Annotated in this window: 47 protein-coding genes; 36 read left to right on the top strand and 11 right to left on the bottom strand. The window is 57.9% G+C overall.

What is annotated here, in order from left to right; translation table 11 throughout:
* Positions 1-438 precede the first annotated feature (438 nt).
* A complete protein-coding gene (locus AC6I6H_RS16245) occupies positions 439-2,211 on the top strand; it encodes a methyl-accepting chemotaxis protein (protein ID WP_497955008.1) in 1,773 nt (590 codons plus the stop codon).
* A gap of 247 nt (positions 2,212-2,458) precedes the next feature.
* On the opposite strand, the gene yhbH is transcribed toward AC6I6H_RS16245, so the two are convergent.
* Positions 2,459-3,610, bottom strand: a complete 1,152-nt coding sequence (yhbH, locus tag AC6I6H_RS16240; RefSeq protein WP_497955007.1) for a sporulation protein YhbH — start codon at positions 3,608-3,610, stop codon at positions 2,459-2,461.
* 272 nt (positions 3,611-3,882) lie between these two features.
* The gene (locus tag AC6I6H_RS16235; RefSeq protein ID WP_497955006.1) at positions 3,883-6,267 is read right to left on the bottom strand and encodes a glycoside hydrolase family 94 protein; all 2,385 of its coding nucleotides are present in this window, start codon (positions 6,265-6,267) and stop codon (positions 3,883-3,885) included.
* Between the two features lie 220 nt (positions 6,268-6,487).
* Here AC6I6H_RS16235 and AC6I6H_RS16230 point away from each other — a divergent pair, with 220 nt between their 5' ends.
* A complete protein-coding gene (locus tag AC6I6H_RS16230; RefSeq protein ID WP_497955005.1) occupies positions 6,488-7,084 on the top strand; it encodes a P-loop nucleotide/nucleoside kinase family protein in 597 nt (198 codons plus the stop codon).
* Between the two features lie 74 nt (positions 7,085-7,158).
* On the opposite strand, the gene AC6I6H_RS16225 is transcribed toward AC6I6H_RS16230, so the two are convergent.
* Positions 7,159-7,641, bottom strand: a complete 483-nt coding sequence (locus tag AC6I6H_RS16225; protein ID WP_497955004.1) for a hypothetical protein — start codon at positions 7,639-7,641, stop codon at positions 7,159-7,161.
* A 153-nt stretch (positions 7,642-7,794) separates the two neighbouring features.
* On the opposite strand from AC6I6H_RS16225, the gene AC6I6H_RS16220 reads away from it, so the two are divergent.
* Both AC6I6H_RS16220 and AC6I6H_RS16215 read left to right on the top strand, forming a co-directional pair.
* A complete protein-coding gene (locus AC6I6H_RS16220) occupies positions 7,795-8,181 on the top strand; it encodes a DUF423 domain-containing protein (RefSeq protein WP_497955002.1) in 387 nt (128 codons plus the stop codon).
* Positions 8,178-12,632: a DEAD/DEAH box helicase gene (locus tag AC6I6H_RS16215; RefSeq protein ID WP_497955000.1), complete on the top strand. Its 4,455-nt coding sequence runs from the start codon at positions 8,178-8,180 to the stop codon at positions 12,630-12,632. The genes AC6I6H_RS16220 and AC6I6H_RS16215 overlap by 4 nt, the downstream gene beginning before the upstream one ends.
* Positions 12,633-12,775: 143 nt before the next feature.
* On the opposite strand, the gene AC6I6H_RS16210 is transcribed toward AC6I6H_RS16215, so the two are convergent.
* On the bottom strand, positions 12,776-13,333 hold the full coding sequence (locus tag AC6I6H_RS16210; protein WP_497954998.1) for a hypothetical protein: 558 nt from the start codon (positions 13,331-13,333) through the stop codon (positions 12,776-12,778).
* 161 nt (positions 13,334-13,494) lie between these two features.
* Here AC6I6H_RS16210 and AC6I6H_RS16205 point away from each other — a divergent pair, with 161 nt between their 5' ends.
* The 5 genes from AC6I6H_RS16205 (at position 13,495) to AC6I6H_RS16185 (ending at position 17,606) form a co-directional block, all read left to right on the top strand.
* Complete coding sequence (locus tag AC6I6H_RS16205) at positions 13,495-13,797, top strand: YunC family protein (protein WP_497955013.1); 303 nt, start codon at positions 13,495-13,497, stop codon at positions 13,795-13,797.
* 160 nt (positions 13,798-13,957) lie between these two features.
* Positions 13,958-14,752 carry an SDR family oxidoreductase gene (locus AC6I6H_RS16200; protein WP_497954997.1) on the top strand — a complete coding sequence of 265 codons (795 nt, stop codon included), beginning with the start codon at positions 13,958-13,960 and terminating at the stop codon, positions 14,750-14,752.
* Positions 14,753-14,930: 178 nt separating this feature from the next.
* On the top strand, positions 14,931-16,115 hold the full coding sequence (locus tag AC6I6H_RS16195; RefSeq protein ID WP_497954996.1) for an MFS transporter: 1,185 nt from the start codon (positions 14,931-14,933) through the stop codon (positions 16,113-16,115).
* A 103-nt stretch (positions 16,116-16,218) separates the two neighbouring features.
* The gene (locus tag AC6I6H_RS16190; RefSeq protein WP_497954995.1) at positions 16,219-16,455 is read left to right on the top strand and encodes a hypothetical protein; all 237 of its coding nucleotides are present in this window, start codon (positions 16,219-16,221) and stop codon (positions 16,453-16,455) included.
* Between the two features lie 191 nt (positions 16,456-16,646).
* Entirely contained in the window at positions 16,647-17,606 is a 960-nt protein-coding gene (locus tag AC6I6H_RS16185) for an alpha/beta fold hydrolase (RefSeq protein ID WP_497954994.1), read from the top strand.
* 170 nt (positions 17,607-17,776) lie between these two features.
* On the opposite strand, the gene AC6I6H_RS16180 is transcribed toward AC6I6H_RS16185, so the two are convergent.
* Both AC6I6H_RS16180 and AC6I6H_RS16175 read right to left on the bottom strand, forming a co-directional pair.
* Positions 17,777-18,826 (bottom strand): hypothetical protein, encoded by a 1,050-nt coding sequence (locus AC6I6H_RS16180; protein WP_497954993.1) that lies wholly within the window; start codon positions 18,824-18,826, stop codon positions 17,777-17,779.
* 206 nt (positions 18,827-19,032) lie between these two features.
* Positions 19,033-19,203 (bottom strand): asparagine synthase, encoded by a 171-nt coding sequence (locus AC6I6H_RS16175; protein WP_497954992.1) that lies wholly within the window; start codon positions 19,201-19,203, stop codon positions 19,033-19,035.
* Between the two features lie 179 nt (positions 19,204-19,382).
* Between AC6I6H_RS16175 and AC6I6H_RS16170 the strand changes: the two genes are divergently transcribed.
* From AC6I6H_RS16170 to AC6I6H_RS16115, 12 genes are all read left to right on the top strand, one after another.
* Entirely contained in the window at positions 19,383-19,952 is a 570-nt protein-coding gene (locus AC6I6H_RS16170) for a DUF1802 family protein (RefSeq protein ID WP_497954990.1), read from the top strand.
* Between the two features lie 151 nt (positions 19,953-20,103).
* A complete protein-coding gene (gene sufC, locus AC6I6H_RS16165) occupies positions 20,104-20,892 on the top strand; it encodes a Fe-S cluster assembly ATPase SufC (RefSeq protein WP_497954989.1) in 789 nt (262 codons plus the stop codon).
* Between the two features lie 24 nt (positions 20,893-20,916).
* On the top strand, positions 20,917-22,215 hold the full coding sequence (gene sufD / locus AC6I6H_RS16160) for a Fe-S cluster assembly protein SufD (protein ID WP_497954988.1): 1,299 nt from the start codon (positions 20,917-20,919) through the stop codon (positions 22,213-22,215).
* Positions 22,212-23,438, top strand: coding sequence for a cysteine desulfurase (locus AC6I6H_RS16155; protein ID WP_497954987.1), 1,227 nt, complete (start codon positions 22,212-22,214; stop codon positions 23,436-23,438). The genes sufD and AC6I6H_RS16155 overlap by 4 nt, the downstream gene beginning before the upstream one ends.
* Positions 23,425-23,850, top strand: coding sequence for a Fe-S cluster assembly sulfur transfer protein SufU (sufU, locus tag AC6I6H_RS16150; RefSeq protein WP_497954986.1), 426 nt, complete (start codon positions 23,425-23,427; stop codon positions 23,848-23,850). The genes AC6I6H_RS16155 and sufU overlap by 14 nt, the downstream gene beginning before the upstream one ends.
* A gap of 38 nt (positions 23,851-23,888) precedes the next feature.
* Positions 23,889-25,286, top strand: a complete 1,398-nt coding sequence (sufB, locus tag AC6I6H_RS16145) for a Fe-S cluster assembly protein SufB (RefSeq protein ID WP_497954984.1) — start codon at positions 23,889-23,891, stop codon at positions 25,284-25,286.
* A gap of 191 nt (positions 25,287-25,477) precedes the next feature.
* Positions 25,478-27,085, top strand: a complete 1,608-nt coding sequence (locus AC6I6H_RS16140) for a S41 family peptidase (protein ID WP_497954983.1) — start codon at positions 25,478-25,480, stop codon at positions 27,083-27,085.
* Positions 27,086-27,205: 120 nt separating this feature from the next.
* Positions 27,206-27,538, top strand: coding sequence for a YolD-like family protein (locus AC6I6H_RS16135; protein ID WP_497954982.1), 333 nt, complete (start codon positions 27,206-27,208; stop codon positions 27,536-27,538).
* A 100-nt stretch (positions 27,539-27,638) separates the two neighbouring features.
* On the top strand, positions 27,639-28,259 hold the full coding sequence (locus AC6I6H_RS16130; protein WP_497954980.1) for a hypothetical protein: 621 nt from the start codon (positions 27,639-27,641) through the stop codon (positions 28,257-28,259).
* Positions 28,260-28,430: 171 nt separating this feature from the next.
* Positions 28,431-28,862: a hypothetical protein gene (locus AC6I6H_RS16125; protein ID WP_497954979.1), complete on the top strand. Its 432-nt coding sequence runs from the start codon at positions 28,431-28,433 to the stop codon at positions 28,860-28,862.
* Positions 28,863-28,916: 54 nt separating this feature from the next.
* Positions 28,917-29,354 carry a hypothetical protein gene (locus tag AC6I6H_RS16120; RefSeq protein WP_497954978.1) on the top strand — a complete coding sequence of 146 codons (438 nt, stop codon included), beginning with the start codon at positions 28,917-28,919 and terminating at the stop codon, positions 29,352-29,354.
* 109 nt (positions 29,355-29,463) lie between these two features.
* Positions 29,464-30,669 carry an acyltransferase family protein gene (locus AC6I6H_RS16115; protein ID WP_497954977.1) on the top strand — a complete coding sequence of 402 codons (1,206 nt, stop codon included), beginning with the start codon at positions 29,464-29,466 and terminating at the stop codon, positions 30,667-30,669.
* A 175-nt stretch (positions 30,670-30,844) separates the two neighbouring features.
* Here the strand turns inward: AC6I6H_RS16115 and AC6I6H_RS16110 are convergent, their stop codons facing one another.
* Positions 30,845-31,897 (bottom strand): HD-GYP domain-containing protein, encoded by a 1,053-nt coding sequence (locus AC6I6H_RS16110; protein WP_497954976.1) that lies wholly within the window; start codon positions 31,895-31,897, stop codon positions 30,845-30,847.
* Positions 31,898-32,112: 215 nt separating this feature from the next.
* Here AC6I6H_RS16110 and AC6I6H_RS16105 point away from each other — a divergent pair, with 215 nt between their 5' ends.
* From AC6I6H_RS16105 to AC6I6H_RS16095, 3 genes are all read left to right on the top strand, one after another.
* Complete coding sequence (locus AC6I6H_RS16105; RefSeq protein ID WP_497954974.1) at positions 32,113-33,543, top strand: bifunctional metallophosphatase/5'-nucleotidase; 1,431 nt, start codon at positions 32,113-32,115, stop codon at positions 33,541-33,543.
* A 73-nt stretch (positions 33,544-33,616) separates the two neighbouring features.
* On the top strand, positions 33,617-34,444 hold the full coding sequence (locus AC6I6H_RS16100; protein WP_497955012.1) for an undecaprenyl-diphosphate phosphatase: 828 nt from the start codon (positions 33,617-33,619) through the stop codon (positions 34,442-34,444).
* A 69-nt stretch (positions 34,445-34,513) separates the two neighbouring features.
* A complete protein-coding gene (locus AC6I6H_RS16095) occupies positions 34,514-35,629 on the top strand; it encodes an HD-GYP domain-containing protein (protein WP_497954973.1) in 1,116 nt (371 codons plus the stop codon).
* A gap of 32 nt (positions 35,630-35,661) precedes the next feature.
* Here the strand turns inward: AC6I6H_RS16095 and AC6I6H_RS16090 are convergent, their stop codons facing one another.
* Positions 35,662-37,314 (bottom strand): sensor domain-containing diguanylate cyclase, encoded by a 1,653-nt coding sequence (locus AC6I6H_RS16090; protein ID WP_497954972.1) that lies wholly within the window; start codon positions 37,312-37,314, stop codon positions 35,662-35,664.
* A 169-nt stretch (positions 37,315-37,483) separates the two neighbouring features.
* Here AC6I6H_RS16090 and yfkAB point away from each other — a divergent pair, with 169 nt between their 5' ends.
* From yfkAB to ytvI, 3 genes are read left to right on the top strand one after another with little or no spacing between them, the layout of a single operon-like run.
* Positions 37,484-38,611, top strand: coding sequence for a radical SAM/CxCxxxxC motif protein YfkAB (gene yfkAB / locus AC6I6H_RS16085; protein WP_497955011.1), 1,128 nt, complete (start codon positions 37,484-37,486; stop codon positions 38,609-38,611).
* Between the two features lie 45 nt (positions 38,612-38,656).
* A complete protein-coding gene (locus AC6I6H_RS16080) occupies positions 38,657-39,997 on the top strand; it encodes a hemolysin family protein (protein ID WP_497954971.1) in 1,341 nt (446 codons plus the stop codon).
* A 60-nt stretch (positions 39,998-40,057) separates the two neighbouring features.
* Positions 40,058-41,077, top strand: coding sequence for a sporulation integral membrane protein YtvI (gene ytvI / locus AC6I6H_RS16075; protein ID WP_497954970.1), 1,020 nt, complete (start codon positions 40,058-40,060; stop codon positions 41,075-41,077).
* A 103-nt stretch (positions 41,078-41,180) separates the two neighbouring features.
* Here the strand turns inward: ytvI and AC6I6H_RS16070 are convergent, their stop codons facing one another.
* The 3 genes from AC6I6H_RS16070 to AC6I6H_RS16060 are packed head-to-tail and all read right to left on the bottom strand — an operon-like array spanning position 41,181 to position 42,271.
* Complete coding sequence (locus AC6I6H_RS16070) at positions 41,181-41,750, bottom strand: manganese catalase family protein (protein ID WP_497954969.1); 570 nt, start codon at positions 41,748-41,750, stop codon at positions 41,181-41,183.
* A gap of 34 nt (positions 41,751-41,784) precedes the next feature.
* On the bottom strand, positions 41,785-42,048 hold the full coding sequence (locus tag AC6I6H_RS16065) for a spore coat protein CotJB (protein WP_497954968.1): 264 nt from the start codon (positions 42,046-42,048) through the stop codon (positions 41,785-41,787).
* Positions 42,041-42,271: a spore coat associated protein CotJA gene (locus tag AC6I6H_RS16060; RefSeq protein WP_497954967.1), complete on the bottom strand. Its 231-nt coding sequence runs from the start codon at positions 42,269-42,271 to the stop codon at positions 42,041-42,043. The genes AC6I6H_RS16065 and AC6I6H_RS16060 overlap by 8 nt, the downstream gene beginning before the upstream one ends.
* Positions 42,272-42,447: 176 nt before the next feature.
* Here AC6I6H_RS16060 and AC6I6H_RS16055 point away from each other — a divergent pair, with 176 nt between their 5' ends.
* The 9 genes from AC6I6H_RS16055 to AC6I6H_RS16015 all read left to right on the top strand — a co-directional run bounded on the left by AC6I6H_RS16055 (position 42,448) and on the right by AC6I6H_RS16015 (position 55,676).
* The gene (locus AC6I6H_RS16055; RefSeq protein WP_497954966.1) at positions 42,448-44,037 is read left to right on the top strand and encodes a spore germination protein; all 1,590 of its coding nucleotides are present in this window, start codon (positions 42,448-42,450) and stop codon (positions 44,035-44,037) included.
* Positions 44,038-44,059: 22 nt separating this feature from the next.
* Entirely contained in the window at positions 44,060-45,283 is a 1,224-nt protein-coding gene (locus tag AC6I6H_RS16050; protein ID WP_497954965.1) for a Ger(x)C family spore germination protein, read from the top strand.
* 33 nt (positions 45,284-45,316) lie between these two features.
* Positions 45,317-46,438 (top strand): GerAB/ArcD/ProY family transporter, encoded by a 1,122-nt coding sequence (locus AC6I6H_RS16045; RefSeq protein WP_497954964.1) that lies wholly within the window; start codon positions 45,317-45,319, stop codon positions 46,436-46,438.
* Between the two features lie 142 nt (positions 46,439-46,580).
* Positions 46,581-48,176 (top strand): sensor domain-containing diguanylate cyclase, encoded by a 1,596-nt coding sequence (locus AC6I6H_RS16040; protein ID WP_497954963.1) that lies wholly within the window; start codon positions 46,581-46,583, stop codon positions 48,174-48,176.
* A 390-nt stretch (positions 48,177-48,566) separates the two neighbouring features.
* On the top strand, positions 48,567-50,396 hold the full coding sequence (locus AC6I6H_RS16035) for a sensor histidine kinase (protein WP_497954962.1): 1,830 nt from the start codon (positions 48,567-48,569) through the stop codon (positions 50,394-50,396).
* Positions 50,374-51,897 carry a response regulator transcription factor gene (locus AC6I6H_RS16030; protein WP_497954961.1) on the top strand — a complete coding sequence of 508 codons (1,524 nt, stop codon included), beginning with the start codon at positions 50,374-50,376 and terminating at the stop codon, positions 51,895-51,897. Before AC6I6H_RS16035 ends, AC6I6H_RS16030 begins: the two co-directional genes overlap by 23 nt.
* A 175-nt stretch (positions 51,898-52,072) precedes the next feature.
* On the top strand, positions 52,073-53,590 hold the full coding sequence (locus AC6I6H_RS16025; protein WP_497954960.1) for an ABC transporter substrate-binding protein: 1,518 nt from the start codon (positions 52,073-52,075) through the stop codon (positions 53,588-53,590).
* Between the two features lie 257 nt (positions 53,591-53,847).
* Positions 53,848-54,729, top strand: a complete 882-nt coding sequence (locus tag AC6I6H_RS16020; protein WP_497955010.1) for an ABC transporter permease — start codon at positions 53,848-53,850, stop codon at positions 54,727-54,729.
* Positions 54,730-54,779: 50 nt separating this feature from the next.
* Entirely contained in the window at positions 54,780-55,676 is an 897-nt protein-coding gene (locus tag AC6I6H_RS16015; RefSeq protein ID WP_497955009.1) for a carbohydrate ABC transporter permease, read from the top strand.
* Positions 55,677-55,783: the final 107 nt, after the last annotated feature.

The raw sequence follows: 55,783 nt of genomic DNA, 5'->3' as shown, positions 1-55,783 counted from the left end.
TTTTTGGCATTTTACCCCATGTTAACTTCTTTGCAAGTCTACTGCGGTTTTTGCCTAAATAAGCGCTGTAGCAACCGTTAGCGCTCCGGCGCATGGAGGGAGAACAAGCAGAACAGGCGGGACAGGCGGGACAGGCGGGACAGGCGGGACAAGCGGGACAAGCGGGACAGGCGGGACAAGCGGGACAAGCAGAACAGGCGGCACAAGTGCGAAAACCAAGCAAGTAGGAAAACAACGCAGACCACGAAACGGGCCGCACAACCATTCCTGACGAGACAAGTAGGACAAGCCAAACAGGTTGATAAGCTGTCCTTAATAAATATTCATATTAAAAATAAAATAATTCTAATAAAAAACATCCTTTCTTTCGATATATATAATACATAAGCCCATGGACCCAGATATTGTCGAAAAATAGAAGAAAGAAGGGGGAGTCCCATGAAGTCCATCCGTTCCAAAATCATTGCGCTGGCAGTTGCCGTTACCCTGATCTCCTCGCTTACCATTACGTTTGTTTCGCTTTCATGGATCGAACGAAACAATACGCATTTTCTGAATCAACTTTCCGCCTCGCTCAGAAGCGATTATGACAACATGATCCGCTACCAAGTGGAAAATGCCGTCAGTCTGTTGAATACGCTGAACGAACAGGCCACTGCCGGAGAAATCACCAAAGCGGAAGCGGAAAAACGCGGCGTCGCCCTGCTGAGCAAGCTGAGCTACGGCGAAGACGGCTACTTTTGGGCCGACACCAGCGAAGGTGTCAACGTCGCCTATCTGGACGGAGAACTGATCGGCACAAACCGGATCGGAAGCGTCGACACCCAAGGCAACAAATACATGGAGGAAATTATCCGAAACGGCTTAAACGGCGGCGGGTATACCGAATACTGGTTCCCGCGTGCGGGCGAAACGGAGTCCAACCCCAAGCGGGCGTACAGCCTGTACTTTGAACCGTTCGACTGGGTGGTCGGAACCGGGAACTACATTGACGACATCGACGCAGTGATCGCGGAGCAAAAGAAAGAGCTGGACGACCAGCTTGCCAAAACCCGTACGACGATCTTCCTCGTAAGTGCCCTTGTGCTGGGTCTGGCATCCGTGCTGGCGTTTGTTATGGGGAACCGGATTTCGCGGCCGATCCTGGCAATGGCCGGCGTCATCCGGGAAATCGGCAAGCTTCGGCTGACCCGGGGCCAAACCATTGACAAGCTGCGCAAAAACAAGGACGAAACCGGACTCATGGCCCGCGATTTGGACGAAATGCTGGCCGTGCTCAGCGAAACGGTTATCAGCATCCGACGTGTCTCGCAGGAGCTGAACGACAACGCCCGCCAGCTCGACGCGTCGGCGGACGAAAACCGTCAGACGGTCGGCCAGGTGGCGACAACGATAAACGAAATGGCCGAGACCAACTCCACGCAGGCGGAAGACATCGGACTGACGAACGAGACGCTGTTCCAGATGAGCGCGGACGTCGATACGATCCGCAGGCAAACCTCGGAAGGCGCGGAGCTGGCGGCCAAAACGCTGCAAGCCGTGCGCGAAGGCCGAAACCGCCTGGAAGCCCAAAACGGCAAAATGGCCGAAAACATCGACATTACCCGCCGCGTCGACGATTCGATGCGCGAGCTGGAAGCGATGGTCAGCCGAGTGGACGAAATCGTCGGTTTTATCCGCGAGATCGCCGACCAGACCCACCTTCTCTCGCTGAATGCGGCGATTGAAGCGGCCCGTGCGGGCGACAGCGGGCGCGGCTTCGCCGTGGTGGCGCAGGAAATCCGCAAGCTTGCGGAAAATGCCGCCTCCGCCACGCAGGAAATCAACGGTCATATCCGCTCTACCATGGAGCGGACCGGTTTGGTGGCCGGCCACATCCGCCAGGCCCGCTCCATCGCGGTGGAGCAGGCCGAGGCGCTGAAGGCGACGGACGAAACGTTCCAGATCATCTTCGCTTCCTCGGACGAAATCGTCCGCAATTCGGCGGTGGTGGCTTCGTCGCTGGAGCAGCTTAGCGGCTCGTCCCGCGACATTTCGGACCGCACGCAGAACCTGGCCGCGGCAGCCGAGGAGTCGGCCGCAGCCATGGAGGAAATCTCCGCGTCGGCGGAAGAACAAATGTCGTCGATGGAAATGCTGGCCGAATCGTCCCGCGCGCTGGCCGTCATGGCCGACGAGCTGGCGGAAGACGTGTCCAAATTTACGGTTTAATCCAACACACACAAACCCCCTAACCAAAAAACCGGAACCGCGCATAACTGCGCGGCTCCGGCTTTTTCGTCTCTCTTCGCCCGTCCCGCTGTGCTTTCGGGCTTTTCCGGCTGTCTGTCGCCGCCCGACTGCGGTGTACCGCCTTTTCCGGCTGTCTGTCACCGTCCGACTGCGATGTACCGCCTTTTCCGACTGTCTTTCCCCGCCGGACTGAGGCGGCACCGCCTTTTCCGCCTGTCCGTTCCCGTCAGGTCGCCTCCGCCTGCTTGCCGAAAAAGGTCTTCAGCGCCCCGTACACCTCGCCCTTTTCCCGTATGATGGCGTACTGGAACTTCGGGTGGCGGATCTGCTTGTAGGCGGCCATCAGCGTGCTGCCCCGGTTGTACTGGTTCACCTCGCCGTAGCCGAACATGTTGCAGCAGTCCAGCAGCTCGCTGATCAGCTTGACGCATTTTTCGTTGTCGGAGGTCAGGTTGTCGCCATCCGAGAAGTGGAACGGGTACAGGTTGTATTGGGAAGGGGGAAACCGGGTGCGGATGATCTCCAGCGCCCGGCGGTACGCCGACGAGCAGATGGTGCCGCCGCTCTCGCCGCGGGTGAAAAAGTCTTCCTCGCTGACCTCCTTCGCCTCGGTGTGGTGCGCGATAAACACGATTTCGACGTGCTCGTATTTGGTCCGCAGAAACCGGGTCATCCAGTAGAAAAAGCTGCGCGCAATGTATTTTTCAAAGCTGCCCATAGAGCCCGACGTGTCCATCATGGCCAGGATGGCCGCATTCGATTGCGGTTTCAGCACCTCGTCCCAGGTTTTGTAGCGCAGGTCGTCGGGGGAAATGCCGTGAATGCCGGGCCTGCCGAGTCCGGCGTTGCGCTTCAGGTTTTCGAGGATGGTGCGTTTCTTGTCGATGTTGGCCATGAGGCCCTTTTTGCGCACGTCATGGAAGACGATGTCGGACGCCTGCATGCGCTTTTCTTCCTTTTGCTCCAGCCGGGGAAGCTCCAGCTCTTCGAACAGCATCGTTTCGACCTCGTCCAGCGTCACTTCCGTGTCGTAATAATCTTCACCCGGCACATCGCCCGCGCCGGGACCTTTGCCGGGTCCTTTTGCGGGCTCCGGGTCGCTGCCGAGGACGTCTCCGACCTGGCTGTCTCCGTCGCCCTGGCCGACGTGCTTCGATTTGCGGTAGTTGTAGCGGAACCGGTATTCATCCAGGCTTTTGATCGGGATTTTGACGATCTGCCGGCCTTTTTGCAGGATGATGCTTTCATCCGCGACCAGATCGGGGAGGTTCTGCCGGACGGCCTCGCGGACTTTTTCCTGGTGCCGGTTCTGGTCCTGAAATCCTTTGCGGTGAAGCGACCAGTCTTCCCGGGAGACGGTGAAGAGCGGCTCTGCCATGACGCACCTCCTTGAACTGTGGTCGTAACAGTATATGACCGCGCCGAAAAGAGGATGATGGGTTCCCGGTCACAAAAAAAGGGGCGCCCCGTCCAAGCTGCCGTGAAGGCATAACCTGCCCGCTGCGGCCGGTATAAGAAAAGCCCCCTGTTTCACTCGAGCGGGACCAAATGGCCGCCGAAAGAAGCAGGGAGCTTTCGTATTAGGCAGGACGCGGTTCCGGCCGCCGTCAGGCGGATGCCCGCTTGGTGCGGGGCCTGCGGCTGGCGGGATTAGCCCAGTACAATCGTTACTTCGTTAACATCCTTCATTTGATCCACGGGAATCCGGTTGCCAGTCAGCTCCTGACCGTTCAGCGTCAGGCGGGCTACACCCTTTTGGACGCCGTTCGGGTTTTGCACGTCGACGTTCAGCACCTTGCCGCGGAATTCGCGCGTCATTTTAATCGACGGCCATTCCGCCGGGATGCAGGGGTCGATTTCCAGCGCGTCGAACTGCGGCTTCACGCCGAGAATCCCTTCGGCCAGCGACACCATGACGGTGGAGGCGGTGCCCGTCAGCCAATGGACATGCGCCCGGCCGTAGTAAGGGCTGTCGATCGCTTCGATAAATTGGCCGTGCACGTAAGGCTCCAGCTTGCGGATGTCCGCCTGGTCGTTCATGCTGGCCGGATTGGATTGGCTGAAGTATTCGAATGCCCGGTTGCCGTTGCCGAGGATCGTTTCGGCTTGAATCAGCCACCCTTGCGGCTGGCAGAAGATGCCGGCGTTTTCCTTGGTGCCCGGGTTGAACAGCGTCATGCGCATGATCTCGGGGTCGAGTTCCTGCGCCAATGCCGGCGGATGGAAAATCATCGCGCCGTATTTGGTGTCCAGCCGCTCGTAGACCGAGTCCATCGCGAGACGGGCCTGCTCCGGACGGGCGGCGCCGCTCAGCACCGACCAGCTTTGCGGGTTCAGCCAGATTTCGGCTTCCTTGCTGCCGTGGTTGCCGATCGTCTGGCCTTCCTCGGTGAAGCCGCGGACGAACCAGGTTTCGTCCCAGGCGTACTTCTGGATGTTGCCATCCAGCTCGGCCAGAAGCTTCTCGGCCCATTCGCGGTCTTCCTTGCTGCCGCGCAGATCGGCGAATTCCATGAAAATCTGGAACGCCATGTACAGCTGGAAGGCAACGAACAGCGACTCGCCTTTTTTGCCGAGGCGCAGACAGTCGTTCCAGTCGGCGTAAAGCCCGGCGGGCATGCCGTGAACGCCCATCCGGTCGAGGCTGAACTGCAGCGCCCGCTTCAGATGAAGGTAAACCGGCTCCTCATCCTTGTCGGAGTACGGAATCACTTGATCCAGGAAGGCGATATTGCCGCTTTCCTTCACGTATTTTTGCACCGTCGGGAACAGCCAGAGCGCATCGTCGGCGCGGTAGCTCGGGTGTCCCGTTTCCAGCACGTATTCCGGATCGTCCGGCGTGCCTTCCTTGCCGGGCTGGTGATTAAACTTGACGAGGGGCAGGCCGCCGCCGTTCGATACCTGGCCGGACAGCATGAAGATCAGGCGCCGGGCGGCCATTTCCGGGTCGAGGTGCATGATGCCTTGAATGTCCTGCACCGTATCGCGGTAGCCGAGGCCGTTGCGCAGGCCGGAGTATTGGAACGATGCCGCGCGGGACCAGACAAAGGTGATGAAGCACTGGTAAGCGTTCCAGACGTTCACCATGTGGTTGAGGCCCGGATCGGGCGTTTCCACCTGGAACCGGTTCAGCCGGGTGTGCCAGTAGTCAAGCAGCTCCCGGTATTCTTTGTCCACAATGGTCAGATCGCGGTAGTGATCCATAATGGAAGCCGCTTCGGCCTCGTTGTAACGACCGAGCAGGAACACGATTTCTTTTTCCTCCCCGGGCTGCAGCTCGATATCCGATTGCAGGGCCCCGCAGGAGTTGGTGTTGAAGTTGAGCGAATTGGAGCAGCCTTTTTCAATGCCGACCGGATTGGAATAATTGCGGTAGTTGCCGACAAACGTATCCCGGTCGCCGTCATAGGCGCTGACCTCGCTGCCGACCGCGCCGAAAAAGCGCCATTCCTTGTTCTGGTGCTCGTTGATGGACTGCAAAATCATGTTGTTCTTGTAGTGCGTTCTCGTAATGAACAAGGTGTACTGCAGGTTAACGCCGTCCTGCTCGTAATTGCTCTCGTTAGTGAACTCAACGTAGCCGGTGAGCGCCAGCTTGCGGGGACGGTCGCTCGTGTTTTTCACTTTGCAGCGCCATACCTCGTACGTTTGGTTCAGCGGAACATAGTAGAGCGTTTCGGTATGGATGCCTTCATACCGGGAGGTGATTTTGGTGTAGCCGGTGCCGTGGTGGCATTCGGACTCGTACTTGTCCAGCGGCTTGCCGACGGGACGCCAGGAGGCGGACCAGTAATCCCCGTTCTCGCGGTCCCGCAGGTAAATGTAGCGGCCCGGCTGGTCGATGTTCACGTCGTTGAAGCGGTACCGGATGATCCGCCCGTTTGCTCCCGATTTCACAAAGCTGTAGCCTCCGGCGTTGTTCGAAATGATCGCGCCGTATTCGGGAGAGCCGAGATAGTTGGCCCAGGGTGCCGGCGTGTCCGGCCGGGTGATGATGTATTCCTTGCTTTCGTCGTTGAAATACCCGTACTGCACACAATTCCCTCCTCAGGAAAAAGATACTTTTATCCTACCATAAACGCGCGTTCATGAATAGATTGCGCTTACAACATTCCTATTCCGGGAAAACAAATCCAGAAGCGCTGGCGAAATCCTGCCGTTCAGCAAACGGGAGGCACATTTGAAAGCGGCTGCAAGTGGGGTATAATGGGGTGTTAAGCGAGCACTTTTTTAGAAGCCGGGAGGAGAGCTGACGATGCAAAAGCTTGTTTTTTTCGTAGGGGTGGCCGGAACGGGAAAGTCGACCGTGGCCAAAAAGCTGGCCGGGAAGCGGCCTGTCGTTTTTATCGACCGGGATACCGTGGGCGGCCGGTTTGTAGAAGCCATGCTGACGGCTGCGGGGCTGGACAAGGACGACCGCGATTCGGCCTACTACAAGCAAAACCTGCGCGACCTGGAATACGATTCGGCTTCCGACATCTGCATCGAAAATCTGGCGCTTGGCCAGGACGTGTTCATGATTTCCCCGTACACGCGGGAATTAAAGGACGCCGGCTGGATTGAGAAGCTGCTGTCCGACGCGGGACGCAGCTTGTCCGATGTGGACGTAAAGGTCGTCGTCGTGACGCTGTCCGACTCCGAAAAGCAGCGAAAGCGCATTGAGGAACGGAATGCGACCCGGGACGAGTGGAAGCTTCAAAACTGGGAGGACTATTGGAAAACGCTCAAATTCGTGCCGGAAATCAACTGGCCGATCCCGGAAGCGTCCATTCTCGTTTTTGATAACAGCGAGGATCTGACCGACGAGCGGGTCGGCGGAATCGCCGCCTTCCTGGAGATGCGCGCGGAATAAGCTTCGGCGTCCGCGGGAACGCAAAAAAGCTTCCGTTCCGCGCAAGGGCGAAAGGGAAGCTTTTTCTTCGGGTTTCAGCCGGCAAGCTGGCCCAGGGCGAACAGCAGAACGACGCCGACGATCACAATGCCGTTGATGATCGTCCCCGCGATAGCGGTGCCTTTGCGGCGGTTTTTCTGATTCAGGCCCACGATGCCGAGAATAAGCCCGATGAGGCAGATGAGCGCTCCCGCCATCATGCCGAGCGCCCCGCCGACGATGCCGGCGGCGTTCCCGCTGTTCTCGATGTCTTCGGCCGTAAATGCGCCCATATCCAGCAGATCGACGACCATGACCGAGAAATACATAAACGAAAAGATAAGGCCGATCGCTCCCACGATACCGAGGATGAGCGACGAGATGCCCAGTCCCGATTGCTTCAACTCGACGGGCGTTCCCGCGTAAGCGGGGGCTGGTTCGGAAAAGGCGCGATAAGCCGGCTCTCCGGGAGCTTGCGGTCTTGTCTCGTTCTTATTGCTTTGCCATTCCGGAACCATATCGTCCGTTTTGTTGTCCATACCATCACCTCAGCTTAGTTTTGCAATCCACTTTTATATTAATGGTTTGCCTGCAATTTTGAAACTTTTTTTTGCTTGCCGCCTGCACAGCGATTTTTGGACGGCATTGCCCCTGTGGTATGATGAGGGCATGAAAAGCGGGGAGGTAGTCGGATGACGGAAAAACGCTGGATTACAATAGGAAGCCTTTTTGCCTTTCTGGGCGTCGCGATCGGGGCGTTTGGCGCCCACGGCCTGGAAGGCAGCATTTCGCCCGAACGGATGGACAATTATGAGACGGGCGTTCATTACCATCTGGTGCACGCGCTGGCGCTGCTCTTTACGGGACTTGCGGCCGGCGGCCGGCTGAACCGGAGGCTGGCGAACGCCGCCGGCTGGCTGTTCACGGCCGGGATCGTGTTTTTTGCCGGCAGCCTGTATGTGTTAAGCGTCACGGACATCACGGAGCTGGGCGCGATTACGCCGATCGGCGGCGTTTGCTTTTTGGCCGGTTGGGTTTGCCTGGCGCTTGCCGCAAGAAAGAAGGATGAGCGGCAATGACCGGTCCGCTTTGGGAGGGAGCGCATCCGGTTGTTTCCGGCTGGTTTCGCGCGCGCATGGGCGAGCCGACCGATGTGCAGCGTCGCGCCTGGCCGTCCATCCGGGCCGGCAAGCATACGCTGATCGCCGCGCCCACCGGGTCGGGCAAGACGCTGGCCTCTCTTCTGCCGTGTTTGGAGCGGCTGGCGCGCAGCAAATCGGAGGCGTCCGAGTGGCCGAAGGGCGTCCGGGTGCTGTACGTCACCCCGCTGAAGGCGCTCAATAATGATATTCACCACCACATCATCGGGTTCGCGGCGGAGATGAAGCGGCTGGCGGAGGAGCAGGGCGCGGATTGGCCGGAGCTGACGGTCGGCGTGCGCACGGGGGACACCTCGCAAAGCACGCGGGCCTCCATGCTGCGACGTCCGCCTGATCTTCTCGTGACGACGCCCGAATCCCTCTATATTTTGCTGACCTCGGAAAAAGGCCGCGCCATGCTGCGGACGGTCGAGCAGGCGGTCGTGGACGAAATTCACGATTTGGCGGCGGACAAGCGGGGGCTACACTTATCGGTTACTCTGGAGCGGCTGGAGGAGCTGTGCGGCCGTTCCGTGCAGCGGATCGGCGTATCCGCTACCCAGAAGCCGATTGAGCGGATGGCCCGGTTTCTGGGCGGTTACGAGCCGCCGGACGGAGAACAGCCGGGACCGGAAGCGGACTCCCCGGAAGATGCGGAGGAGCTTCTCGGGGCGGGCTTCGTCCCCCGGCGGGTGGAAATCATCGAAAGCCGGATGGAGCGCTCCGTGGAGCTGGCGGTTACGCTGGCCGAGCGGACGGGCCGCGGGCGCGGCGAAGAGCGGGTATGGGCGCCCATTCTGGACAAGCTGGAGCAGCTGATGCGGGACGCCGCCACCGTCCTGATCTTTGTGAACAACCGGAGGCTTTGCGAGCGGCTTGCGCTCCGGCTGAACGAGCATTTCGGCGGCGAGATCGCCCGCTCCCATCATGGAAGCGTGTCGCGCGAGCAGCGGCTCGAGGTAGAGCGGATGCTCAAGGACGGCGAGCTGCGCTGCCTGGTCGCCACCTCGTCGCTTGAGCTTGGCATCGACGTCGGGCATATCGACCGCGTCATCCAGATCGACTCGCCGAAGTCGGCGGCGGCGGCGATCCAGCGCTTCGGCCGGGCGGGCCACTCCGTCGGCGGCGTCAGCCGCGGAACGCTGCTCGCCAGACGGCGCGGCGAGCTGCCGGAGGCGGCCGTGCTGGCCAAGGCGGCCGCCGGCAGCGACATCGAGGAGATCCCGGTGCCCCGGCACAGCCTCGATGTGCTCTCCCAGCAGATCGTCGCCATGGCGGCGTCCGGCGATTGGCCGGTAAGCCGGCTGGCCGGGATGCTCGGCCGGAGCTACGGCTACAACGGCCTGCCCTGGCGGCGGCTGCTCTCGGCGGTCGAGGTGCTCGCCGGCCTGTTCCCGTTTGCGCGGCCGCTGATCCTGTGGGACCGGGAGGCGGACGTTATCCGCCGTTTGCCCGGAACGCCGGCGGCGGCAATCATGGGCGCAGGGACGATCCCGCCGAGCTCCGGTTATCCGGTGCATCATGCGGACACGCGCGTGCACCTGGGCGAGCTGGACGAGGAGTACATCAACGAAAGCCGGGTAGGCGACGTGTTCCAGCTTGGCGCGAACGCCTGGACCATCCGGGCGATCAAGCCGGACCGGATCTATGTGACGGAAGCGGGAAACAGCTTCAGTGAAATTCCGTTCTGGCGGGCCCAGCCGGTCTGCCGGAGTCTGGAGCTCGGGCGGAAGCTCGGCGCGTTCCTCGACCGGCTTGCCGCCGCCGATATGGCGGACGGCGCCTGCGCCGAGGCGGAGAAGCGCCGGCTGATGGACGAATGCTTTCTGGACGAAGCGGCGGCGCTTGCTCTCCTGGAGCTGGTCAAAGGACAAAAAGCCGTGTGCGCGGTGCCCGGAAACCGGAGAATCGTGATCGAGCATTACCCGGACGACGTAAACCGCCATCATCTGGTCATTCACAGCCTGCTCGGCCGGCGGTTTAACCGGACCTGGCAGCTGGCGATTCAGCTGGAGCTGGAAAAGCAGCTGCCGTTCCGGATTTATTCCTACGTCCGGGACAACGGCTTTGAATTCGTGTTTCCGTCCTGGGACCCGTCCTGGCTGGACATCATCAGCCGGATCGGTCCCGCAAAGCTGGAGGAGCTTCTGCTTGAGGCGCTTCCCGGCTCGCCGCTGTTCGCCGTTCATTTCCGCCGCATCGCGGAGGTGTCGCTGCTGTTGACCCGCGGCTTTTCCCGCATGCCGGCCTGGAAACGGAGACGGCGCGGAGAAGACCTGCTGCGGGAGGCGCTTCCGTTTGCCGGGCAGTTTCCGCTTGTGCGCGAAGCCATTCAGGAAGCGCTCCAGGATTCTCTTTCCGTGCGGGAGGTACAGGAGCGGCTGGAAGCGGTCGGCCGGGGGGAGACGGAGGTGCTGGTCCGGCATACCCGTTTCCCGTCCCCGTTCGCAAGCGAGTTTGTGATGGACTATGTGTCCGAGAACATCTACGAATCCGACGGAGTGGGCCGCGACCTGCAAGCCGGGCTCATCGGCGTCAGCCGGAGTATGGCGGAGGAGCTGTTCGGCGCGGATTCCGTACGCGCGGCGTTGTCGCCCGAGGTGGTCCGGGAGGAACGGAAGCGGCTGGAGGAAACGGAAGAGGAAGCGGCCGGGCCGGAGGACGTGTACCGGCTGCTGAAGGAGCGGGGCGATATGACGGCGGAAGAGCTGGCCGCCCTTGCGGGCGCTGGCGCCGCCGCCTATCTGGCCGAGCTGGAGAAGGCCGGCCGGGCCGTTTCCGCGGAGCTCGGCGGGCAGCGCCGGTTCTTTTGCGCCGACGAAAGGCGGTTCTACGAGGCGTTTCCCGGTGATCCGGAGGCGGCGGCCTTTGTGCTGGGCCGGTATGTCAACCACCGGCTGGCCTTTACGACGGCGGAGCTTGCATCCCGCTACGGGCTGCCGGAGGAGGAAGCGGGACGGATCATTGCCGCCTGGACAAAGGACAAGCGGCTGGAGCGCGCTCCGTTCGCCGCTCCGGAGGAAAAAGACCTGTGGACGAGCGCCCCGGTCGCGGCCCGCGTCGTCCGCTTCTCGCTGCTGGATTTCCGCCGGAAGGCGGAGCCGGCCTCCGCAGACCGGTACGCGCTGTATCTGGCCAACCGGCTCGGTTTTGCCCCCTCCGTTGCGTCCGCCGGCGCACCGGCCGATCCTGCCGGAGGACCGGATGCGCTGCGCGCCGTGCTGGAGAAGCTGGAGGGGCTGTTCCTGCCGGTGTCCCACTGGGAATCCTTCGTTTTCCCGTCCCGCCTGCCCGGCTACCGCACCTCGGACCTCGATCTGCTTTGCGCATCTGGCGACCTGCTGTGGATCGGACGCCGGGAGGAAGGCGAAAAAGAAGGGCGGCTGGCGTTCTTTTTTGCGGAGTCCGCCGATTTGTACCGACCTTATCTCCGGCCCGGCGGGGAAACCGCCCATCCGGGTCTCCTGGAGCTTCTGAGCCGCAAAGGGGCGAGCTTCCTGGCTGCGCTGGCCCGGGAATCGGACGAGCTTCCGTCGGAAACGCTGGCGAAGCTGCTGGACCTGGTGTGGGAGGGGCGGGTGGCGAACGACCAGTTTGCCCCGCTCCGCGCGCGTCCTCCGGTCGGCCGGCGGCAGACGCGCGCGGGCTTTCAATCCGGCCTGGGCCGCTGGTATGTGGTCGGGTCCCTGGAAGAAGGCGCCGTCAAAAAAGCGGCGGACGCGGGAGAAGAACCGGACCGCGCTCCCGGAGCTTGGGTCCGGCACCTGCTGGAACGGTTCGGTATCCTGACGCGGGATCTGGCCGCCCAGTATTCGCCGTACCCGTGGGAGGCTCTCTATCCCGTTTTGAAGCGGCTGGAGGACTGGGGCATGCTGACGCGCGGATTTTTCGTGCAGGGCGTTCCGGTCATGCAGTATGCGACCAAGGAGACGGTGGAAAGTCTCCGTTCCCCGGTTTCGATCGGAGAGGAGGGCGGGGGCCGCATGCTTGTGTCGGCTGCCGATCCCGCCAATCCTTACGGAACGGCGGTGCCGTGGCCGGAAAAAGCGGATGCTTCGTTCGCGCGCAAGCCCGGGCACTACCTTTTGCTCGGACCGGGTGGCTGGGAGTTATGGCTGGAAAACGGCGGCCGGCGGATTTTCTCCGTCTCCGCCGGCGGCGGACGAGACGCGCAGCAGGCGGAGGAACGGGCGGGAGGACCGGAGCGGACGGAAGCGGCGCTCCATTACGCCCTGCGGGGACTCCTGCGCATCGGCAAGCTGCGCAAGGTGCAGGTGGAGCGGTGGGACGGCCAGCGGGCCGGCGAATCGCCCGTATCGCCGCTTCTGGAGCGTCTGGGGGCGGAACGCGACCGCGACGCTTACGTGTTCTGGCCGAGCAGCCTGCGCTGAGCTTCGCGGGCGGTGCGGCCGCCGGACCGTTAGACCGCCAGTCCGCCGGACCGGAAGCGGCGGCGCCAAACAAAGAGGACTCCGTTCCGCTTATCCAAGCGGGGCGGAGTCCATTTTATTGCGTCCAGCCGGTTTCCGGCTGCCTAATTGACGGAAAAATCGTCGACCTCGGTCAACCGGAACTGATAAACCTTTTTCTCGTCCACATGGTAGACCGTCAGCATTTCGTTCGATTCCTCGAAGTTCAGAACCCGGCAGGGCAGACTGAGCTTGATGCCCTTCCCCTTGAGGACGGTCAGGCGGACCAGTGTATTGTTGGCCTTGTACGATTCAATCAGCTCGATCAGCGAATCCAGCCTTTTGTTGTGCTTCGGATGCCCCTGGCTCTCTTTGCCTTCATTCGCCTGCTCGCTTTTGCGGCCCGCCGCGTTTGCAGCGGAATGCTCCCGCCCGGCGGCTGCCGGCGGCTCCGCCGGTTTCGCAGGCGGCTGCTCCGCTTGCGCCCCGCTCCCGCCGCTTTCGGCGATCGCCTGGCGGATTTTGCGGCCGAGCTCGATTCCCTGCTTGATTTCGTAATCCGCAATCTTCTCGTGGTTCAAAAGATGCAGCAAAGCTTCAAGCGCGATCCCGTTGCTGTAGCCTTCCATCATGATGTCGACAGTGAAAAGATACTTTTTCTTCTGGCTCCGCGCATTGTCCATCCTTCGTATAACCCCAGCTTCCACATCTTTATCGTATTTCCAGCTATAGCGCGGCCATTCCCTTGAAGGAGTCCCTTCGCAAATGCAATGCCTGCCTATACGCTCCTGTGTTTACGATCATAAAGTATAAAACAGCGCAAAGCAAGGAGGAGAATCCTGTGATGACCTTAAAGCCCGTTCCGGTCGGAAACGGAACGGCGATCGGAGTGGAAGTGCGGCTGCCCGGCACCACATTGCTTGCGGTTGCGACGGAGACGGGGTATATCATGTGCGGCGCTCTGGATGTCGGCCTCCTGAACGAGAGGCTGGCGGACCGCCGGATTGTGGCGGGCCGCGCGGTAGGGGTCCGGACGCTGGAGGAGCTGCTGGAGGCGCCCCTGGAGTCGGTTACGCATGAAGCGGCGCGGCGTGGCATCACGCCGGGCATGAAAGGAAAGGATGCGGTCGCCCGGATGCTGGGCTGACCGTACGGACGGGAGGCGGAAAGCCTCCCGTCCTTCTTTTGTTCTCCAAGTGAGTCCGCTCCCCTTTTCTTTCCTAATTATAGGAAGGTTTTCCGCTCCGCCTTTTACGGGTACAATAATGGGAGAAAGAGGATTGATAAGGCGAAAGGAGCGGCAGCGGATGAACGAGGCAAAACGAATGGAAGGCAAGGCGTCGGTCGTAACGGGAGGCGGTTCCGGCATCGGCCGCGCGGCGGCGATTACGCTGGCGAAGCACGGCGCGAAGGTGTGCATTCTGGAGCTTGGCGACGAACGGGCGGCCGAGACCGTCCGGATGATCCGCGACCGGGGCGGCGAGGCGTTTGCCACGGATGTGGACGTGTCCGATCCGGCGCGGGTGGAGAAGGCGATGAAACAAGCGGCCGAAACCTTCGGGCGGCTCGACTTTGTGCTGGCCAACGCCGGCATCAACGGAGCGCTGGCTCCGATTGAAAAGCTGTCCCCCGAGGAGTGGGACACGACGCTCGCCATCAACCTGAAGGGCACGTTCCTGACCGTCAAATATGCGATTCCGCATATGAAGCAGAACGGCGGCAGCATCGTCATCACCAGCTCGATCAACGGCAACCGCACCTTCACGATGCCCGGCGCGGCGGCTTACAGCACCAGCAAGGCCGGACAGGTCGCTTTTATGCAAAAAGCGGCGCTTGAGCTGGCCCAGTACAAAATCCGGGTCAATGCCATCTGCCCGGGCGCCATCAGCACGAACATCGACCAGAGCAGCAAGGTGTCCCCCGAGCTGAAGGAGGTCGCCATTCCCGTGAACTTCCCGGAAGGCGCGCAGCCGCTGCAAAAAGGGCCGGGCAAGCCCGAGCAGGTGGCGGATCTGATCCTGTTCCTGGCCTCGGATGAATCGTCGCATATTACCGGGACGCCGATCTACATTGACGGGGCGGAATCGCTTCTGGTCGGGTGACAAGCAAAAGACGCCAAAATCGGAACGATTTTTCGCCAAAATGACCAATTGTACCGGGTAGTCGGCCGTGATATGATGGATGCAGTTTACTCGAAGGAGTCGAGACCGCACCTTGTCAATCATCCTTAAACCCAGAGGTCTCCCCAGAAGGGACTCCGCAAGCCGGCGGCAGCTGCGCGTGCTGACGTGGGAAGGCATTCCCGCCATCTTTTTCAACACGCTGCTTGGCGGCCCTTTCCTGACCGGCTATTTGCTGTACCTCGGCGCCTCCTCAAGCCAGATCGGTCTTGTTTTGGCGATTCCCACGCTGGCCAACGTCGTGCAGATTTTCTTTGCCGCCTACAGCCAGAAGCTTCACCGCAAATGGGCCTTCGTCGTCCTGGCGTCCTTGCACCGGCTGTTTTTCGCCTCGACGGGCCTGATTCCGTTTCTGTTTCCGCGCGAGCTTTGGATTCCCGTCTACATTCCTTTGTATACGCTTGCTTTCCTTGCCAACGCCACCTCCACCATGCTGTGGACGTCGCTGGTGGGGGACATGGTTCCCGCCCGAGTTCGCGCCCAATACATGGGATTCCGCAACACGGTGCTGAACGCGATCGGAAGCCTGGTGCTTTTTGCCGGCGGACAAGTGCTGGAGCGCTATCCCGGCGGACAAGGGTTTCACATCCTGTTTGTCGTGATCGGCATTTTTATGGCGATCAACATTGTCATGTTTACGCTGTATCCGAACCTTCCGCTCGAAAAATCGGCCGAGAAGGGGCTTCTCCCCATGATGAAAAGGCCGCTGAAGGACCGGTCGTTCATGAGGCCGGCCCTTTTCCTCAGCCTGTGGACGTTCGTGCAGGCCATCGCGGTTCCGTTATTCTCCTATGTCATGCTCAAGCCGATGGGACTCGGGCAGGGCGTTGTTTCGGTCATGGCGATTGTGCAGACCGTTGCGATGGTTGTAAGCTTCTACGTCTGGGGCAAGCTGAACGCGAGATACGGCAACAAAAAGCTGCTGTTTTGGACCCTGCCGATCATCGCGGCGAGCTGCCTCGCCTGGGGGCTGGTTTCCTTCGCCCCGGCTTTGCCGGTCATTGTGCTGGCCCACATCCTGTTTGGCTTCGGCTCGGGCGGCTACAACCAGCTGGTGTTCAACTTCGTGATCGGGGATACGCCCAAAAGCGAACGCCCGATGTTCATCGCCGTGTTCAACTCCATCACGGGCGTTGCCGGTTTTCTGGGACCGGTCGTCGGCGGTTGGGTGTATGAAATTCTGGAGCGCTATCCGCGCTGGCTGCAAATCTACGGCGTGAACCTGGCGACCGGCCTTGTTTTGGCCGTGCTGATTCCGACGCTGGCGCGTAAATGGCTGAAGTGAAAAAGGCGGCGGAGAAAGGCGAATTGGCGATTCGGGGTTTCATCCGGGACCATCGCGGGTAAAAGGTTGAAAGATTTCTTTACTCGCGAGGTGGCGAACCAATTTGACTTTTGACCGAAACAACCAACCACCGGAACCGGACAAGTTAAGCTCCCCCGAACGCGCCGTTTATCATGTGATCCAAAGCGGGCAGGCGCCCGATTTTGATGTGGACCGCATCGCCAGGCTGACGAATTTAAGCCCGCTTCACGTAAAAGTGGCTCTCCAGCTGCTTTATCTGCGCCGATTGACCGACTACAACCCGACGGAATTTGACCAAGGCATGCCGGGGCGCTCTTAAGCAAGCCGTTCCCCGGCGAGGGGCGAAGCTGCGACCGTTCCGGCCGCTCCCCTTGCGCAAACGTTCCGTTTCCCCTGAAAAGGCCTCTCCTTCCCATGGAGAGGCCTTTTGTGCGGAGAAGGATTCTCCCGGCCCCTGTCGAATTACATACGGACTTGAAACCGATACTGCATAGAGGAGTTGGAACACGAATGCCATTGATCGACATGCCTTTGGATGAGCTGCGCCTGTACCAGGGAAAAAGCCCGCGTCCCGCCGATTTTGACGAGTACTGGGACCGGGCGCTGGCCGAGATGAAAGCGACGGAAGCGGGGCTTGAGCTGGTGCCCGCACCCTTCCAGGTTCCGTTCGCCGACTGCTTCGACCTTTATTTTACCGGTGTCCGGGGAGCCCGGATTCACGCCAAATATGTCCGGCCGAAGCACGTGGAGGCCCCGCATCCGGCCGTTATCCAGTTTCACGGCTATTCCGGCAACAGCGGCGACTGGACCGAAAAGCTGAGCTATGCCGCGCTTGGCTACAGCGTGATCGCCATGGACGTCCGCGGGCAAGGCGGCCGCTCGGAGGATACGGGCGGCGTCAAGGGAAACACCTTGAACGGCCACATCATCCGCGGGCTAGACGACGAGACGCCCGACAACCTCCTGTTCCGGCATGTCTTTCTTGACACGGCCCAGCTTGCCGGGCTTGTCATGGAGCTGCCGGAGGTCGATCCGGCCCGTGTGGCGGCAACCGGCTGGTCGCAGGGCGGCGCACTGACGATCGCCTGCGCCGCGCTGGAGCCGCGCATTTGGCGCCTCGCGCCGGTGTACCCCTTCCTGAGCGATTACCGCCGGGTCTGGGAAATGGACCTGGATGTCGCTGCTTACGAGGAGCTGCGGAAGTATTTCCGCCTGTTCGATCCCCAGCACGAACGGGAAGACGAAATGTTCCGCCGGCTCGGCTACATCGACATTCAAAATCTCGCTCCCCGGATCAAAGGGGAGGTGCTGATGGGCATCGGCCTGATGGATACGATTTGCCCGCCGTCGACGCAGATGGCCGCTTACAACAAGATCGAATCCGCCAAGCGCCTGGAGGTATTCCCGGACTTCGGCCACGAAGGGCTTCCGGGGCTGCACGACAAGATCGCCCGCTTTTTGCTGGGCTGACTGCGCGGTGCCGCTTGAAGCGCGCGGCCGCCGCAAACCGCAAACCGCAAACCGCCCGGCTTGAGCGACTGCAAGCGGCCCATGCGTTGAAAAGCAAAACAAAGAAGCATCCGACCGCCGTTTCGCGCGGAAGGATGCTTCTTTCTTTTGGCCGGGGCCGGTATTTGAACTTAGTAACCGCTATACATGTTCATGACCGCCGTTTGAAGCTCGGCGATGGATACCGTCTCCGTAGCTGCCGGAATCTGAATCTCCGGCGTCGCTTCATTGAAATTGGACATCGAGGCGTTCACATCGATGGCCAAGCCCTGCACTTCTTCCTGCGGATCGGTCGGAGAGATGTCGATGATTTGGCGCAGATAGGCCAGGTAGCCTTCCTTGCTGACGCCAAGGCGCGTTCTCAGCTCGTTGATGGAAACGGTTTTCTGGAACTCGGCGATCCCTTCCTTGTACTCTTTGTTCACTTCCGCGACCTCTGCCTGAAGATCCTGATCCGGCACGTGATCTTTGTATTCCGGTTTGGAGAGAACCGCCGTCAGGTCCGGCAGCACTTTTGTCACCCATCTTTCCGCAACCGCGGGCAGGTTTTCATTGGTGATGTTGTATTCGATCACCTGCCGGACGTTTTCCGGAATGCCTTCGCCCGCCTCGCTCGGCTTCAGCAGCACGAGGTTGTCGTCCTCTTTCAGATGCTTTTCCAGAACGCCGGCCATGTCGAGCAGCAACGCTTTCAGCAGCTCCTGGTCTTCGGTTTGCGGAACCGTTTCGATGCTGCCGGCCAGTTCTTTCACTTCATCCGCCGTGACATGCAGGTATTTGCCGGTGATTTCCGGCGGCAGCTCCAGATTCGGGATCTGGATGATTTTGACGTACAAGTCCTCATTGTCCGCGATAATGGGGAGCGCAAGCGAGAAGGAAAGGTCGCCTTTGACCGCAACCTCCAGGGTTACGCTGGCCTGCTTGGTTTTCATGTTGTTGATTCCGCTGAACTTGATCTCCGCGTTCTTGAGCATTTGCTCCGCCATGGCGACCTCGGGGTCGTCGGACTCCGGCATATCCACCATGAATTTCAAAGAGCCCGTGTACTCGTACGATTCCGCCTGCGCCAGTTTTTGCACGCCACCCTCGGCGGTCTGGTAGGCATTCTTTTGTTCGCCGCAGCCTGCAAAGACAAGCACCAGGCAAAGCGCAAGCAGCGAACGGATCCATCTCTTTTTCATGCGTTCACTCCATTCCCCTTTGATAAGATGTATTTATCGTATTCTACTATTCTATAGACATAAACGGATATAAAGCAACAGAAAGAACAAAAAAAGAGGAAAAATCGGCCAATGTACCGATTTTTCCTCTTTTTTGCCGGACGGCATCCCAGCCGGCCAGCCGGCGGGTGCTACCAAAGTCTCGTCTTTTTATGGAAGACGCGTTTTTAGAGCATGCCGGCTTTGCGGTGCTCCACCAGGTCAATGGCGCCCAGCACAATATGCGCCGCGCCAAATCCCATGGCCGCCGTGCCAACTATCGGATACTTCGCACGCAGTGCGGCTCCCGCCGCCGTGACGGCAGTGCCCAAGATCGCCGGAATCAATCCTTCGCGCATCGGTCATCCTCCTGTCGTTTGTTCGGCTTGGTCGAGCATTCATAGCATGGCTTCCGCGTACGGGATTATACGGCGTTTGCCCGGTCCCCCTGCAGAACTTTATAATGAAGGAAGCGGAAACGGCTTGTCGGCCCCCGGGCTTATAAAGCCAATACCAAGGTGAGGAGCGTGATCCGATTATGGAGCCGGTGGCGTTAAAAGAATGGGCGGCGGTTATTGAGGCGCTGCGCGAAGGCAAGCAGATTCTTCTGCTGCGCAAAGGCGGCATTGCCGAGGAGACCCGGGAATTTCAACTGCAAAGCAGACAGTTTTACTTATACCCGGGGTATGAGCACCAAAAGCCGGAGCTGGTCAAGCCTGAATTCCGCGAGGGACTTGAGAAGCTGCGCGACGGCTGGACCCCCGAACGCGGCAGTGTTGAAATCGGCGTCTGGGCGGAAGCGGTCGACGACATCGAGATTACGACGCTTGAGGAGCTGGAGCGGATCGACGGCTGTCACATCTGGTCCGGGAAGCTGGCGGAGGACCGGCTGAAGTGGAAGCGGACGCAGCCGCTGCACGTTCTGCTGCTGCGGGTGTACGCTCTTGATGAACCCGTAGAGATACCGGTTCTGCCCGAATATGGGGGCTGCAAATCCTGGATCCGGCTGTCGGATATGCCGGTTGAACCCGCCGGACGGCCGGTGCTCGGCGAGGCGGCTTTTGAAGCGCAGGCCCAGGCCGTGCGGGACGCATTGGCGGGACGTTAATCGTCCGGTTTTGATTCATCAGGCCATCGATTGTCAATTGCATTTTACCAGCGCTTATAATAAACTTGAATGAGAATCAGTGAGAATCAATGAAAAATTGTGGTTCTTTTGCAAATATACTACCACTGACTATCGAATGGAGGGTTCATAGATGAGCAATACGCTTTCTTTTCAAATCAGCGGTTTGCGTGCAAACATCGAAGGCAAAGAAATTCTGAAAGGCCTTGACCTGGAGATCAAAAACGGCGAAGTTCACGCCATTATGGGACCGAACGGCACCGGCAAGAGCACGCTCGCTTCCGTTCTCATGGGGCATCCGAAATATGAAGTGACCGGCGGCACCGTCACGCTGGACGGCGAAGACCTGCTGGAAATGGCGGTCGACGAGCGCGCTCGCGCCGGGCTGTTCCTGGCTATGCAGTACCCGAGTGAAATCGCCGGGGTTACTAACTCCGACTTCCTGCGCAGCGCGATCAACGCCCGCCGCGGGGAAGGCAACGAAATCTCCCTGATGAAATTCATCCGCCAGATGGAAGGCAAGATGAAGGACCTGGAGATGAACCCGGAATTCGCACACCGTTATTTGAATGAGGGCTTTTCCGGCGGGGAGAAGAAGCGCAACGAAATTCTGCAGATGCTTCTCCTTGAGCCGCGTCTGACCATCCTGGACGAAATCGACTCCGGTCTTGACATCGACGCCCTCAAAATTGTGGCGAACGGCGTCAACGCCATGCGCAGCGAAGAACGCAGCTTCCTGGTGATCACCCACTATCAGCGGCTGCTGAACTACATCACGCCGGATTACGTGCACGTGATGATGCAGGGGCGCATCGTTCGCTCGGGCGGCCCGGAGCTGGCGGAACGCCTGGAAAGCGAAGGCTACGACTGGATCAAGGAAGAGCTTGGCATCGTCGACGAAACCGTCGGCCAGGGAGTGTAAGAGAGAGAACGGGAGGAATCGCATATGACAAGCAACACCATGATTCCCGTCAACCCTGAAGTCCTGGCCGAACGCTCCCGCACCGCGGGCGAGCCGGAGTGGTTGACGGAGCTGCGCTTGAACGGACTGAAGCTGGCGGCGGAGCTGGAGCTGCCGAAGCTGGAGAAAACGCGGATCGACCGCTGGAAGCTGGATGCGTACGGAAGCCAGGCAGCCGAAACGGCCGGCTATCCGGCCGAGCTGATGGAGGCGCTGGGAATCCCCGCCGCCGAGGAAGGAAGCAGCCTGGTCATCCAGCGCAATTCGGCGCCGGTGCTTACCCGGCTCGGAGCCGAGCTGGCCGCCAAGGGCGTGATTTTTACGGACCTGGAGACCGCGGCCCGCGAGCACGGCGAACTGGTCCGGCAGTTTTTCATGAAAGCCGTGTCCCAGGATGAACACCGTCTGACGGCTTTGCATACGGCGGTCTGGAGCGGAGGCGTGTTCCTCTACGTTCCGAAGAACGTCACGGTGGAAGTGCCGCTGCGCGCGGTCTTCCTGGCCGACAAGGCGGGCGCGGCCATGTCGCCGCATGTGCTGATCGTAGCGGAGGAAGGCAGCTCGGTTGCTTACACCGACCACTACGCGTCCTCTGACGAGACCGGGGAGCTGGTCGTCAGCTCCATTGCGGAAGTGTTCGCAGGTCCGGGCGCCAGCGTCCGGTTCGCCTCCGTGCACAATCTGGGGGCGAGTGTAACCGACATCGCCTACCGCCGCGCGATTCTGGACAAAGACGCCCGCATCGAGTGGGTGGTCGGCGAGATGAACGCGGGCTACGGCGTCGCGGATACATCCTCGCAGCTGGTCGGGTCCGGTTCGTCCTCCGACATCAAGGTCATCTGCGTCGGAGACAAGGAGCAGCGCCTGAACATAACGACCCGCAACGTGCACTTCGGCAAAGCGACCGAATCCGATATGATCACGCGCGCCGTCATGCGGGAATCCGCCACGGCGATCATCAACGGCGTGACCAAAATCGAAAAAGGCGCCACCGGCGCGAACGGCCAGCAGACGGAAAAGGTTCTTATGCTGAGCCGGACGGCGCGCGGCGACGCGAATCCGATTCTTCTGATCGACGAAGACGACGTCAAGGCGGGTCATGCCGCCAGCGTCGGCCAGATCAATCCGGAGCAAATCTTCTATCTCATGTCGCGCGGACTGACCCGCGAGGAAGCGGAACGCTTGGTCATCTATGGTTTCCTGGCACCGGTTGTGGCGGAAATTCCCCTTCCCGAGCTGGAGGAACAGTTCCGCAGGCTGGTGGAAAGGAAGTTGGGGCAATGAATGCACGCGAGCTTCGAAAGCTGTTCCCGATTCTTGATCAGGAGATCAACGGGAGCCCGCTCGTTTATCTGGACAGCGCGGCCACATCGCAGAAACCGGTCCCGGTTATGGAAGCGGTGAAGGCATACTACGAACGCGACAATGCGAACGTTCATCGCGGCGTCCATACGTTAGGGGCCCGGGCAACGGACGCTTACGAAGGAGCTCGCGAGAAAGTTGCGCGATTTCTGAACGCCCGCCGCACGGAGGAAATTATTTTCACCCGGGGGACGACGACGGCGATCAACCTGGTCGCAGCCAGCTATGCCCGGTCGGTTTGCCGGGAAGGCGACGAGATCGTCATTACTCCCCTGGAGCATCACAGCAATCTGATTCCGTGGCAGCAGGTCGCGAAGGCGACCGGCGCCACGCTGAAATACATTCCTCTTCAGCCGGACGGTTCGATCCGGCTTGAGGATGTCGAGCGGACCGTGACGGATCAAACGAAAATGGTGGCCATCACGTACATCTCGAATGTCATGGCCGTCGTCAACCCGGTCAAGGAAATTGCAGCCATCGCCCACCGGCATGGAGCCAAAATCCTGATCGACGGAGCGCAAAGCACGCCGCATCTGAAGGTGGATGTTCAGGAGCTGGATTGCGACTTCTACGCATTTTCCGGCCACAAGATGTGCGCCCCGACCGGGATCGGCTGCCTGTACGGCAAAAAGGAACTGCTGGAGAACATGGAGCCAATCGAGTTCGGCGGCGAAATGATCGATCATGTCGGCCTCTACGAGTCGAGCTGGAAAGAGCTGCCCTGGCGGTTTGAAGGCGGAACGCCGATCATCGCGGGCGCCGTCGGCCTGGGTGCCGCCATCGATTTTCTTTCGGAGATCGGAATGGACGAAATCGACCGGCATGAGAAGGAGCTTGTCCGCTACGCTATGGGACGGCTTTCCGAAATCGACGGCCTGGCCATTTACGGTCCCGTCGACGAGCGTTCCGGTTTGATCACCTTTAACCTCGGGGATGTTCATCCCCACGACGTCGCCACCGTGCTGGATTCCCAGGGCGTGGCGGTCCGGGCCGGTCATCACTGCTGCCAGCCGCTGATGCGCTGGCTGGAAGTGACCGCGACGGCGCGGGCCAGCTTTTATCTGTACAATACGGAAGACGACGTGGACCGGCTTTTCGCAGCGTTATTAAAAACAAAGGAGTACTTCGGTTATGGAATTGGATGATTTGTACCGCCGCGTCATCATGGATCATTATAAAAACCCACATAACCGCGGAACCTTTGAAGGCGAAGCCGTCACCGTCAACCTGAACAATCCCTCTTGCGGGGACCGCATCACGCTCCAGCTCAAGGTGGAGGACGGGATGGTCAAGGACGCCCGCTTTCAAGGGGAAGGCTGCTCGATCAGCCTTTCGTCCGCTTCCATGATGACGGATGCCGTAAAAGGCAAGTCGCTGGAGGAAGCCATGCAAATGGCGGATAACTTCTCCTGCATGATGCGGGGGGAAGACGTCGATTTCGATTACGACGACATTGAAGCCTTGTCCGGTGTCAAAAAATTCCCGGCGCGCATCAAATGCGCAACGCTTGCCTGGAACGCCATGCGCAAGGGCATCGAGCAGTCGGACAGCAAATAAATTACGGGGCAGCGCCCCTCACCAAGGAGGAAACCGTCATGGCAAAGCAGATGCCCGAGATGGAGGAATACAAATACGGCTTCCGCGACGAGCATAAAGCCGTTTTCCAGTCGGGGAAAGGCCTTACGCCGGAGATTGTTACGGAGATCTCCCGGATGAAGGGAGAACCCGACTGGATGCTGGAGTTCCGGCTGAAGTCGCTGGAGCATTTCTACCGGATGCCGCTTCCCCGCTGGGGCGGCAACCTGGACGATCTGGACTTCAACGACATCCAGTATTACGTAAAGCCTTCCGAGAAGCAGGGCAAAACCTGGGAGGAAGTGCCGTCCGAAATCAAGGAAACCTTCGACAAGCTGGGCATTCCCGAAGCGGAGCAGAAGTTCCTGGCCGGGGTGTCCGCCCAATACGAATCCGAAGTCGTTTATCACAGCATGCAGGAAGACCTGAAAAAGCAAGGGGTTATCTTCACGGATACCGACACGGCGCTCCGCGAGCACCCCGAGCTGTTCCGCGAATACTTCGGCACCATCGTCCCGCCGACCGACAACAAGTTCGCCGCGCTGAACAGCGCCGTCTGGTCGGGCGGAAGCTTCATCTACGTGCCGAAAGGCGTGAAATGCGAAATTCCGCTGCAGGCCTACTTCCGGATCAACTCCGAGAACATGGGGCAGTTTGAACGCACGCTGATCATCACGGACGAAGACAGCTTTGTACACTACGTGGAAGGCTGCACGGCTCCGATCTACAGCACGAACTCGCTGCACAGCGCCGTCGTGGAAATCATCTGCCGCAAAAACTCCCGCGCCCGCTACACGACGATCCAGAACTGGGCGCCGAACATCTACAACCTGGTCACCAAACGCGCCGTCGCGGAAGAAAACGCGACGATGGAATGGGTCGACGGCAATATCGGCTCCAAGCTGACGATGAAGTACCCGGCCGTCGTTCTGAAGGGCCGCGGCGCGAAAGGGAGCGTTCTGTCCATCGCCGTCGCCGGCAAAGGCCAGCACCAGGACGCGGGCGCGAAGATGATCCACCTGGCGCCGGAAACGACGTCGACGATCGTCTCCAAGTCGATCAGCAAGCACGGCGGCAAAGTCACCTACCGCGGCCTCGCTTCTTTCGGGCGCAACTCCGAAGGCTCGAAGTCGAACATCAAGTGCGACACGCTGATCATGGATAAGCAGTCCACCTCGGACACGATCCCGTACAACGAGATCATGAACGACAATGTGACGCTGGAGCACGAAGCGACGGTTTCCAAAGTATCGGAAGACCAGCTCTTCTACCTGATGAGCCGCGGCCTGTCCGAAGCGGAAGCGACGCAAATGATCGTCATGGGCTTCATCGAGCCGTTCACCAAAGAGCTGCCGATGGAGTATGCGGTCGAGATGAACCGGCTGATCAAGTTCGAGATGGAAGGAAGCATCGGATAATCAAGGGTTGACACGTGTCCGCAGTGATCTTGACACTTTTGTGTCCAGGTTGCGCGGGCACGTTTTTTGTTTGCAACGATTTGAGCCGAACACGTGGAGTTATTGTAAAATAAGGAACATGAAGTGAACCGGTAGGTATGCCCGTTTGATTGTGAAAAACTATGGACGTCTGAAGGAGCATAACGATCACAATGATTTCTTTGATGGGTATCGTATCTTTTCTTAAGATTGCAGTTGCATCATGTTCCTTTATTCTGATAGGTTATGTTGTCTATCAAGCCGTCCGCTTGAAGCTTTGGAGCGGAAATGGCCAAACCGGTATGAGAGCGCTCTCGCAGAAAGAGAAGAGAAGGGACTTTGAATATTTGACCCAATATGTCCGGGAAGTCTATCCCTATAACGATGCTATTGTGCAATATAAATTTTTGGACGATCCTCGTTCGCTGGAAAAGGAATACATAGAGAGAGCCGGCAGGACAAGCAATAATTCGGATTTTTTTCGGCTAGTCTATGAATATATTCAACGCTTGAGACAAGGCGATGGCCATATCGGTGTATACTTTGGAAGTAATCAGCCTCTAAATCATAACTATTTGCACTGGTATTTCAACAATATCCCAAAAAGCACATATTACAAAACGGATTATTGGGGCGAGGAAGCTGCTAAATTTCCATGGTATGCTTTTTCCGATGCGGAGGCGGTTTATCGGAGTGGAACCTATGTTTTGAGGAAAGACCTCCTCTTTCCGGATAAAACTTTGCCGGCGGGTACGATCATTGCAGGCGTCAACGGAATGCAGACGGATGATTATGTGAAAACCCTTCAGAGCAAAACGCGATTATGGTTTGACGCCGATTTAAATAAGAATTTCATCCCAGCCCTTTTCTCGATCCATCCGGAATCCGGCTACTGGACCGCGGACTTTATGTTAAAAAACGGAGAGGTCTACACGGGAGAAATAGCAGAAACGAATCCGGTTGCAGAACCGGACAAAGGCTTGCGTTCCTCTCATTATCCGAATATGGTCTGCAAGGAGTTAGACGAGAATATTGGATATGTTAGGATTTTTACTTTCCATCGGCCATATATCGGGGGCGATAACGAGGTTTTTCAGAATTTTATGCAAGCTTCGAACGGGAAATACAAAAAGCTGATCATCGACATTAGAGGAAATACCGGAGGAGAACCGGAGTATTGGGGTGAAAATATTTTACGACCACTCCTTAAAGAGCCTAGGTTGTTTGTGCAGTATTCGGCTATCAGAAAAGGGTTCTTCAAACGGATGGGCATTCGATATCCCCTCTATAGATGGGTTATGAGAAACCATCTTTTGCAGAAAGACCTGTACCACATTGAACAGGTCGAGAAGGTAAACCATCAGGAGTTTAGCAAAGAAGATTGGGCTGTATTCAAGATAACGAAGAAATTTACGCCGAACAACAGCTTTCCTTTTCACGGAAAGGTTTATATCTTCACGGACCGGGATACATTTTCCGCCGGAGATTCTTTTGCAGCCGCAGCAAAAGCTTTAGAGCTTGGGCAATTGATCGGCACCTGTACAGGGGGAAGCGGATCGGCATTTCTGTCGCCGGTTGAGCTCGCGCTTCCCAACAGCCAAATTCTCTTGAGAATGAATGTGGAGGTAACATTGAATGACCAGCACCGGCCCAATCAAATACTGGGAACAGTGCCTGATGTTGAGCTCCAGCCTTCCACTTATCCGACGGTGAATCCCGAAAGCCTCGAAGTTCAAGATTTATTAAAGGATCCTTGGGTAAACTGGGTAATGAATCATTGAGCATATCGGAAGACCCGTCGGCCATGCGCCAGACGGGTCTTGTCAGTTCATTACCATTGATAAAGGAACATATGTTCGCCTATAATAAAGCAACCGAAGCAAACGGAGGCGATAAGGAGCATGGCAAAAAAACTTGATGGCAATGGCCTGTGGGAGTCGTCCAGGCTGATCCTGCCCGAGCACAAGGAGCGCATCCGGCAGTATTACAAAGAACGCAACCGGATTCCTCAACCGCAGCTCGCGCCGGAGGAGATTGACGAGAATGACGGAATGCTCCGTGCGGCCCGTGCGGACGTAGTGCCGGTCACACTGGACATCTGGACGGAGTATGAGATCCGGCAGCTTGCCGGAATCGTGGCCTACATAGATCCGCATTTAAGGCGGGTAAAAATCGAGTTCGACGAGGGCTTTGAATGGGTGGATTTCGGGGAAATCATTAGGGTTCGGTTTTAAGGAGGGTTCTCTTTCTCTTGCAGCTCAATTTTTTATTTGCAAATCGTTCCTCCTTAATTTAAACTGTACAGGAATAATTTAGGGAGAGGAACCAGAGAGAATGAACATCAAACGAACAACCGCCGTATCCGCGTTTCTGCTGACCGCATCGCTGAGCCTTGCCCTTGCGGGCTGCGGCTCCGGCAAGGAAGCGGGCGGCACCGCTTCGCCGGCGTCCTCCGCCGGAGCAGCCGCCACGTCAACCGCAACCGCTGCGGCTTCCACCGGGCCGAGCGCGACCGGGGAGGCTTCCGCAGCACCGAGCCCGGAAGCAACGGCTTCGCCCGAGGCTGCGTCCACCGCCGATTCCGGGGGAGAGGTGAAGAAGCATTCCGTCACCAAAGCGGAAGAGGAACTGATTCAGCAGTACATCAAAGTATTTATCAACGGGACGGATTCGGAAGCCAAGGAACAATACGTTGCCGAATATGTCCATCCCGATATGCAGGCTCTTTTCCAGTTGGGTGTGAACAGCGCGAGCGGAGACAAGCGGGAAGACTCCAAAATTTTGAAAGCCATCGCCCACCAGAATGAAGACACGGGAACCGAAGACCGCTTGATCCTGGTTGAATCCAAAGGCGGGGTGGAAGACATTTATATGCTTACGGAAGACAAACTAGGGTTTATTTTCACCAGCGAGGATTCCGAGCTGTTCCCTTCCATGCGGAAGTTGTTTAACTGACGAACGAATAAAACGGGCAGGAAACCGTACGCTTTGGCGGCGGTTTCTTTTTGTTTGTTCCAAACGGAAATAAAATTTCTATATATTCCTACTTATTTACAACTACATCCAGTAGCAGTATAGTAGAAACGAAGCGGGTGATTCCGCTTACATAATGGAGGTGGTTCCGTAATGAAAAGGAAAAAGCTTTTGGCATCCTTCGTTGCTATGGTGCTGATGTTTGGCATCGCTTCTTCCGCGTTCGCCGCCACAATCAATATTCCGTCTTTGAACTACTTTGTCCAGCACGGCTTTACGTCGAACACCGATCAGGCAACCTTCGTTTATACGAATAACACCGGCACAACCCAAACTGCGATTTTTCGCATTACCAATGTAAATTACAACGACAACAGCACGAGTCAGGTAGCGGGCAAGCTGGCGGGCTCTTATCAATTAAGATATGCGAACGGGACCACCATCAATTTGGGTACGATCAGCGGCTCCAGCCTGTCAGGCGGCCTGAACAATTACCTTGCGCCAGGCGCGTCTTTGGTGGTCAACGTAAAGCCTGCCACGGGCGTTAGCTCTGTTGCCTTCAAGATCAAATTTGACGGGCAGTAAAACAACCGGTCAAAGCAATCCTTGTTTTTATTAACGTAATGGAGGTGCTTTTCTATGAAGAGGAAAAAGCTTGTTGCATCTTTGGTTGCCTTATTGCTGATGGTGGGAATTGCCTCAACCGCATTCGCCAGCTTGAGCACCATCGTGGTGCAGTCCCTGAACAACAATGTCGTGCACGGCTTCAGCTCCAACAGCGACATGACGACCTTCGTCTACCGTAACAACAGCGACCGCCCGCAAACCGTAGGTTTTGTTATCACCAACCCCCAGCTCGGCGATATGAATACGAATCAAGTGGCGGGTAAACTGACCGGCAGCTATATGGTAAGCTTCCCGAACGGCCAGACGATTCCCTTGGGAACGATCGGCGGGTCCCAATTATCCGGCGGTTACGCGAACAGTCTGAATCCCGGAGCGCAGCTGGTGGTCAATGTAAAGCCGGCGGCAGGCGTCAATTCGGTTGGCTTTAAAATTATGTTTGTCGGACAATAAAACATTTCCGGAAGAAACCCGTTTTCGGACGGGTTTCTTTCATTTCGTTGCAGACAAAACCCGCTTGATCTCCTATAATCAAATTCGATAGATAAGGAATCGGTAATAAGTGGAGGAATTGTACTTGCAGCGTTACGAAGAACTGGATTCGCTTCGGGGCTTGGCCGCCCTTGCGGTAATGGCGGGCCATTTCCTGATGGTGTTCGCCCCCATGGCGCAGAATACGTCGGATTGGGGCTTTTTGCGTTTTCCGCTTAACTTTTTGAAGTATACCCCGCTGCATGCGTTGTGGGGCGGGCATGAGGCGGTCATTTTGTTTTTTCTGCTCAGCGGGTTTGTGCTGTCGCTGCCTTTTCTCGGGAACCGGAAAACCTCTTACCTGCCATACGCTTTAAAACGGGTCTGCCGGATTTACCTTCCGTTTTTGGTCGCCCTGCTGGCGGCCATCCTTCTGCGTACGGCCGTTTACGAGGTGAAGCTGACCGAGCTCACCAGCTACTACAATAATCTTTGGGTCATTCCGCCCGATTGGGCTTCCATCGGCCAGCACCTTGCCTTTGTCGGCAATTACAACTCCGTCCGCTACGTGCCGATTCTCTGGACCCTTGTGCATGAGATGCGGATCTCCCTCATCTTCCCGTTTCTGATGCCGCTCGTCATCCGGGGCGGCTGGAAGCTAGGCCTTCCGGCGGCTGCTCTGCTTTCGGCGGGGGCGGAGCTGACGCTTCAGTCGGTTGACCTGCGGTACATGACCAATTACGCGATCTCGTTTCATTATGCGGCCTTTTTTATCGCCGGTGCGCTACTGGCCAAATACCGGACGGAGCTTATAGCGGCGTTTAGAAAGCTGAGCGCCTGGGGAACAGCGCTTTTGCTGGCGGTTGGCCTGTGCCTGTATGCATTCAAGTGGATTGCATACGGCGAAAGCTATCACCGGTTTCTGGAGCCGAACATGGGCGACTGGACGATTGCCGCGGGCGCAGCCCTGTTCATCGTGGCTGCAATGGCGGTAGCCCCGCTGACAAAGCTGCTGCACTGGAAGCCGGTTCTGTTCCTGGGCCGGGTTTCGTTCAGCCTGTATTTGTATCACATGATCGTCCTCTTGACTCTGCTGCACCTGTTCAATGGGGTGTGGGATGCGAAGTGGACGGTGCTGCTGGCGGTCGCGGTATCCATCGGAGTGGCGGCGGCCGGGTATTACGGAGTGGAGAAGCCTTCGATGCGCCTCGGCAAACGGCTGGCGGAGCGGCTGGGCAAGCGGCCCGGCGGATTGTCAGGACCGGAGGCAAAGCCGGCGGCCGGGCTGACGCCTTGACCGAAAGCATCCACAGCCGGGCTGACGCCTTGACCGAAAGCATCCGCAGCCGGTCCGGCTCATAGCGGAAAGCAGCCCTCTGGCCGCATAAAAAAGACATGCTTGCCGAAAACCGGGCATAAGCATGTCTTTGTCTTTTGTCGCAGGGGGTGATTCGGGAAGAGGAAGCGCCTGGTTAAACGGCCGTTTCGGGAAGAAAACGGACGATGTGAAGCGCCGGATCCAGTGCCAGGTCGATGAATTTTTCATTGATCTGCACCAGCGGGTTGAAATGGTCCGAAGGATTGTTCAGCACAATCTTGCCGGTTTCTCCGCTGCTCAGCACCACGTGTTTGCCGATCATGTTGGGAATCATATGCTTGATAAAGATCTGCGTGGCGTAAGGATCGATTTTGCCGAAGCTCATGTGATACAGCTCATTCAGCACGTTCAGCAGGTCCTTTTCCTTGCGGTAGGGAGCGGGCGTGATCATGGCGCTGTAAATGTCGGCGATGGCGACGATTTTGGCGATCGGATGAATTTCTTCGCCCTTCAGTCCGAACGGGTAACCGCTGCCATCCAGGCGTTCGTGATGCTGAAGCGCGGCGAGCGCCCATTCCGTGTTGCCGATGGAATCGTTGATCATGTTGAAGCCGTAAGAGGAGTGCTCCTTGATGGATTCGTATTCGTCGTCCGAAAGCGGGGCGGGCTTGTTGAGCAGCATGGAGGAAATTTTGGTTTTTCCGATGTCGTGCAGATACCCGGCCGTCCCGATGGAGCGGCATTCGTCCTCCGTTTTGCCAAGCCAGCGGGCCAGGTAATAGGAGATCAGGCCGACCTGAACCGAATGCCGGTAGGTATAGTCATCGTTTTCGTTTAGCGCAAGCAGCATAGAGGCGATGTCGGTTTTGCCGCGAAACGACTCGGTCATGGCGATAACGCCCGCATCGACCAGCTCCGCGTCGATCAAACCGGTCTCTCCGGCTTGGTCGAATACAGTTTTCACCGTGTGGAAGGCTTCCTGGTACGCCTCCTTCCAGCTTGTCCCGGAAATGGGGGCGTCGACTTTGCCGTCGTTCGGCTTGCGGCGATCCGCGATGTCTACGTAATCCAGTTGGTGCTGCAGGAGCCGCGAAACGGAATCCGCGTTCATGACCGTGCCGGAAGACAAAACCAGCAGCCCGTATTTATTAAAAATGTCACTCTGCAGAATATCGCCGTTTTCCAAATCCATTACATGAATTTTCAACCAGCTTCACCTTTTCCCTCTATGTATTCTTCTTCCTACTATAGCAAGCGTGACATATACTGCCAATCCTACGTTAGACGGATTCTTTGCGATGTTTTTTCGTTGCCGATACGGAAATGGATTCATTATAATAGGTTTATCTTTACGGAACGATAAAGACATGCGGCGGGAACAGCGAAACGAAAGCCCGGTACGGAGCGGAAGGGGGGAACGGCATGGCCGGGCTGCAAAAGCTCGTGATTCTGCATACCAATGACATTCACAGCCATTTCGGCACCATGCCTGCCGTCGCGGGATTCATCAAGGAAGAGCGGGAGCGGTACGGAAGCGGCAGGGTGCTTGCGGTGGACATCGGCGACCACATGGACCGGGCTTTTGCGGAGACCGAAAGCACGCTTGGCAAAGCGAACATCGCCGTTATGAACGCAACCGGCTACGAATGGGCGGTCCCCGGAAACAACGAAGGGCTTACGCTTTCGCCCGGCGCGCTGGCGGAAGCTTATGCCCAAGCCGGCTTTGGCATGCTTTGCGCAAACCTGAGGGAAGCGAAGTCGGGCGGGTTCCCGGACTGGCTGCGCCCTTCCGCCATCGCAAAGAAGGACGGCCTCCGGATCGGACTGATCGCGGTGACCGCGCCCTTTGCCGACTTTTACCGGCTGCTCGGCTGGATTGCGGACGACCCTCTGGAAGCGGTGAAACGGGAAGCGGGGCGGCTCGCGGACAAAACGGACCTCATCGTGGTGCTGTCGCACCTCGGGCTTGCGGCGGACCGGATCATGGCCGGGACAGTGCCGGGCATCGATTTGATTTTGGGGGCGCATACCCACCATCTGCTGGAGAAGCCCGAATATGTCGGCCGCACCGCCCTGTGCGCCGCCGGCAAATTCGGCCGGCATGTCGGCCGGGTCGAGCTTGACTTTGACCCGGCCGCCCGGCGGCTCGTCTCCGTGCAGGGAGAATGCCTGCCGACCGAAGGCATGCCGTCCGATTCCGCGGTGCTGGCTTTGATCGAACGCTTTGGCCGGGAAGCGCATGCGCTGCTCGCCGAACCGGTGGTCCGGCTGGAGAGCCCTCTGGAGGTTGCCTGGCAGGCGGAATCGCCGCTAGGAAACCTGTTGGCCCGGGGCATCCGCCGGGCGACCGGCGCGGAAGTCGGCCTGGTCAACGCCGGGCAGCTGCTGGAGGGGCTGGAAAGCGGCACCGTCACCCGCGAACAGCTCCACCGGATATGCCCGTCCCCGATTAATCCGTGCGCGGCGGCAATAAAAGGCGCTGCCCTTCTGGAAGCGCTGGAGGAAGCGTTATTGCCCGAATTCGCCCTGAAGCCGATCTACGGCTACGGCTTTCGCGGCAAAATTTTGGGGACCTTGTGCTTGGACGGCATGGAAGTGGAATACTCGCCGGAAGCGGAGCCGTACCGGAAAATCCGCCGCGCGACGGTCGCCGGCCAAGCGCTCGACCCCGAGCGGGAGTACACCGTCGGGATGGTCGACATGTTTACCTTCTCCATCGGCTATCCTTCGCTGGCGAAGGTCCGGGATGTCCGGTTTGTGCTTCCGTATTTTCTCCGCAACGTGCTGGCCGACGAGCTGAAGCGGACGGGAGGCGGGGAAGGGACCGGCGGCCGTCATTGGCTGGCCGTGTAGCGGAAGATTGTTTGCGGCGCGGGCAGTTGGCCCGGTGAGCCGCACATTTCACATGGAGAAAGAAGAGACGTATATGCTTGATGTCTGGAAAGCCGTTGTGATCGGCATCGTAGAGGGCCTTACCGAGTTTTTGCCGGTGTCCTCCACCGGCCACATGATTCTCGCCGGAAGCGCCATCGGGTTTACGGGCCCGAAGGCGGAGACGTTCGAGGTCGTCATCCAGCTCGGCGCCATTTTGTCGGTTGTTGTGCTTTACTGGCGCCGCTGCCTTCGCCTGCTCGGCATTCGGGAAAAAACGCCCGCAGTCGCGGCGGGAACGGTTCATCCGCGCGGCGGCTTAAACCTGCTGCATATTCTGATCGGCATTTTGCCCGCTTCCCTGCTCGGATTCGTCTTTCACGACGCCATCAAGCTGCTTTTTATGCCGGAAACGGTCGTGATCGGCCTCGTGGCCGGGGGGATTTTCATGATCATCGGCGAAAAGCAAAGCCCGCGCGAAACCGCGCCCACCATGGACGATTTGACGTACCGGCAGTGCCTGTACATCGGCGTGGCGCAAATCCTGTCGCTCTGGCCGGGCTTTTCGCGTTCCGGCTCGACCATCGCCGCCGGCATGCTGACCGGCGCTTCCCGCGGAGCATCCGCGGATTTCACCTTTCTGATGGCCATCCCGATTATGGCCGCCGCCACCGGTCTTGACCTGATCAAGAGCCTGGACACGTTTACGCGCGACGATATCCTGCCTTTTGCGGTCGGATTTGTCGTTTCCTTCGTGGTGGCGCTGCTTGCGGTCTCGACCTTCATCAAGCTGGTGTCCCGCCTGAAGCTGACTTATTTCTCGTATTACCGCTTTTTGCTGGCGGCCGTTGTTCTGATCTATATGGTAACCGTGGGATTCTGACGGCACCGTTCCCGGCTTTATCCCTGCAGCTTCTTCATTCTCATCTCATGCAAAAGGATTGTGAAAAACATGCGGCTCCTGCCTGTGCGGCATTGCGCTCCCGGCCAAAAGCTCGGAAAATCGATTTACAATGATGAAGGCCATGTGCTGCTTGGCAAAGGAGTGGAGCTGACTCCCCGGCTGCTGACCCGGCTGGAGGAATACGGCGTTGTGTATATTACCGTGGAGGACCCGCTGACGGAGGATGTGCAAATTGTCGGAGCGATCAGCGATGAAATGCGGATTCAGGCAACCAAAACGATCCGCTCCGAATTCCGCAAGCTGATGTCGGGGTCGCTCCGGACCACAAAGTTTTTGCATCCGCCCGATTTGGCCGAGTCGTTTCGGCCTCTGATCAACGGCCTGATCGACGAGCTGCTCAGCACCAAGCAGGCGATGATTATGCTTGGCGACATGCAAATATCGGATTTCTATTTGTACCAGCATTCCCTGAACGTCTGCCTGTACGCGACGCAGCTTGGCCTGAGCTGCGGCTATAACCGGAACGATCTGTATATGCTGAGCCTGGGCGCCCTCATGCACGACATCGGCAAAACCAAAGTCCGGCAGGAGGTGCTGATGAAGCCGGGCAAGCTGGACCCGGACGAATACGAGGAGGTCAAGAAACACCCCGAATTCGGCTTCGACATTCTGCGGGGGATGGACGGCATTCCGCTTCTGTCGGCGCACTGCGCGTTTCAGCATCATGAGCGGATCAACGGAACCGGGTATCCGCGCGGTTTGAAAAATGGAGAAATTCACGAATTCGCCCAATGGACTGGCATCGCCGATGTGTTCGACGCGATGACCTCGCACCGGGTGTACCGGCCCGCCATGCTGCCGCACAAGGCGGTTGAGGCCCTGTACGCGGGCTCGGGGGAGTTGTTCGACCGGGACAAGCTGGCGCGCTTCCGCGACAAAATCGCCATTTATCCGCTGGGCATCGAGCTGAGGCTTTCTACCGGGGAAACGGGTGTGGTGGTCGACCTGAACGCGGACATTCCGCATCGGCCGATCGTCCGGATCTTCGAACGGGACGGCGTTCCGCTTCATAGCCCGTATGACGTCGATCTGTCCAAGCAGCTGTCCACCATGGTTTCGGACATCAACCGGAGCCTCACCAAGGAATCGCAATATTACGTGTAAAAGACCGGTTCATCGAACCGGCCTTTTCTTTGTTATGCTTCGCTCCGGTGGAGGTCGGAGGCCAGGGTCACCCGGTTTTTGCCGGCACGCTTCGAGGCGTACAACGCTTCGTCCGCGAGCCGGATCGCCTCTGTCGGTTCGGCGCTGTCGGTGGGCCAGAGGGCGGCCCCGATGCTGCAGCCGATCGAGAGCATCCGGTCCTCGATCCGGTAAGGCTGGCTCAGTGCAAACAGAATCCGTTCGCCCGCCAGCCGGGCTTCACGCTTGCTCGCGCCCGGCGTCGTCCGGAGCACCACCACGAATTCGTCTCCGCCGATCCGCGCCGCCAGGTCATGCTCGAGGATGCAAGAATTCAGCCGGCGCGCGGTTTGCTCCAGCAGCCGGTCGCCGGCCGCATGGCCGAGGCTGTCGTTGATGCCTTTGAAGCCGTCGAGGTCGAGGTACAAAATGGCGAGGTGGTGACGCCGCCCGGCTCGTCCCTTCTGCTGGCTCGCCTCGCTCAGGAACTGGTCCAGCGCGATCCGGTTGGCCAGTCCGGTCAACCTGTCGTGCAGCGCCAGGTCGGCCATTTCCCCGAGCTTCGATTCGGTAAGGCTCAGGTTGTCCACCAGATTGCGGAGCGACGAAGACAGCAGCTTCATTTCCCGGATGTGGGAGAACGAAGGGAGGTGGACTTTTTCGCCCAGCCGGAGCCGGTCTGCGGCCCGCGCAAGAAGCCGAAGCGGACGAGAAATCCAGCCCGCCGCAAGCGCCCCGATGACGGCAAAAAGGAGCGAAATCGCCGAGCCGCTGGCGATGATGGTGGTCCGCAGCCGCTGCACCGACGCGAACGCCGTTTCCACCGGCTGGCGCACCAGGATGGTCCAGCCCAAGCCCGGGTAAGCTTCATAGCCGTGCGATTGAATATAGCCGGTCAGGTAGGCTTTGCCGTCGGGATAGGTTTCCGTCATCCAGTCGTTGCCTCCGCTTCGGGCGCGCCGGATGCTCTCCATGCGCAGGGGCTTGTAAAGCAGGTCCTTCGGGCCCAGCAGCACGGTGTCTTCCTTTTGGCTGACGATGAGCACCTCGGTTTGTCCGCCTTTATCCTGAAGGGGCTTCAGCAGCGACTTTTCGACCTCGCGGGACCACTCCCAGCTGAGATGCGCGGCAAATACGCCGGCCAGGCTGCCGTCTTTGTTCCGCATCGGCAGGCTGATGTCAACGAACTGGAGCGGCTCGCCGCTCGGATTCGGCAGGAGTTTGGCCAGCAAAACGGCTTCGTGCACGTCTCCGATAAACGGTTTATGCAAAGCTTCGGTGTAAACGGGACGGGCCGAGATATCCTGCCCGGTCAGAATGCCGCCCGTGGAAGCGGCCACAACGCCCTGCGCATCCAGCAGACCGATCCAGGTGAATGCCGGAATGGAGCGGTTGATGTTCTCGAGAAAGCTACGCCTGTCCCGCAGCGGAACTTCGGGAGCCTGTTCCAGCTGCCGGGCAAAAATTTTCGCTTCTTCGTTGCGGGCCCACATGAAATGATCCAGCTTGTCCGACATGTGATAGGATAACTGGGATAAGGAGTCGCCAATGGAGGTTTCCACCTGCCGGGCCGATTCCCGGCCGACGATGCCGGTCAGAATGGCGGTCAGCAGAAAAGTGAAGGAGGCCAAAAGCAAAGCGAAGATGGAACGCAGGGTGAGGGGCATGATGTCTCTCCAGGTAAGTTAGTCTGAGCCTATTATACCTTCGTTCGAAGGCCCCCAAGAGGACCGAACGGCCTATTTGCTCCGGCTTTTTGCGGTTTTCCTTTCCGCGCAAAGTGAGCTACAATGATAGAATCACCTTTTGGAGGAGGAATACCCTTTGTCGCTGCCGATGATGAGCCCGGAATGGGACCCGTGGGACCCGATCCTATCCTTGAAGCGGCACGGTCGGCACGTGCTGACCAGCGTGGAGATGACGGTTACGAATTTATGCAACATGCGCTGCGAGCACTGCGCGGTAGGCGATGCATTAACCATGAAGGAAGAGGCCAAACTGCCGCTTGCCGGCATTTTGCGGCGTCTGGACGAAGTGGAGCACCTGGAGACAATCAGCCTGACCGGGGGAGAGCCGTCCTTCAGCGAGACGACGGTTCGGGAAACGATCGTGCCTCTGCTAAAATATGCGCGGGAACGCGGCGTACGGACACAGCTGAATTCGAACCTGACCCTCGGCCTGGAGCGGTACGAGCTGATGGCGCCGTATCTGGACGTCATGCACATTACCTTTAACTATACAGGGCCGGAGGATTTTCACGCGGTCGGCTTTGCGCATACGGGCCGGACGACCAGCCGCGAGACGGCGGACCGGCTGTACGGGCGGATGCTGGACAACGCGCGCAAGCTGAGCGAAGGCGGACTGTTTGTTTCCGCCGAGACGATGATCAACTACCGGACGCACGACCGGATGCCGGACATTCACCGCCTCGTGACGGAGATCGGCTGCAAACGGCATGAGGTTCATCCCATGTACCCGAGCGCGTTTGCCGCGAGCCTTCCCCAGCTGCCGCTGGATCAGCTTCGCGCGTCGATCCACCGGCTGCTGGACGCCCGCCAGCCGGAGCTTTGGATGCTGTTCGGCACGCTGCCGTTTTTTGCTTGCGGCGACGCCAAGGAAGACTTGCGTCTGATCCGCAGGCTGGCCGGCGAGCCGAACGTGACGGTCCGCAACGACCCGGACGGGCGCAACCGGCTGAACGTCAGTCTGTTTACGGGCGATGTGCGGGTGACGGATTTCGCCGACGTTCCGCCGCTCGGCAACATCCGGACGGACCGGCTTGACGATGTGTTCGGGCGCTGGCTGGACCATCCGCTTGCCCGGTCGGTAAGCTGCCACTGTCCGCAGGCGGCCTGCTGCGGCCCCAATTTGCTCGTATCCCGGATGTACTACCCGGACACGGATTTTACGAAGCGGTCGGCTCCAGCCGCCGCACCCGATTCAGTTCTTGCGAATCGGGGGTAAAAGAAACCATCTTTCTTTCCATTGAGTACGCAAGGAGAATGGTGCATGAGCATACATTTACAGTGGGGAAAAATCGGACTGAATCTGTTTCTGGTCCTGATTCTGGTCGGAATCAACGCTTTTTTTGTGGCTGCGGAATTCGCGCTGGTCAAGATCCGGCAGACAAGGCTGCAAGAGCTGGCCGGCGAAGGCCGCGCCAACGCCAAGCATGCGCTGGCGGTGACAAGCCGGCTGGACTATTACCTCTCCGCTTCGCAGCTCGGAATTACGCTGGCTTCGCTCGGCATCGGCTATGTCGGGGAGCCGGCGATCGCCGAGCTGATTTTCGAGCCGCTTCTTGCGGCCGTACATATCGAGAACTCGACGCTGGCCCATGTGCTCTCGTTCCTGCTGACCTTTGCCACCATTACCTTTCTTCATATCGTGCTTGGCGAGCAGGCCCCCAAAAACCTGGCCATTCAGCGGGCCGAAGGAACGTCGCTTTGGGTATCCGGCATTCTGGTCGCGTTCACGCGAATCTTCAAGCCGTTTATCTGGGTGCTGAACGCGGCGTCCAACCGCGTGCTGAAGCTGATCGGCGTCCGGCAGGCGTCGGAGCATGAAGCGCATACGGAGGAGGAAATCCGTATCCTGCTCGGGCAAAGCGCCAAAAGCGGGCACATTAACAAGGACGAGCTGAGATTGTTTGACAACATTTTCGAGTTCTCGGACCGGGTTGCCCGGGAAGTGATGCTGCCCCGCACCGACATGGAGTGCCTGTACACCGATCTTCCCATGGAGGAAAACCTGAAGATTGTGTACGAAACCAAGCATACCCGCTATCCCGTGGCGGTCGAAGAGAAGGACCGCATCATCGGATTTGCGCACATCACCGATATTTTGACGGCCCCGCCTGAAAAGCTGGCGCAGCTGCGCAACTTCATCCGCCCGGTGCTGACCGTGCCGGAATCGATGGAGCTGAGCCGGGTGCTCCAGCTGATGCAAAAACGGCATTCGCAGCTTGCCATAGTGGTCGACGAATACGGCGGAACTGCGGGAATGCTGACGGCGGAAGGGATTCTGGAGGAAATCGTCGGCGACATTCAGGATGAATTCGATCTGGACGAGCGCCCCGAGATCGAGCGGCTGGAGGGCCGGCTGTCCGTTGACGGCCGGGTGCTCCTGGAGGAGCTGGAGCATGTAATCGGCCTGGCGATCGACGATGAGGATGTCGATTCCATCGGCGGCTGGCTCTTCAAGATGCTCGAAGGCATTCCGGCGCCCGGCATGCGGTTCGAATATGCAAACCGCTTGTTCGAGGTGGAGGAGACCGACCGGTTCCGGATCATGCGGGTGACGATCTACGATCCGCCCGCCGCGCAAGAGGCCGCTTCCGAGAGCGACTAAGCGTCTCAAGGAAAGCGGAAAAGCCGAACGTTACGATACCCCTGCCAAAGGAGTCCTGCCATGTCTATGAAAACGGTCGTTATGGGTTTGGTCGCCGCGCTGGCGCTTTACGCGGTTTTCCATTACGGAGCGCCGTTCCTCGCCGCTCTTCTGGTTGCGATTCTGCTCGAGCCCCTGGTGCGGATGATCATGAAATACAACCGGGTTTCACGCAAGGTGGCGTCAACGCTCGTTTGTATTTTATTCACCCTTCTCCTGTTCCTTCTGATTTACGGGGTCGGCAACAAAATCGTAAACGAAGCGGTGGATTTCGCCAAGACCGTGGATATGGACGAGGTCATCAATCAGGTGACGGATACCTCCGAAGGCATTCTCAATTCGTTTTCGCCCGCGCTCTCGGCGTCCATCCGCGAGGGGCTGGGCACCGTGATGCGGTCTTTGACGGGCGCTTTATCGGGACTCTCCACTTATGTCCTCTCCCTGGCCGCCACGATTCCAAATTTCTTTTTGTCGTCCATCGTGTTTCTGCTCGCCCTGTTCCTGATCTCGATGACCCTGCCCGAGCTGAAGAAGGCGTTCCTCTCCTTATTTGAGGAAACGACGGCCGCCAAGATGGATTCCGTCCTGATTACGCTGCGCAAGGCGATTAACGGGTTTATCGTGGCGCAGCTGATCATGAGCCTCATCATGTTCGTGCTGCTTCTGGCCGGTTTCCTGATCCTGAATACGGGATACGAGCTGGCGCTGGCTTTCCTGGTCACGGTGGTCGACGTGTTTCCGATTCTCGGCACCGGCTCGGTGCTGATTCCGTGGGCGGTGTACGAGCTTGTTACCGGGAACAGCTTTATGGGCATCGGCCTGATTATCGTCTACATCGTAACGCTGGTCACCCGGCGGGTGGTAGAGCCGAAGGTCATTGGCAACGCCATCGGCATCGGGGCTCTCCCGGCGCTCGTCAGCCTGTTCGTCGGCCTCAAGCTGATCGGCATCGCGGGTCTTTTCCTGGGCCCGCTTGTGGTGATCATCATCAAGTCCATGCGGGCGGTCGGCCTGCTGAACATCAGAATCAAGATCGATTGAACGGCCTTTCTGCCAACGCGGATTGGCATGCGAAAGAACCTTCATCTGCCGCCGAAGCGGAGTTGAAGGTTCTTTGTTGTATATGCGGGCAGATATCGTCGCTTCAGAACACCTTTTGGGCTTCTCGTTCCGTCTTGAGAATTTCCACCGCTTCGCGGAACCGCTGGGAATGCACGATTTCTCTTTCGCGCAAAAACTTCAATCCATCCTGAAGATCGGGGTCGTCCGTCATGTCGATGAGCCATTGATACGTCGCCCGGGCCTTTTCTTCGGCGGCGATATCCTCGTACAGATCGGTGATCGGGTCGCCTTTTGCCTGTATGTACGTCGCCGTCCACGGGACGCCTGCGGCGTTTTCGTAAAAAAGCGCTTTGTCGTGATTGACGTAATACGGATCGAGACCAGCCGCCTTGATTTGTTCAGGCGTTGCATCTTTCATCAGCTTATACACCATCGTGGCAATCATCTCCAGATGGGCGAATTCTTCTGTTCCGATGTCGTTCAGGACGCCAATAACCTTGGTCGGAATAGTATACCGCTGATTCAGATAACGCAGCGCTGCGGCCAGTTCGCCGTCCGCCCCTCCGTATTGCTCCAGAAGCAGCTTCGCCATGCGCGGGTCGCATTTGCTTACCCGGACCGGATACTGCAGCTTTTTCTCATAAATCCACATGTTGACCTGATTCCTCCCTTCTTTTACGGGCGGTCTAGACCTGCCACGGCCACGGAGCTTCCGCCCAGTCCCACGGCTCCCGGCTCGGATCATGCCCAAACTGCATAAGCGGCCCATATGCCGCCACATATCTTGCGGCCAGCTCCGCTCGCTGCGTGGCGAACTGATTGAACTGGCGGATGGCTGCGGCATCCAGCGGATGGGTGTCCAGGTACAGGGTCAGCTCGACCAAAACGAAGTCCACCGCCTGGAGCTCCTCCAGCAGCCGGTAATATTGGGCGTCGTATTGCTTAGCCATGCGATTTTCCCTCCTTGCCGGAAAACGGCGGGTACGGACTGTACAGACAAGGCCAAAGTGTTCCGGCACGGAGCGCGGTATGCGGGTCGAATTGCGGCAAATTCATCGGCTGAAATCCCAGATAAAGCTGCGGCGGCGTGTTGTAGACTTTGACCCGGATCGGGGGGCAAGGGTCGAACGGTCCGATGTACGGCTCATAAGCGCGGTATTGGACACTACTCACGGCATAAGCCTCCTTTACATTTGCTGGGCGTGCTATTTCTACCTTATGACGCGGCGGCGGATTCTTTCCGGTTTGCGCAAAAAAAGCTTCTTTCAGGGCTTTATTGAATGTGCATAAAAGGCTGGAAATGTTGGAAACTTATCCTTACTGCATCTGCGCCAAAGGGGACTTTAACTATGTTTGAGCTATTGAAAAAGATGCTTTCGTCCGGACGGAATGAAAAAGCCAAGAAAAAGCGTCAAGAGGAAGAAGCCGGGCGGAAGAACGGCGGTCAGGACGGCCGGCTTGGCGCCGGGCTCCCGGACACGGCGGATTTTTTGCGTGCAACGCTCGGCCAAAGCTCCGATTTTCTTTTTCGGGAAGTGGGGGAATCGTCCAGTGCGGCCGTCTGCTTCTTTAAAGGGATGGTGGATGCCAAACTGCTGTCCGAGCTGTTAAACGCCTTGGTAAAAATGACCACGGATGTGCCAAAGGAGCCCAATTTGTCCGAGCGGCTGATGGAACGGCTTCCTTTCGCGCTGGTGAGCTACGTGGATACGGAATCGGCCCTTTTAAAGGAAATTTTGGATGGGCAGGTTATCATATTGCTGACCGGAACGCAGGGCGCTTTTGTCGTTACCCTGCAAGGCAGCGAACAGAGAGCAATCGAAGAGCCCTCTTCGCAGACGGTTATTCGGGGGCCGAAGGAAGGCTTTACGGAAAATATCGGGACCAACATCGCCCTGCTGCGGCGCAGGGTCAAGGCGCCCAAGCTTCGGATCGAAACGCAAACCATCGGGCGGCTGACCAAAACGGAAGTGTCGCTTGCCTACCTGGACGGAATCGCGAAGCCCGAGGTGCTCCAGGAAATCAAATCCCGGCTCAAGGCGATCGAAACGGACAGCATTCTGGAGAGCGGCTATCTGGAAGACTTTCTGCGGGACAAAGGCTATACCCCGTTTCCGACGCTCTTTAACACCGAACGGCCGGATGCGGTGGCTTCCGGCATTTTGGAGGGTAATGTTGCCATCTTTGTGGACGGCACACCGTTCGTGCTGTTGGCGCCGGTGACCTTTTTCAAATTTCTTTTTTCGAGCGAAGACTACTACCAGGCGTATGACATTTCCACCTTTTTGCGGCTGGTCCGGATCCTTTCCTTGTTGTCGGCGACCTTCCTGCCGTCCCTCTTTATTGCGGTTACGTCCTTTCACCAGGAGATGCTGCCGACGACGCTGCTTATCAGTTTGACTGCGCAGCGGGAGGGAACGCCGCTTCCGGCCGTGCTGGAGGCGCTTATCATGGAGTTTACCTTTGAAGTCATCCGGGAAGCGGGGGTCCGCATGCCGAGGGCCATCGGCCCGGCTATTTCGATTGTGGGCGCCTTGGTGCTCGGGCAGGCGGCCGTTCAAGCCGGGCTTGTTTCGGCGGCGATGGTCATTGTGGTTTCCTTCACCGCCATTTCCAACTTCGTCATCCCCGCCATCAATATGGCCGCCGCCATTCGCCTTCTGCGGTTTGTCTTCATGATCCTGGCGGGAACTCTCGGGTTGTTTGGCGTGCTTGGGGGCATCATTCCCGTTCTGGTCCACCTCATCGCCCTGCGCAGCTTTGGCGTTCCTTATCTGACGCCGCTGGTTCCCTTCGACAAATCCGCCTTCCGCGATTTTGTCTATCGGGCGCCTTGGACCAAAATGGGGAAGCGTCCCATCACCATGGCGGCCGACAACCGGACGCGGCAGGGGGGCGGAACGGGAAGCGGGCAGGGAAGGAAAAAACCGAAATCCTAGAAACGAAGGGAGCAGCGGGCGAATGGGGAAATGGAAGCGGGTCGTACCAGCCGTCGTTTTGGGCCTCCTGGTGACCGGGTGCTGGAACCGTACCGAATTGAATGAGCTCGGGATTGCGTCGGGAACCGGTTTTGACCTGGAGGAGGGGAATTGGGCCGTCACCTATCAGGTCATCGTGCCCTCGGCCATGTCTTCGGGGACCGGCTCCGTTTCCTCGGGAGGTTCACAGCCGGCGGTGCATGTCTACACGACCAAAGCCAAAACGATTTTTGAAGCAAACAACCTGAGCAACCTGGAGTTTCCCCGCCGATTGTTTGTCGCCCATAACAACGTAGCGATCATTAGCGAAGAGGTGGGGCGTAAGGGCATCGGCGAAATCATCGATGTGTACTTGCGGCAGCCGGAAGCCAGGGAAACGGTTCAGCTGCTGGTGACCGAAGGGACCGCAACGGATATCCTGAACAAGCTGCTGCCGCCGGAAAAAATTCCGGGCGTCAGCATCGCCGATATTTTGCGGCAAGAGCACCGGAATACCTCCAAGCTTCCGAATGTGAACATTCATGATTTTGCCCTTCATCTGAGCTCCGACAGCGGTTTTATTGTGCTGCCGGTGATTGCCGTCGCGGGAGACGAATTGGCAGGCGAGCCCAAGCAGCTTGAGTCCCAGGACATCAACAAAGAAACCTCGCCTTCTTTTAAACTGCGGCTGACCAAGCTTGCCGTGTTCCAGAAGGAAAAGCTGATCGGCTGGATGAGCCTGAAGGAGGGGCTGGGGTTGTCCTGGATCAGAGGGGATGTGAAAGAAACAGCTTTGTCCTTTCCAGGCGGCAGCGATGGATTCTACTCCTCCGCGCGTGTCATGAGGGCGTCCACCAAGCTAATTCCCAGAAAGAACGGGGACCGCTACGGGCTCCGGATTCAGGTAAACGCCAAAGTCGTGTTGACGGAAGCGACCGGAAAAGGCGACCTGTCCAAGGAGAAGGAAATCCAGGTGCTGGAACGGTCCATTGCCAATACCATCAAGGCCGATATCGAAAAAACCTTGGACTACATCCAAAATCAGAAGGCGGACATTGCCGGTTTCGCCGATGTCTTCCACCGCAAGTTTCCGCGCGACTGGCGCCGAATCAAAAACAGTTGGCAAGATCAGCTAAGCCGCATGGATATCGATGTGGAGGTAAAGGCGACCATCAAGCGGCCGGGCCTGATCATGAGATCGATCGAGAGTATGACGCAGGAGAAATGAAGCCGACGGAGGCCGGAAAGGAGCAGCGCCGCAATGAAAAATGTGCCGATTCGGGTTTCCTATCTGGTTTTGACGCTGATTATCTTTGAAATCGGAAGCACCACCCTGTTTTTACTTGGAGCAAAAGCGGGAAGAGATGCCTGGCTTTCCATGCTGATCGGCGCGGCTGCCGGTTTTTTGCCCCTGTTGATGTACCTGTTCATCCATCGGCTGGACCCGGAAAAGAACCTGTTCGAGCTTTTCCGGCATTATTGGGGGAAGGCGCTGGGCAGCCTGGCCGGTCTGGCCTTTGCCGCTTATTTTCTTTTGGAGGCTTCCCGCAATCTCCGGGACTTCGGCGATCTCACCAGCCTGACGGTTTTAAGCCGAACACCGATTATGATGATCATGTTCATCGTCATCGTTGTAATTGGAAACACCATGAGATACGGGGCGGAAAACATGATTTTGACGATCGTCAGCATGCTCCCGCCGATGATGTTGGGTTATGTCATCCTGCTCGGCTTTTTGGCCGCAACCAATCTGGTTCACTGGGAATTTTTTTTTCCGGTTTTGGAAAACGGCATAAAGCCCGTGTTTGACGCGGCGATTCCGGAGCTGTTGTCCTTCCCGTTCAGCCAAACCGTCCTTTTCCTGGTGTTTTTCTCAATGGCAGAGCCCAAGCGAAACCTCGCCAGATCAGTTATGCTCGCCTATGCGGGCATCGGGCTGTTTCTTACCGTGATAAATGAAATCAGCGTGCTTGTACTAGGGCCCAAGCTTGCGGCCAACAGCACCTATCCGATCCTGGAGGTGGTTCAGCTGATCCAGGTCACACGGGTGTTCCAGCGCTCGGATGCGCTGTTTGTTATGATTTTGTTTTTGGGGCTTGGGAGCAAGCTCTGTCTGTTTTATATGGGTGCTTTGATCGGCTTGCGGCAGGTCACGGGGCTGCGGGTTAAGGTTTGGATCCTCCCGATCGGAGCGATCATTTACACGGCCGCCTTGTTCCCGCCGACATATACCGAGTTCGTTACCTTGGGACTGGGCTTTCTGGTTACGCGTGTTTACCCGGTGTTTCAGCTTCTTCTGCCCGCGCTGCTGCTGCTTGTCATGCTGCTCAGAAGGAAGAAAAAAGGACCAAAGACCGTCTCCGGTTCACCCGGCGCAGGTTAAATGCAGACGAAGGTAACGGTTTTTCCGAATTATTGTCTGATTTTTCTAAAAATAAGAGCCGAGTTCCTTTTCTCGAGAGGAGAGAACCGCTATAGTGAAAGGTAGACCCTCACTTATTACTTGATGGATGGGAATGTTCCCCTTGAAAAGAAAAGGCATGACCCTTCGCCTGGTCATCATTATCCTGATCGGTTCGTTTGTGCTGCTTGCGGTCGGCTTCAGCCAGGCCATAGCGTACAAGGCAAACCGGAGCTCCTTGATCGAAAGCTACCTGATTAACAATTACCAGTATGCGCAGAAGCTGAAAGCCAACACCCAGGAGCTGGTCGGCTCGATGTCGAGCAACGTGGCTTCGATCGCATCCGTCGCCGGACGGGACGAGCCGATGACCAGCACCGAATTCTGGGATTTGTATGCGCAGAACGACGAAAATTTCAATTCCATGGTTCGGGTGGACGAAAACCGGGTTGTCCGCAGCATCGCGCCTTCCGGAACCGGCATCCGCGTTGGAGACCGGCTCGTTTCCAAAGCCGCGCTGGACGCGATGGAAGCGAAACGCCCGACGATCTCCCCGCCGTTTGTGACCACGACCGGCCGGCTGATCATTTTGATTACCGCCCCCGTGTTTGGCAGCTCGGGCGAATACAGGGGTTACGTGGGCGGAACGATTTATTTGCAGGAAGCAAATGCCTTGAACCGGCTGCTGGAGAAGCATTTTTTCGGAAACGGCTCTTACGTGTATGTCGTGGATTCGCTGGGGCGGAACATCTTTCACCGCGACCGCGACCGGGTCGGCGAGGATGTCACGCGGAACGCCGTCGTAGCCGAATTGTTGGCGGGCCGAAGCGGCTATCAAAGCGTGGTCAATACAAAAGGTGAGGCTTATTTTGCCGGATACGCCTATGACAGCCAGAATAAATGGGGCATTGTCGCCCAAACGCCGACGTCGATCATCAACGGTCCGCTCGGCCGGCTTCGCACTCAGCTGCTCTGGCAAGCGGCGGCTTTTATGGGACTGGCTCTATTGGCGGGCTGGCTGGTGGCTTTCTGGATCGGCCAGCCGCTTCTGGCGCTGGCCGAATATGCCGACCGGTCGACGCTGAACCGTCCCGGCAAACAGGTTCCGCTGCGCCGCCTCCGGTGGAAAACATATGAGACCAAGGTGCTTTATCAAAGCTTTGAGGCCGCGGTAAAGCACAACGAGAGCTTTATGCGGCAGCTGCATCAGCATGCTTATCATGACGGTCTTACGGGACTGAAAAACCGCCGGTCGTTTAATGAAACGATGGCCGATCTGGCCCGGGAAACGCGCGTCTGCTCCCTGATTCTGCTGGACGTCGACCGGTTCAAGCAGGTGAACGACCGGTTCGGGCATCAGCAGGGCGATCAGGTGCTGCAGTTTGTGGCCCAGCTCATCCAAAAGGAAGCGGACGAAATGGAGCTGTATTTCCGTTACGGCGGAGAGGAATTCGCCTGCATCGCAGTGGATGCGGGTCCCGACGAAGCGAGAGGGATTGCGGAACGGCTGCGTCGGGGAATCGAAGCGGCCGAAGCCCCGGAGGGCATCCGTATCACCGTATCGCTGGGAGCGGCCTGTTATCCGGCGCACGGCTCTCTCGACGAAGTGCTTGCCCGGGCGGACGAAGCCTTGTACGAATCCAAACGCGCCGGGCGCAACCGCACGACCGTTTACGGCGACCCGCCTGATTTCTCTCCGGGTGAGCGGGGCGGGATGTAGTCCCTGCGCTCCGCCGGACTCGCCGGACCTTGCCATGAAGGCTTGTCCGGACATCGGGGAAAAGGAAGGCACACAAAAAAGGCTTGGCGCAGCCAAGCCTTTTTTGCAGGGGAGCGGTTAGCGGTGGTGTTTTTTGATCTTCTTGACCACGATCAGAGCTTTCACCAGAATAACCTTCGGTTTTCTACGGCTCATGGAATCCAACCCCCTTCAACAAGATAGTATAATATATGGATCGCTCGCTTCGGCCGTATGGGTCGTTCGAGCAAGGCAAAGGCCGTATTTTTGGCGGGATGGTGGATATTGCGGGCAAAGGTCCTTTTTCCCGGTTGCAAAAGGTCAAGGCGTCCATGCTATAATTTTGAAAGGCACCGGGGGAGGCATGCGGCAATGATCCGGTTTTACAGGAACTATTTTCAGAACAACCTGTTCATCAAAATTATTTTGCTTTTTTCGGCGATTACCATTGCCACGGTCAGCGCCATTTCCGTCTTCATGTACCGCAGCATGGCGGATTCCGTGGTGCAGCGGGAGCTGGACAATCAGAAGAGCGCAATCGAAAGCGTGCACGCTTATTTGGGAAACCGCTATCAATATACGCAGGATCTTGTTTTGGATATTTACCGTGACGAAGAGCTGGCGGGGAACGTTTCCGCTTTTTTGCAAAATTCCTATACGGATTACGTCCGAAACCGCCTGGACCGGTACTTCAACGGCCTCAACACTTCTTCTTCGGACCTCATGATGTACTTCCGCCGCAAAATCGATGCCGAGCCGTCTCTCCGGCATCTGCTCCTGTACAGCACCGAGCAGCAGTATTTATACGATCTCTCCCGCAACAACCGGCTGACGCTCGTTCCGGCGAACGCCGCCCACTCCTTCATCCCCGACGCGATGAACCGGGAAGACAAGACGCTGGCCCTGCCGAACGTCTGGATCACGCGCGCCATCCGCGAAACCGACGCCCGTTTTTATTCGTTTCAAGTGCCGGTCACCAACAAGCAGACGCTGAAGCCGATCGGCCGCCTTGCCGTCTATTTCGACGCGGACGCGATCTGGGACGTTCTTGGCGGGTACCGGAAGGAGCTGATGGGCGACCTCGTGGTTCTGAACGAAAACGGGGACGTGGTCTTCGATTCGGCGGGCCGCTATTATAACCGGGAATACCCGTATGCCGACGAGGTGCTGAATTCGTACGCCTCCGAAAGGGCCGTGAACAACCGGTACATCACTAAGCTGTCCAACAACCCGGGCGGGTTTACGGTGGCGAGCATTGTGCCGAAAGAAGAGCTGGCCAAGAAATACCGGGGCATCCGCAACACCATCGGAATATTGGCCGGTCTGTGCATCGCGGTAGCCATCGTGATCCCTGCGCTGTTTATCATGAATTTCGCCAAACGGGCGAACGGCATCATCCGGTTTACCCGCAAGGTGAAGAGCGGAGACCTGACCGTGCGCATTGAAGACAAGAGGGAAGACGAGCTGGGGCAGATCGCCAAGAGCTTTAACGACATGCTGGAGGAATTGAACCATTATGTCGACAAGGTGCTCAAGGTAGAGCTGAGCGAAAAACGGATGGAGCTGACCGCGCTGCAGGCGAGGGTCAATCCGCATTTTCTCTACAATACGCTTGAGGTTATCCGCATGCGGGCGGTTTCCCAGGGAGCGGAGGATGTCGGGGAGATGATCTACAGCCTCTCCGCCCTGTTCCGAAGCTTTGTCCATCAAAAGCCGGTTTACCGGCTGCAGGATGAACTGGAGGCTTGCAGGCTGTACCTGGAGCTGTTCCGCATCCGGTATAAAGACAAGTTCCGCTATGAAATCGACTGCCCGCCGGAGCTTGCCCGGATAACGGTGATGAAGCTGTCGCTGCAGCCGATTGTAGAGAATTACATCGTCCACGGCTTGCAGCGGGACCAGACCGATAACCGGGTGGTGATCCGCGTGGAGCGGACAGAGGAAGGCATCCGGGCCGTAGTGGCGGATAACGGAGCCGGCTTTGCTCCGGAACGGCTGGAGCAGGTGCGGGATTCGATCCACCGGCCGGAAGACGGCCGCGAATCCTTCGGACTGCGCAGCATTCAGGAACGTTTCCGGCTGCTGTACGGGGCGCCTTACGGGCTTTCCGTGGAAAGCCGGCCGGGGGAAGGGACCGCCGTGACGGTGCTGTTCCCCGACATCGCAGAGGAGGCGCAACATGTACAAGATCTTTCAGGTTGACGACGAGCCCTTCATTCTCGAAGGGCTGTATGATTTGATCGACTGGTCCGCGTTTGGGCTGGAGATCGTCGGACAGGCGGCCAACGGCGCCGCCGCGCTGGCGGCCCTGGAAAAGACGCCGGTGGACATTCTCATGACGGACATTTCCATGCCGCAGATGAACGGCCTGGAGCTGATCGCGGAGGCACGGAAGCTGAATCCCGACCTCAAGGTCATCATTCTGAGCGGCTACAACGAATTCGATTACCTGAAGGCGGGACTCAAGCTCGGCATTGAGAATTACCTGCTAAAGCCGATCAATATTACCGAGCTCAAGGCAACGCTGCGGACGGCGGTCGAAAAGCTGGAGGAAGGCCGGACGGAACGGATGCTGCAGGCGTACGGAACCGAGGTGCTGAAAGAAAACACGCTGCACCGCTACCTGACCGGACGCATCCAGCCCAAAGAATTCAGCGAGCGCGCCGAGCTGCTCGGCCTCGACCTGACGCATCCGTATGTGCTGGCGGCGATATTGCGGCCCGACCGCCAGACGTCCGGAGCAAAGCAGGCGCTGGAGAAGGAGCTGGCGGCCGGTCCTGCGGCAGCGTATTATCAGGACCCGGACGGGAGCTTCGTGCTGATCCTGTCCTTCCGCGACCCTTTGGAGGGGCGGCGGAAGGCGGTGGAGGCGCTGGAGGCGTTCGCCGGCCGATTATCCGGCTTCACGCCTGTCCGGATCGGGCTTGGCGGCGCGGTCCGCAACCCGGGGGAAGCCCCAAGAAGCTACTCGGAAGCAAGGAAAGCGCAGGAATACTTCGTTCTGTACCCCGAAAAGCGGGTGCTGGCGTACGATGAGCTTCCGGCTGAAAAGGAGCTGAGGCTGGAGGAGCCTTTCGAATGGGAGGACTACGCAAAGCTGATTTTGGCCAAGGACCGCGAGGGGCTGAAAGCGAAGCTGGCGGCCCTGTTCGACGGCTTTCCCGCGGCGGAAGGCGTGTCCGTCCAGCAGGAAAGGGTCCGCGGCATCGCCCTTGAGCTGGTCATCCGCTTCAAAATGGAGCTGCAGGCGATCAAACGGGCCGAGGAGCCGGAGCTATTCCGCAGCTGCTTCGACCGGGTGAGAGCGGCGCCGGATGCCTATGCCATGCGGGAAGCCTTGCTCGAGGCGGCGGATATGGCAGTGGAGTCGCTAGAAACCGACGTCAAAAGCCCGGTGATCCAGCAGGTTTTGAATCATATTCACGAGGCTTACAACACCGACCTGTCGCTGAAACAGCTTGGGGGAGAGTACAACATTCACCCTGTCTATCTGGGCCAGCTGTTCCATCGCGAAACGCGGGAGACGTTCAACGACTACATGAACCGGTACCGCATCGAGAAATCCAAGGAGCTGCTCCGCACCACGAATCTGAAGGTTCATGAAATCGCCAAGATGGTCGGGTACTGGGAAACGGGATACTTTTACCGCCAGTTCAAAAAATATGTAGGGATCACGCCTACCGATTTTAAAGGGATGCTTTAGCGGATATCCGCTGGCGTCCTTTGTCTTTAATTTGTGCATGACATATTTAATTTGTCGTCTATTTGTAACCTTGTTTCACAATTATAGTAGAGGAAGATTCAGCGAAACCGATTACAAACGAGAATGCTTCTGCCTCATGTCCGGTTTCGTGACACAATTTAGGGGAGGTTTATGAATGCACACCAAGAGAAAGCGTTTTACTGTTACAGGTCTGCTGCTCATGTGTCTCGTCCTTGTACTGACGGCGTGCGGCGGCGGAAGCAGCTCCGAAAGCTCCGCCAGTCCTTCGGCATCCGCTGCAGCGGGAACCGACAACGGCGGCGCGGCCAGCGGCGAACCGGTTAACCTGATCTGGTATACGGTCGGCGCTCCGCAAAAAGACCTTGAACTGGTCACGGAAGAAATCAACAAGTACACGGCTGAAAAAATCGGCGTGACGGTTGACATCAAGATGATCGACTACGGCGATTACACGCAGAAAATGCAAGTCATGGTCGCTTCCGGCGAACCGATGGACATTATGTTCACCTGCTCCTGGGCATTCGACTACATCCAAAACGCCCGCAAAGGCGCCTTCTACGAGCTGGACGAACTGCTGAAAAACGAAGGAAAAGACATCGTTGCGGCAATCGACCCGGCCTTCCTGGAAGGAAGCAAGCTGAACGGCCACAACTACGGCATTCCGGCCAACAAAGAGCTGCCGGCGCAAGAAGTATGGCGCTTCAACAAAACGCTGGTTGACAAATACAACCTTGACATTTCGGGCGTGCGCTCGCTGGAAAGCCTGGAGCCGCTCCTGAAGACGATCAAGGAAAACGAGCCGAACGTTACGCCGTTCGCCATCGTCCGCGATCACATGCCGCTGGTCGAATACGACTACATCATGCAAAGCGATCCGCTCGCCGTCAAAGTCGGCGACGGCGATTACAAAGTCGTCAACATCCTGGAAACGCCTGAAATGAAGCAAGCGCTCCAAACGATGCACAAGTACTACAAAGCGGGTTACATCGCTCCCGAAGCGGCGAACACCTCTTCGAACGACGACCTGATGAAATCCGGCAACTGGTTTGTCGACCGCGCCTCCACGCAGCCGCTGGCCGATAACCTCTGGTCCACCAGCCTTGGCTACCCGATCGTTTCGACGCCGGCCGGCGACCCGTACATCTTCAACTGGTCGGTTATGGGCTCGCTGCAAGCGATCTCCGCGAACTCCGAGCATCCGAAGGAAGCGATGAAGTTCCTGAACCTGCTGAACACGGACCCGTACCTCCGCAACCTGGTTGACTCCGGGATCGAAGGCACGCACTACGAAAAGATCAGCGACAACATGATCAAAAACCTGCCCGAGTCGAAGAACTATGACATGCCTTCCTTCTCGCTTGGCAACATCATGATCAACTACCTGAACGAAGGCGACCCGGAAAACAAATGGGACGAATTCAAGAAGTTTAACGAATCCGGCAAAGAAGCGCCGCTGCTTGGCTTCCACTTCGACACGACGAACGTCACGAATGAAGTTGCAGCTATGCAGAACGCCAAAGCCGAGTTCTGGGCTCCTCTGATGACGGGTACCGTCAACCCCGACGAATACCTGCCGCAAGCGATCGAGAAGCTGAAAGCGGCCGGTCTTGACACGCTGATCGCCGAAGCGCAGAAGCAAGTCGACGCATGGAGAGAAGCTAACGGCAAGTAAGTTCGCATCTTTCAGCGCATCCGTCGAACCCGGCGGGTGCGCTTTTCACTGGCACCCCTTCCCCGACGGGCCGCCGGAAATCCCGGCGGCGGGGCGGGAGCAGCCGCATACCGATCAGGATGAACGGCGATTGATAAATGGCACCGTCCGGCGATGGACGGTTCCGTTTATCCTCGCCGTTCCCATAAAGGAGGTCCACAGTGAGCAAAGTCAGCGGGTTTTTTAAAGATCTCAACAAAAACAAGGCACTGCTTTTCATGGTCCTGCCGGGAGCCCTCTGGTTTATCATTTTCTCGTACTTGCCCATGTTCGGGGCCGTTATCGCGTTCAAGCAATACCGGTTCAACAAGGATGGCTTCTGGGCGAGCATCGTCAACAGCAAATGGGTCGGATTCGACAACTTTGAGTTCCTGTTCAAGACAGACGCCGCGTACATCATTACGCGGAACACCATCCTTTATAACTTTGTAAGCATCATTCTCGGCACCCTGCTGTCCATTGTGATGGCGATCGTGCTGCACGAAATCGTCAACAAAAAGCTGGCGAAGGCCTATCAGACCGGCATGTTCCTGCCGTACTTTCTGTCCTGGGTTATCGTCGGATATTTTACGTTCAGCTTCCTGAGCCGCGACCGCGGTCTCTTGAACCAAATTCTGGAGACATTTGGCGTTGATCCGATCTCCTGGTATTCCGAACCCAAATACTGGCCGTTCATTATCGTGTTCGTCGGCTTGTGGAAATCGGTCGGCTACAACAGCGTCGTCTACCTGGCCTCCATCACGGGCTTTGACAAATCCCTGTACGAAGCGGCCATGATCGACGGAGCCAACAAATGGCAGCAAATCCGCAACATCACGCTTCCGCTCTTGCGCCCGCTGATCACCATTTTGACACTCTTGGCCATCGGGAAAATTTTCTACGCGGACTTCGGTCTGTTCTATCAGGTTCCCCGCGACTCCGGCACCCTGTATTCGGTGACCAACGTTATCGACACCTACGTCTACCGCGGCCTGAAGACAACCGGCGAAATCGGCATGAGCACCGCAGCCGGGCTTTACCAGTCCGTCGTCGGCTTTATTCTGGTTATCACGTCCAACGCCCTCGTGCGCAAATACGACCGGGATAACGCGCTGTTTTAACAGCTGCCCGGCTATCTCGGAAAGGAGCGATTGCTTTGCGCAAAGCCAAAATGCGGGACTTTCATCAACTGAGCCCGACCTGGAACGTGCTGTTCAACATCTTTGCCGGCCTTTTTGCCTTTATGTGCGTATTTCCGTTCGCATTCGTCGTCATCATTTCCTTTACCAATGAGAAGGTGCTGGCGACGGACGGCTACCGCCTGATCCCCCGGGAGTGGAGCCTCGAAGGCTACAAATACGTGTTTCAGACCGGCGACGCCCTGCTGCGCGCTTACGGGGTAACCATTGCCGTAACCGTCATCGGGACGCTCATCAGCCTTGCCGTCATTTCACTGTACTCGTACGCCATTTCCCGCAAGGCATTCAAATACAGAGGGTTCTTTTCCTTCCTCGCCTTCTTCACGATGCTGTTTAACGGCGGTCTGGTTCCGACCTACATCGTCGTGACCCGCCTGCTTCACATGAAGGACACCATCTGGGCGCTGATCCTGCCCATGGCGGTCGGGGCGTTTTACATTATGATTTTGCGGACGTTCTACAATTCCAGCGTACCGGACGCGATTATCGAATCCGGGAAGATCGACGGCGCCGGCGAATTCGGCATTTTCTTCCGGCTCGTGCTCCCGCTCTCCCTGCCCGGTCTTGCCACCATCGGCCTTTTCAGCACGCTGGGGTACTGGAACGACTGGTTCAACGCGCTGCTGTACATCGACGATCCGAAGCTGGTTCCGCTGCAATCCATGCTGATGCGGATCGAGACCAGCATGCAGTTTATTATGCAGAACGCCGCCAACAGCCCGCTCGGCTTCGGCGCCATGCAGAACATGCCGCAGGACACCGCCCGGATGGCGATGGTCGTGCTGGCGACCGGTCCGATTATCTTCGCTTACCCGTTCTTCCAGCGTTACTTCATTCAAGGCCTGACCATCGGCGCCGTAAAAGAGTGAGTGAGATCGAGAAACCATACTGGCCGCGCGCCAACCTGGCGGAGCGGATAAGCGGGAACTAACAACGCGCGTGCGAAGCCGGGCCGGAGGGGATTTGGAACTGAAGG

It is taken from the genome of Gorillibacterium sp. sgz306347 (assembly GCF_059735245.1).
The sequence above is the reverse complement of the archived record's forward strand: the minus strand, read 5'-3'. Positions and strand labels throughout refer to the sequence as shown.

Excerpts from the sequence above, each read along its gene's own strand:
- AC6I6H_RS16245 (WP_497955008.1), top strand. The coding sequence starts at position 439 with ATGAAGTCCATCCGTTCCAAAATCATTGCGCTGGCAGTTGCCGTTACC.
- yhbH (WP_497955007.1), bottom strand. The coding sequence starts at position 3,610 with ATGGCAGAGCCGCTCTTCACCGTCTCCCGGGAAGACTGGTCGCTTCAC.
- AC6I6H_RS16230 (WP_497955005.1), top strand. The coding sequence starts at position 6,488 with ATGCAAAAGCTTGTTTTTTTCGTAGGGGTGGCCGGAACGGGAAAGTCG.
- AC6I6H_RS16225 (WP_497955004.1), bottom strand. The coding sequence starts at position 7,641 with ATGGACAACAAAACGGACGATATGGTTCCGGAATGGCAAAGCAATAAG.
- AC6I6H_RS16220 (WP_497955002.1), top strand. The coding sequence starts at position 7,795 with ATGACGGAAAAACGCTGGATTACAATAGGAAGCCTTTTTGCCTTTCTG.
- AC6I6H_RS16215 (WP_497955000.1), top strand. The coding sequence starts at position 8,178 with ATGACCGGTCCGCTTTGGGAGGGAGCGCATCCGGTTGTTTCCGGCTGG.
- AC6I6H_RS16210 (WP_497954998.1), bottom strand. The coding sequence starts at position 13,333 with ATGGACAATGCGCGGAGCCAGAAGAAAAAGTATCTTTTCACTGTCGAC.
- AC6I6H_RS16205 (WP_497955013.1), top strand. The coding sequence starts at position 13,495 with ATGACCTTAAAGCCCGTTCCGGTCGGAAACGGAACGGCGATCGGAGTG.
- AC6I6H_RS16200 (WP_497954997.1), top strand. The coding sequence starts at position 13,958 with ATGAACGAGGCAAAACGAATGGAAGGCAAGGCGTCGGTCGTAACGGGA.
- AC6I6H_RS16185 (WP_497954994.1), top strand. The coding sequence starts at position 16,647 with ATGCCATTGATCGACATGCCTTTGGATGAGCTGCGCCTGTACCAGGGA.
- AC6I6H_RS16180 (WP_497954993.1), bottom strand. The coding sequence starts at position 18,826 with ATGAAAAAGAGATGGATCCGTTCGCTGCTTGCGCTTTGCCTGGTGCTT.
- AC6I6H_RS16175 (WP_497954992.1), bottom strand. The coding sequence starts at position 19,203 with ATGCGCGAAGGATTGATTCCGGCGATCTTGGGCACTGCCGTCACGGCG.
- AC6I6H_RS16170 (WP_497954990.1), top strand. The coding sequence starts at position 19,383 with ATGGAGCCGGTGGCGTTAAAAGAATGGGCGGCGGTTATTGAGGCGCTG.
- sufC (WP_497954989.1), top strand. The coding sequence starts at position 20,104 with ATGAGCAATACGCTTTCTTTTCAAATCAGCGGTTTGCGTGCAAACATC.
- sufD (WP_497954988.1), top strand. The coding sequence starts at position 20,917 with ATGACAAGCAACACCATGATTCCCGTCAACCCTGAAGTCCTGGCCGAA.
- AC6I6H_RS16155 (WP_497954987.1), top strand. The coding sequence starts at position 22,212 with ATGAATGCACGCGAGCTTCGAAAGCTGTTCCCGATTCTTGATCAGGAG.
- sufU (WP_497954986.1), top strand. The coding sequence starts at position 23,425 with ATGGAATTGGATGATTTGTACCGCCGCGTCATCATGGATCATTATAAA.
- sufB (WP_497954984.1), top strand. The coding sequence starts at position 23,889 with ATGGCAAAGCAGATGCCCGAGATGGAGGAATACAAATACGGCTTCCGC.
- AC6I6H_RS16140 (WP_497954983.1), top strand. The coding sequence starts at position 25,478 with ATGATTTCTTTGATGGGTATCGTATCTTTTCTTAAGATTGCAGTTGCA.
- AC6I6H_RS16135 (WP_497954982.1), top strand. The coding sequence starts at position 27,206 with ATGGCAAAAAAACTTGATGGCAATGGCCTGTGGGAGTCGTCCAGGCTG.
- AC6I6H_RS16130 (WP_497954980.1), top strand. The coding sequence starts at position 27,639 with ATGAACATCAAACGAACAACCGCCGTATCCGCGTTTCTGCTGACCGCA.
- AC6I6H_RS16125 (WP_497954979.1), top strand. The coding sequence starts at position 28,431 with ATGAAAAGGAAAAAGCTTTTGGCATCCTTCGTTGCTATGGTGCTGATG.
- AC6I6H_RS16120 (WP_497954978.1), top strand. The coding sequence starts at position 28,917 with ATGAAGAGGAAAAAGCTTGTTGCATCTTTGGTTGCCTTATTGCTGATG.
- AC6I6H_RS16105 (WP_497954974.1), top strand. The coding sequence starts at position 32,113 with ATGGCCGGGCTGCAAAAGCTCGTGATTCTGCATACCAATGACATTCAC.
- AC6I6H_RS16100 (WP_497955012.1), top strand. The coding sequence starts at position 33,617 with ATGCTTGATGTCTGGAAAGCCGTTGTGATCGGCATCGTAGAGGGCCTT.
- AC6I6H_RS16095 (WP_497954973.1), top strand. The coding sequence starts at position 34,514 with ATGCGGCTCCTGCCTGTGCGGCATTGCGCTCCCGGCCAAAAGCTCGGA.
- AC6I6H_RS16090 (WP_497954972.1), bottom strand. The coding sequence starts at position 37,314 with ATGCCCCTCACCCTGCGTTCCATCTTCGCTTTGCTTTTGGCCTCCTTC.
- yfkAB (WP_497955011.1), top strand. The coding sequence starts at position 37,484 with ATGATGAGCCCGGAATGGGACCCGTGGGACCCGATCCTATCCTTGAAG.
- AC6I6H_RS16080 (WP_497954971.1), top strand. The coding sequence starts at position 38,657 with ATGAGCATACATTTACAGTGGGGAAAAATCGGACTGAATCTGTTTCTG.
- ytvI (WP_497954970.1), top strand. The coding sequence starts at position 40,058 with ATGTCTATGAAAACGGTCGTTATGGGTTTGGTCGCCGCGCTGGCGCTT.
- AC6I6H_RS16070 (WP_497954969.1), bottom strand. The coding sequence starts at position 41,750 with ATGTGGATTTATGAGAAAAAGCTGCAGTATCCGGTCCGGGTAAGCAAA.
- AC6I6H_RS16065 (WP_497954968.1), bottom strand. The coding sequence starts at position 42,048 with ATGGCTAAGCAATACGACGCCCAATATTACCGGCTGCTGGAGGAGCTC.
- AC6I6H_RS16055 (WP_497954966.1), top strand. The coding sequence starts at position 42,448 with ATGTTTGAGCTATTGAAAAAGATGCTTTCGTCCGGACGGAATGAAAAA.
- AC6I6H_RS16050 (WP_497954965.1), top strand. The coding sequence starts at position 44,060 with ATGGGGAAATGGAAGCGGGTCGTACCAGCCGTCGTTTTGGGCCTCCTG.
- AC6I6H_RS16045 (WP_497954964.1), top strand. The coding sequence starts at position 45,317 with ATGAAAAATGTGCCGATTCGGGTTTCCTATCTGGTTTTGACGCTGATT.
- AC6I6H_RS16035 (WP_497954962.1), top strand. The coding sequence starts at position 48,567 with ATGATCCGGTTTTACAGGAACTATTTTCAGAACAACCTGTTCATCAAA.
- AC6I6H_RS16030 (WP_497954961.1), top strand. The coding sequence starts at position 50,374 with ATGTACAAGATCTTTCAGGTTGACGACGAGCCCTTCATTCTCGAAGGG.
- AC6I6H_RS16025 (WP_497954960.1), top strand. The coding sequence starts at position 52,073 with ATGCACACCAAGAGAAAGCGTTTTACTGTTACAGGTCTGCTGCTCATG.
- AC6I6H_RS16020 (WP_497955010.1), top strand. The coding sequence starts at position 53,848 with ATGGTCCTGCCGGGAGCCCTCTGGTTTATCATTTTCTCGTACTTGCCC.
- AC6I6H_RS16015 (WP_497955009.1), top strand. The coding sequence starts at position 54,780 with ATGCGGGACTTTCATCAACTGAGCCCGACCTGGAACGTGCTGTTCAAC.